The 57,671-nt window shown below is 39.5% G+C and carries 37 protein-coding genes (1 of these 37 running past the window's edge); 20 read left to right on the forward strand and 17 right to left on the reverse strand.

Annotation, left to right across the window (positions count from 1 at the left end; all coding sequences use genetic code 11):
- From ACE01N_RS18995 to lacZ, 7 genes are all read right to left on the reverse strand, one after another.
- On the reverse strand, positions 1-4,079 hold a 4,079-nt coding region (locus ACE01N_RS18995; RefSeq protein ID WP_380592379.1), incomplete at its 3' end, for a LamG-like jellyroll fold domain-containing protein.
- Positions 4,080-4,446: 367 nt separating this feature from the next.
- The gene (gene truA, locus ACE01N_RS19000; protein WP_380592381.1) at positions 4,447-5,193 is read right to left on the reverse strand and encodes a tRNA pseudouridine(38-40) synthase TruA; all 747 of its coding nucleotides are present in this window, start codon (positions 5,191-5,193) and stop codon (positions 4,447-4,449) included.
- Positions 5,194-5,275: 82 nt separating this feature from the next.
- Complete coding sequence (locus ACE01N_RS19005; RefSeq protein ID WP_380592383.1) at positions 5,276-7,339, reverse strand: glycoside hydrolase family 88 protein; 2,064 nt, start codon at positions 7,337-7,339, stop codon at positions 5,276-5,278.
- Between the two features lie 30 nt (positions 7,340-7,369).
- On the reverse strand, positions 7,370-8,521 hold the full coding sequence (locus tag ACE01N_RS19010; protein ID WP_380592385.1) for a glycoside hydrolase family 88/105 protein: 1,152 nt from the start codon (positions 8,519-8,521) through the stop codon (positions 7,370-7,372).
- Positions 8,522-8,542: 21 nt separating this feature from the next.
- Complete coding sequence (locus ACE01N_RS19015) at positions 8,543-9,730, reverse strand: glycoside hydrolase family 43 protein (protein ID WP_380592387.1); 1,188 nt, start codon at positions 9,728-9,730, stop codon at positions 8,543-8,545.
- A 201-nt stretch (positions 9,731-9,931) separates the two neighbouring features.
- The gene (locus tag ACE01N_RS19020) at positions 9,932-14,059 is read right to left on the reverse strand and encodes a hybrid sensor histidine kinase/response regulator transcription factor (protein ID WP_380592389.1); all 4,128 of its coding nucleotides are present in this window, start codon (positions 14,057-14,059) and stop codon (positions 9,932-9,934) included.
- Between the two features lie 199 nt (positions 14,060-14,258).
- Positions 14,259-17,387 (reverse strand): beta-galactosidase, LacZ type, encoded by a 3,129-nt coding sequence (lacZ, locus tag ACE01N_RS19025; RefSeq protein ID WP_380592391.1) that lies wholly within the window; start codon positions 17,385-17,387, stop codon positions 14,259-14,261.
- 416 nt (positions 17,388-17,803) lie between these two features.
- Here lacZ and ACE01N_RS19030 point away from each other — a divergent pair, with 416 nt between their 5' ends.
- Positions 17,804-18,715 carry a glycoside hydrolase family 16 protein gene (locus tag ACE01N_RS19030; protein ID WP_380592393.1) on the forward strand — a complete coding sequence of 304 codons (912 nt, stop codon included), beginning with the start codon at positions 17,804-17,806 and terminating at the stop codon, positions 18,713-18,715.
- Positions 18,716-18,837: 122 nt separating this feature from the next.
- Here ACE01N_RS19030 and ACE01N_RS19035 read toward each other — a convergent pair whose 3' ends face one another.
- The 5 genes from ACE01N_RS19035 to ACE01N_RS19055 form a co-directional block, all read right to left on the reverse strand.
- A complete protein-coding gene (locus tag ACE01N_RS19035; RefSeq protein ID WP_375728548.1) occupies positions 18,838-20,139 on the reverse strand; it encodes an NCS2 family permease in 1,302 nt (433 codons plus the stop codon).
- Positions 20,140-20,157: 18 nt separating this feature from the next.
- Entirely contained in the window at positions 20,158-20,859 is a 702-nt protein-coding gene (locus ACE01N_RS19040; protein ID WP_380592395.1) for a DUF5020 family protein, read from the reverse strand.
- 155 nt (positions 20,860-21,014) lie between these two features.
- Positions 21,015-22,220, reverse strand: coding sequence for an alkaline phosphatase family protein (locus ACE01N_RS19045; RefSeq protein ID WP_380592397.1), 1,206 nt, complete (start codon positions 22,218-22,220; stop codon positions 21,015-21,017).
- Between the two features lie 176 nt (positions 22,221-22,396).
- Positions 22,397-23,929: a BACON domain-containing protein gene (locus ACE01N_RS19050; RefSeq protein WP_380592399.1), complete on the reverse strand. Its 1,533-nt coding sequence runs from the start codon at positions 23,927-23,929 to the stop codon at positions 22,397-22,399.
- A 19-nt stretch (positions 23,930-23,948) separates the two neighbouring features.
- Entirely contained in the window at positions 23,949-27,209 is a 3,261-nt protein-coding gene (locus tag ACE01N_RS19055) for a TonB-dependent receptor (protein ID WP_380592401.1), read from the reverse strand.
- A 238-nt stretch (positions 27,210-27,447) separates the two neighbouring features.
- Here ACE01N_RS19055 and ACE01N_RS19060 point away from each other — a divergent pair, with 238 nt between their 5' ends.
- The 8 genes from ACE01N_RS19060 (at position 27,448) to ACE01N_RS19095 (ending at position 36,474) form a co-directional block, all read left to right on the forward strand.
- Positions 27,448-28,509, forward strand: coding sequence for a LacI family DNA-binding transcriptional regulator (locus tag ACE01N_RS19060; protein ID WP_380592403.1), 1,062 nt, complete (start codon positions 27,448-27,450; stop codon positions 28,507-28,509).
- Between the two features lie 37 nt (positions 28,510-28,546).
- Positions 28,547-30,301 (forward strand): MFS transporter, encoded by a 1,755-nt coding sequence (locus tag ACE01N_RS19065; RefSeq protein WP_380592405.1) that lies wholly within the window; start codon positions 28,547-28,549, stop codon positions 30,299-30,301.
- A 13-nt stretch (positions 30,302-30,314) separates the two neighbouring features.
- Positions 30,315-31,160: a 5-dehydro-4-deoxy-D-glucuronate isomerase gene (kduI, locus tag ACE01N_RS19070; protein WP_380592407.1), complete on the forward strand. Its 846-nt coding sequence runs from the start codon at positions 30,315-30,317 to the stop codon at positions 31,158-31,160.
- 22 nt (positions 31,161-31,182) lie between these two features.
- Positions 31,183-31,980 carry a gluconate 5-dehydrogenase gene (locus tag ACE01N_RS19075; protein ID WP_375728555.1) on the forward strand — a complete coding sequence of 266 codons (798 nt, stop codon included), beginning with the start codon at positions 31,183-31,185 and terminating at the stop codon, positions 31,978-31,980.
- Between the two features lie 111 nt (positions 31,981-32,091).
- A complete protein-coding gene (locus ACE01N_RS19080) occupies positions 32,092-33,189 on the forward strand; it encodes a sugar kinase (RefSeq protein ID WP_380592410.1) in 1,098 nt (365 codons plus the stop codon).
- 66 nt (positions 33,190-33,255) lie between these two features.
- A complete protein-coding gene (locus ACE01N_RS19085) occupies positions 33,256-33,927 on the forward strand; it encodes a bifunctional 4-hydroxy-2-oxoglutarate aldolase/2-dehydro-3-deoxy-phosphogluconate aldolase (RefSeq protein WP_380592412.1) in 672 nt (223 codons plus the stop codon).
- Between the two features lie 18 nt (positions 33,928-33,945).
- Positions 33,946-35,133, forward strand: a complete 1,188-nt coding sequence (locus ACE01N_RS19090; RefSeq protein ID WP_380592414.1) for a DUF4861 family protein — start codon at positions 33,946-33,948, stop codon at positions 35,131-35,133.
- Positions 35,134-35,241: 108 nt separating this feature from the next.
- Positions 35,242-36,474 (forward strand): nucleoside recognition domain-containing protein, encoded by a 1,233-nt coding sequence (locus tag ACE01N_RS19095; RefSeq protein WP_380592416.1) that lies wholly within the window; start codon positions 35,242-35,244, stop codon positions 36,472-36,474.
- A 69-nt stretch (positions 36,475-36,543) separates the two neighbouring features.
- On the opposite strand, the gene ACE01N_RS19100 is transcribed toward ACE01N_RS19095, so the two are convergent.
- Positions 36,544-38,817, reverse strand: a complete 2,274-nt coding sequence (locus ACE01N_RS19100) for a trypsin-like peptidase domain-containing protein (RefSeq protein ID WP_380592417.1) — start codon at positions 38,815-38,817, stop codon at positions 36,544-36,546.
- A gap of 55 nt (positions 38,818-38,872) precedes the next feature.
- Positions 38,873-40,099, reverse strand: a complete 1,227-nt coding sequence (locus tag ACE01N_RS19105; RefSeq protein WP_380592419.1) for a cation:proton antiporter domain-containing protein — start codon at positions 40,097-40,099, stop codon at positions 38,873-38,875.
- A gap of 499 nt (positions 40,100-40,598) precedes the next feature.
- On the opposite strand from ACE01N_RS19105, the gene ilvD reads away from it, so the two are divergent.
- The 9 genes from ilvD (at position 40,599) to yedF (ending at position 49,864) form a co-directional block, all read left to right on the forward strand.
- A complete protein-coding gene (gene ilvD, locus ACE01N_RS19110; RefSeq protein WP_380592421.1) occupies positions 40,599-42,428 on the forward strand; it encodes a dihydroxy-acid dehydratase in 1,830 nt (609 codons plus the stop codon).
- Between the two features lie 11 nt (positions 42,429-42,439).
- Complete coding sequence (gene ilvB, locus ACE01N_RS19115; protein ID WP_380592423.1) at positions 42,440-44,146, forward strand: biosynthetic-type acetolactate synthase large subunit; 1,707 nt, start codon at positions 42,440-42,442, stop codon at positions 44,144-44,146.
- A gap of 27 nt (positions 44,147-44,173) precedes the next feature.
- A complete protein-coding gene (gene ilvN / locus ACE01N_RS19120) occupies positions 44,174-44,719 on the forward strand; it encodes an acetolactate synthase small subunit (protein WP_380592426.1) in 546 nt (181 codons plus the stop codon).
- A 293-nt stretch (positions 44,720-45,012) separates the two neighbouring features.
- Positions 45,013-46,488 (forward strand): ketol-acid reductoisomerase, encoded by a 1,476-nt coding sequence (ilvC, locus tag ACE01N_RS19125; RefSeq protein ID WP_380592428.1) that lies wholly within the window; start codon positions 45,013-45,015, stop codon positions 46,486-46,488.
- Positions 46,489-46,693: 205 nt separating this feature from the next.
- The gene (locus ACE01N_RS19130) at positions 46,694-47,494 is read left to right on the forward strand and encodes a hypothetical protein (RefSeq protein WP_380592430.1); all 801 of its coding nucleotides are present in this window, start codon (positions 46,694-46,696) and stop codon (positions 47,492-47,494) included.
- Positions 47,495-47,617: 123 nt separating this feature from the next.
- Positions 47,618-48,385, forward strand: coding sequence for a DUF2971 domain-containing protein (locus tag ACE01N_RS19135; RefSeq protein WP_380592432.1), 768 nt, complete (start codon positions 47,618-47,620; stop codon positions 48,383-48,385).
- A 166-nt stretch (positions 48,386-48,551) separates the two neighbouring features.
- Complete coding sequence (locus tag ACE01N_RS19140; protein WP_380592434.1) at positions 48,552-48,989, forward strand: antitoxin Xre/MbcA/ParS toxin-binding domain-containing protein; 438 nt, start codon at positions 48,552-48,554, stop codon at positions 48,987-48,989.
- A 2-nt stretch (positions 48,990-48,991) separates the two neighbouring features.
- Positions 48,992-49,444 (forward strand): RES family NAD+ phosphorylase, encoded by a 453-nt coding sequence (locus ACE01N_RS19145; RefSeq protein ID WP_380592436.1) that lies wholly within the window; start codon positions 48,992-48,994, stop codon positions 49,442-49,444.
- Between the two features lie 30 nt (positions 49,445-49,474).
- Positions 49,475-49,864 (forward strand): sulfurtransferase-like selenium metabolism protein YedF, encoded by a 390-nt coding sequence (gene yedF, locus ACE01N_RS19150; RefSeq protein WP_380592468.1) that lies wholly within the window; start codon positions 49,475-49,477, stop codon positions 49,862-49,864.
- A gap of 67 nt (positions 49,865-49,931) precedes the next feature.
- On the opposite strand, the gene sucD is transcribed toward yedF, so the two are convergent.
- A complete protein-coding gene (gene sucD, locus ACE01N_RS19155; RefSeq protein WP_380592438.1) occupies positions 49,932-50,807 on the reverse strand; it encodes a succinate--CoA ligase subunit alpha in 876 nt (291 codons plus the stop codon).
- 100 nt (positions 50,808-50,907) lie between these two features.
- Positions 50,908-55,284, reverse strand: a complete 4,377-nt coding sequence (locus ACE01N_RS19160) for a translocation/assembly module TamB domain-containing protein (RefSeq protein ID WP_380592440.1) — start codon at positions 55,282-55,284, stop codon at positions 50,908-50,910.
- Positions 55,285-55,414: 130 nt separating this feature from the next.
- Between ACE01N_RS19160 and tsaD the strand changes: the two genes are divergently transcribed.
- Both tsaD and ACE01N_RS19170 read left to right on the forward strand, forming a co-directional pair.
- Positions 55,415-56,437 carry a tRNA (adenosine(37)-N6)-threonylcarbamoyltransferase complex transferase subunit TsaD gene (tsaD, locus tag ACE01N_RS19165; RefSeq protein WP_380592442.1) on the forward strand — a complete coding sequence of 341 codons (1,023 nt, stop codon included), beginning with the start codon at positions 55,415-55,417 and terminating at the stop codon, positions 56,435-56,437.
- Positions 56,437-57,060, forward strand: a complete 624-nt coding sequence (locus ACE01N_RS19170; RefSeq protein WP_380592444.1) for an archaeosortase/exosortase family protein — start codon at positions 56,437-56,439, stop codon at positions 57,058-57,060. Before tsaD ends, ACE01N_RS19170 begins: the two co-directional genes overlap by 1 nt.
- A 21-nt stretch (positions 57,061-57,081) precedes the next feature.
- On the opposite strand, the gene upp is transcribed toward ACE01N_RS19170, so the two are convergent.
- A protein-coding gene (gene upp / locus ACE01N_RS19175) for a uracil phosphoribosyltransferase (protein WP_380592446.1) crosses the window boundary here: on the reverse strand, positions 57,082-57,671 show its 3' portion. It continues 64 nt past the right edge of the window; only the last 590 of its 654 coding nucleotides appear in the window; its start codon lies beyond the right edge, outside the window — the gene reads right to left on this strand; the stop codon is at positions 57,082-57,084.

Consider the following 57,671-nt stretch of genomic DNA (forward strand, 5'->3'; position numbering starts at 1 on the left):
GCTCCAAGCTGAATAACGGTTACTTCAAAGTTATCATCTGCATTCAGCATTTCCACAATCGGATCATTGTATGGATCAGCTGCTGTGGCTACTACGGTTTTACCCGACTTCTGTACGTAGGCTACTTTTTTAACTCTTGGAATAACGAGAGGCTCACCTGATGCCATTCTCTCTAACTCATTAAAGAAAATTGTTTTTCCTACTTCAGTGAACCCAAAGTAAACAACTTCGGTATTATCATTACCGTTACCCAGATAAGTACGATCTCCTTTTGGCGAATGACCAGCGCCAGGATAGAACTCAACATTCTTTTCCCAACGCATAAATAACGGCTCATTAATTGTTGACGTCATCAACAACTCGCCATTACCGGCATCATCACCTTCTGTGTCCGGAGCAAATATACTGAACATTCCATTCCAGTAATCAATAGTTGTTTCTGTGATACCGTCAAATACCGCATCTGTCGGTTTAACTATTTGTGCCTTCAACACTGTATCAGCATTCGCTGTTATGTTATTAGCAACCTGAGTTGGTGTCCAGAATGCCCTTCCACTATTAGACCTGATACCATACATATTCATACACAGCACCGGTGCAGTAATTTCATCCCATGCATCCTTCGCTGCACCAACTTTATCACTGCCGATATTACGCCCTATGATAACAACATCGTAATCACTTAAAGCAGTTGCATCATCCATAGTAATTACGCCATCACCTCCGTCAGGAATATAAGTCTTAACAAGGTAGTCACCCTGCGCTTTAATAGAATCAATAGCTGCAATATCATATGCAGAGCTAGATTTTGTTACAAAAGCAAGTGTGTACGGTGGTACTGCATATAATTCCCAGTTATCTATGTAACACAACTCATTACTTAGTCCGTAGTTATTGAAATAGATAACAGCTCCACTTGGGATAGTTCCCTGAGTAGTGAATGTGAATGAAATTTCTTCCCACTGATCATTCGTTGTAGATCTTACCTCCATCGGATTTGGATTAAGTATATCTCCTCCAATACCAATCTGGCATTGCCCTGAACCTGCAGCATAAACCATTGCTTTTACAAGATATGTGGTATTTGGTTTTAACAGGCTTGCTGTATTCAGTAAGTCAATAGATCCACCATTATTACCAACAATCATGCCACTGCTGGCACCGCAATAGGCGTCAGGTCCGTACATGATAGATCTGTTTCCCCATCCGCCAAAATTTGAAATCATAGACAATTCCGGATCAGAAACAAGGTTTTCAAGTTCTGTATACGTTGGTGTATAACAATCATTATTTACAACCATAGTATAAATGGTGTAAATGATAGAATCTGTTTTATCAACAGACACAACTTTTACTTCGATTGTATCTACAGCTCCTTCAATTGCTACATCACCTGCACCCGTTACAGCAGCACCGTCTGTCATAGGAACAGCAGCGATATTTACATTTGTTGTTCCATCAGCAACTGAAAGAACCATTGTTGTAACGCCTGCGTACGGATCATAAGTTGGGATTAACTCCCCATCTGCCGACGATAATTCAGCTAAACGTGCATCAGAAGGACTAAGGAATGCATAAGCATTATCCGAGATAGTCTGCGGATCCAGTTCACCATCATAAATATTAAATTCATATATAGATCCCTGCCATGTGGCATCATTCCAGTAACCTTTTCCTAAAAATGCATTGGTAGGATCAATTGTAAATCCATCCGTAATGGCACGCTGATCGTAGCGAACACCATCCCTGTAAAGCAATAGAGAATCAGTGGTCAGTACTGTTACAATAGTATGTAATTTACCATCGTTATGATACACATCATTTCTGAAAATTTCCTGTCCGGAATAGGTTGTACGCATCTCAGTATTCCAATGACCTAAGGAAGTATAGAATGCATTAGCTCCGGCATCACCGCCAAAATAACCTGTCCAGTTCCAACCTGTATTAGCTGTTTCTGATCCCATGAAGTTGTATTCCATTGTAATGGCACTATATGAATTCAGGTCAAGTGCAGCACCATCAAATGATACGTAATCACCGTTTTCATCGAGAACCAGTGCTCCATCTGCTGTAGCAGCATTACCTTCCAATGTTCCGTTTACAGAACCGACTTTATCAATAACAGTATCAGCATCTTCAAATGTATATGAGTGCATTAATACAAATGGTGGTGGAATAACTACTTTTCCACTTAACAAGCCGTCAATCTGAATATTGGCAAAACCAACACGCTTACCAGAATCCAGTTCGGTAATATTTATTTGTAATGCACAACTACCTACACCTGCAGGAAAATTCAATCCTGAAACATCAATATCTATTTGAGTAGGTAAATCTTCAGTGCTATTTGATCTGTTTCCCTGGAAATCTACAGGACCAAATGCTGTTTGTGTTCCATCCGGAGATAACCAGTAAAGATTAAGTTTTCCTCCATTCGTTCCAAAGCGTGCACAATCGAATGAAATATTTGTTGGTTTAAAGGTTAAATCGGCCTTTGGATTAATAACAAATGATACCATATTATCGGCACTTGGATTATCATAATCTTTCGATCCTGATTCAACTCGCGTGAAGGTAGGAAGCACATATTCTCCGTCCGTTCCTCGCCATCCTTCAGTTCCGTTGTAAGAAAAATTACTTCCAACGGTAACTTCCTCAGGATCCCATAATGTTGAATCTGTATATGTTGCTTTCTGATCAGCAGTACCCAAATCGAATACCCAATTTACAGCCGCAGCCTTATCATTTAACACACCTGCTTCTTTAATAACTACACTGTCAACTTCCCATTGAACATAGTTTCCAGCCTGATATTTATAAACAAATGCAAAGTGTACATTATCTCCTTCTGCCACTGAAACATCGACATCCTCTGATTTCGTCCATGTTTCTGCCTCAGCAGTTGTAGGGAAAGTTGTTCCGGATACTTCTGTCCATGTCGCAGTGGATGGATCCCCCAATCCAGCGTAATCAGTTGAATAGTATAATTTCAGATAATTATCAGCATCATCATCAACACCATATTTACGCCATGTTTTAAATGAAATAACCTCATCCATGGTTCCGGTCAGATCAAATGCCGGGGAAATAAGGTAGTCGATCTCTTCATCACCCGAGTTAAAGCCGTTAGCTGCAGCATAACCGCTTGCATAGTACCAATCCTTGGTATCACCGGATACGCTGTAAGCATAAAAGTCGCCAAGATCAGCATCAAAAGTTTGTGTGTAAGGTAAAGCAGCCATTGATGGATCTCTTACAACATAGGTCATTTCTGCCGAAGAAGAAGTTTCACTATCGTTATCCATAGCTCCGACAGTAAAATATACGGTTGCTCCATCCGCCTGTGCAGGTATGGTACCGGTATAGACATCGCCTGAACCTCCATTGCTCATAACCACCTGATTATCGGTTGAACCTGAAGTCAATCCCCAGACTAGTCCAACAGTTGCCACTGTTCCATCATCGGTAACGGTTGCACTCACGGTTACATCATCAGAAGACGTAACAGATACAGGATCAACTGTAACATCAGCAATTACAGGTGCACTCGCTGATAATAACTCAAAAGAAAAATCATCATAATTAACAACCGCTCCTGAATAAGTTCTTACTTCAAAATAAAAACTATCTGCCGTTGCAGGTGCAACTACTGTAGTAGAGTATGAAGCCCATGCACCACCATTATTATCGAGAAAGCTGTTATTAGGACCTCTCAGTTCATCTGCATTATCACCTAACGTGCTACCACCGCTTAACCAATACGCCCAAATCCTGGCATCAGTGCCGTCACCAGCCGTAACCTGGTACCACATAGTAACTTTGTAAGATCTTCCAGGTATTATATCCGATATACCCTGTCCCAGATCACTTCTACCTCCAAGTTGTTTTGCCGAATACGTACCTCCATGTATGCTATCCGCATCGGCTTCCTGAGATACACTCTGAATTGTACCCCAACTGGTTGGTGTATTGACATCGTCCCACGATTCAAAATCACCGTTTAACAAAAGATTTTGCGCACTCATGCCCGTTAAGACAAAAAGACCCAAAACCAATAAAAATGTGTTTAAACGTCTCATAATAAATAGTTTAATTTTAGCATTAAATTAATTGATTTGTATAATATTAAATAATTTGGATTTTCTTCAAATTAGCCAAAACGCCCTGACTAAATTAAAAAGTATTAAACCCATTATCTGGAATTAATTTTCTAAATAAAAACATTGGAATAGCATATGCACAAGCATATCAAGCGTGTAAAGTTTTTCCATACTTAATAAATTTAGTTAGCACTAAGAGTAAAAATTCACTTTTTGTTTTTCACATACAGTCACTAAAAATACAGAAAGGATTTTAAAATTCAATAAGAAAATGTAAAAAGTTATAAAAATACCGTAAGATTACTACCCAATAATTTCCGGTTTTGTGAGTTTTTCATCGATAAAATTATTCAGATTCATATTTTATTTCAGACAAATACAATCCCTGAGGATATGCCTGATTCATAAATTTAAACCGTTCTCCGGTATTAAGGTGGTGTTCTAACTCAGCAACTGTCATTCTGCCTGATCCTATTTCAATAAGTTTACCCACAATTATCCTGATCATACCCCGCAGAAAGTGATCAGCAGAAATCCGGAATACGTATGCGTTCAGCCCCGGATCTTCAGTAAACGATGCACTGTAAATTGTACATACAGTATTAGAATGTTTTGCCGGAGTGATACAAAAAGCTTTAAAATTCAACATCCCGGTTAAAAGCTTAACTGCCTTTCGGACTTCACTAACATTGAAATTTTCGAGCGGATAATACGCGCTCAGTTCACTTAAAAAAGGATTTTTAGCCGTATGAATTTTATAGGTGTATGTTCTTTGAATGGCACTGAACTGTGCATGTAAATTCCTTTCCGCTTCAAATATTTTATGGACTGAAATATCTTCAGGCAATTCTTTATTGATCACAAACAAAAAATCAGGTTGTAATTCTTCATTAAAATCAAGGTGAAAATAATACTGCGACGCATGAACTCCCGCATCTGTCCTCCCACAACCTGCAATATACACTTCCTGTTTAAGTACATTTGACAATGCCATCTCTATTGTCTCCTGTACACTTTGCACTCCATGCTGCTTTTGCCAACCATGGAAAGCAGTACCTTTAAAACTGATTTTAAAAAAATAACGCCGTTTCAATTATACCTGTTAAAATCCATAAATACAAAACCCTCCGGATAAGCCAGAGGGTTAAAAGTAATACAAATCGTATAATTACTTATCACTTTATCAAAAGTCTTGCACTGGATTTACGATTGAGTTGTACAGTATAAATACCAGGCTGCAGTTTTATATTCTGAACACAAAGCCTGTCTTCTTCCTGTTTAACATTCTTTTCAAGCAGCACCAGTTTGCCGGCTACATCAAATACTTCAAGGTAATTATTCTGCGTTTTATACCGGGATTCAATATAAAACTGTGATCCCACCAAAGGATTCGGATAGAGTTTAACGCCTGAAGCATGAAACTCAGACATGTCAATACCGGAAATTAAATCGGAATAATTAATCTTTACTTCCGTAAGGCTGTTCCATAAATTGCTGCTGTTGCCAAAACCATGATATTTAACGTATCTTGCGTCAACATCTTCAAAATCAAAATTTTCAAATTCATAATCCGGGGTCATGCCGTTGGATTCACCATTAAAAACTTCTGTAAAATTTATACCATCAGAAGACACCTCAATGGCAAAAAAAGTTTTACGAATATTCCCATTATAGAATGCAATGTCAACTGATTCAATATTTTTCAATTCTCCCAAATCATATATAATCCATTCATCGGTCCCTTCTGATGACCAACGTGTACTAAAATTGAAATCCAGAGTGTTTTCTGGCACATTACTTGTATTTGGCTGATAATTGCTGTAATCCACTATTTTCACCTCACCGCTATATACGAAATTAAGAAATTCGCCTACTTCCAGAGTGTTGTGATCTGCACTCAAAACATCCTCTACAAACAGGGTATAGCTTCCCGGCTCCAATCCTATGACATTAAGTATTACACTGCTATCATTATCTCCGGCAGTAATATTATTTATCTGAATATCTCCTGTAACTGAATAATTTTCAGGATCTATGGCACTAACCACATCCACACTTTTGTTAAAGAACACCTGTATTTCTGAATTATCCACAACCACGAGGGAATCGAGATAAAATTCAGAAGGTTGTGGCATCACCCCCTCGGCTAATTTTGCTACTTCAGTTCCTGCCATCAGAAAAGCACCCACACCAAAATCAGCAGTTGAATTATAAGTTACGGGCTGGGATGATGAAGGCTGGGATCCGACGCCCTGAATATAGCCAACGTAACCATCATCGTGTAGAGCAACTGTTATTAATCCCTCCCAGGCTTTTTGAACCACAGGGTAGTAAATCGCACTATCCAGAATTCCGGCATTGATGCCCCATGCCAGACCATAGGTAAAAAAACAGGTGCCGCTGGTCTCGGGTCCGCCAAAATCATCCGGATCATCCAGACTGGGATTCCATAAACCATCATCCCGTTGCCTCAACACTAAAGCCTGAGCCATTTCTGTAAACGTTTCCAGATATTCATCCCTGTGATTTTCATCAGAAGGTAAAAGTTGTAATATCCTGGCATGAGCTGCAAATACCCAACCGTTTCCCCGCGACCAGTAAATATCCTCACCATTGGGTGTCAATTTCTGATCCGGCAAAAATGATTCATCCCGATACCATAGCCCTTCACTGGAATTATAAAGATTCCTGGTCACTTTTGTATTTGTATAAAGCTTATACATTTGCTCAAAATATGCTGTATCATTATGCAGGTTTCCAAGTTTTGCAAAACCCGGCATTGCCATATACAAGGCATCAATCCACCACCATGAATCATATATATCTCTGTTGACCATACGTGTCATAGCAGCATCAATTGCTTCTATTTTACTCTCATCTGTCGAACCATCAATATTATATAATTCAATATAAGACTGACCGGCACACTGCTGATCAGCATTTACGGTAGTTGTACCGCCACTTAGCTGCCAGTTATGATTATTTGCCCAGGTTAAAGCATAATCCAGATAATCGTGTTTTGGGTAGAGCTTATAAAAATCCAGATCTCCGGTAAAATAAACTGAATTTGCCCATTCGCGGTCGCCCGGATCCTTATGAGTTGACATCCAGTTATTATTAACTTTTTTAAGAACGGAGATAACTTCAGACTTTTCCGGCAGTTTATTCTGGGCAGAAAACTGTAACGGTAATGCGAAGAATAATACTAATAAAACAGCAATAAATTTTATATGAGTCATTTCAAAAGATACTTTTTACAAAATTCGGTGTCACTTATTATTCACAAACCGGTAAACTTCAGATGCGGCCAGCAAAACAGCTCCAACACCAAAATTAGATGTTGAATTTTCATTGACAATCTGTCCTGGAATTGCACGTTCTCCGATGGGTTGAACGTATCCAACACGTCCGTTTTCGTCAATGGCTGTGGTTGTTAAATATTTCCATGCATTTAATGCGGCAGGCAGATAATCATCATCAGACAGAATTCCATGATTCATACCCCAAAACAAGGCAAACGTATAAAAGGCAGTCCCGCTTGTTTCAGGTCCCGGTGCATGTTCCGAATCAAGAATACTCCTTGTCCAGTAACCCTCCGGTTGCTGAGCTGCAATAAGCGTTGCTGCCATACGTTTATAAATCTTGATGAACTCAGTCTTGTGCACATAAGCATCCGGCATATCCTGAATTATTTTGGCAAGACCCGCAAACACCCAGCCATCACCCCTCGCCCAGAAATCCTTTTTGCCGTTTAGTGATTTATGTCTGGGATATACATATTTGGCATCCCGGTAAAACAATCCTGTTTCATCATCGTACATAATGCTTTGCGCATATTTAAAGTATTCATAAAGCTTGTCCAGGTACTGTTCATTTCCTGTAACATTATAAAGTTTTGTCATTACAGGCATTACCATATATAAGCCATCAGCCCACCACCAGTAATCGTTTCTGTCAGTACTCATTTCGTATTCCATCACTTCCCGTGCCCTGGCAATTTTTGATGAATCTTTTGGTTCCGTTAAGTTAAAAAGATCAATATAAGTCTGAAAACAAATCTGCCAATCCCCGAACAAAACATGATCATTTGTTTCACCATAGTGGTATTTCCATGCAGCCTTATCATCAGATGTTGCACCTTTCCAGTCATTTTTCACTGCCCAGGCCTCGGAATAATCCAGATACCTGTCGATTCCCGTGATCTCATATGCTGCTATATTTCCCGTATGATATGCTGCGTTGTCCCAAAATGCCCTGCCATGTTCAGGATGTTGTTTTTGCCAGTTGTCGTTAACTTTAATAATTACTGTTTTAACCTCCTCTTTCGAAGGCAAATCAAACTCTTCACTTTTACAAGACAATACTAATCCTGAAAACAATAACAAAATAGTAATCCTTTTTACAGTCAGCCAATTCATCATCAATCTATTTCCCGTTTATATTTATTTCTGTTGATCAAAAAAGGTCAGGTCCCATTTATCATACCACTTCAAAACCGGCTTGCCATTTTCAAATTCAAGCGGCAACCAAATATATCTCCCATCTACCGGATTTCTTGGCCTCCAGCGGTCCGCCATAAAAATATACGCATCTTCTTTACCCGGAACTGGTAAAACAAAGGTACTTTGAGAGTGAAATGTAAGATCTGAGTCTTCACCCACACAAGGATTTCCAAGTGCCTGCCAGGGTCCCCAAATTGATTCTGCAACAGCCGAACGGGCTGCATTCGGGTCCCATCCGGTACAACCTGATGTGATCATATAATATTTCCCCTGATGTTTGAAAATTGCCGGAGCCTCATTATGCCCCATGGGAAAAACCCGCGTCCATTTACCTGTAAAACCTGTATAGTCAGGTGTTAGTTCGGCAATATGCAAAGTCAGATTTTCCTCTGATGCATGAATGTGATATGCTTTTCCGTCATCATCTACAAATAAGGTCATATCACGAGCCATTTGTCCGGATTCAAAATCACGTGAAACCATCAATCCATTCTTAGCAGCTTCAGTCCAATCCGGAGTCCACCATTCCAGATCGCTTCTATATGTTGCATTTTTCTGTTCATCCGTAAATTCAATGGGCCAAATTCCGGGATTTACACGGTATGATCTGACATACGTATATGGCCCCGTAACCTTATCACTTGTGGCTACAGCAGTTCGTGCTGCGGAATAGCCCTTACCTTTTAATTCGAGATGAAACCACATAACAAACTTTTTTGTGGATGCATTGTAAATCACCTTTGGACGCTCCATTACACTTCCCGGCTCAATATCATGACCGGGTTCATCAACTGTTGCCAGTGCAATACCCTCGTTCCTCCAGTTATACAGATCATCTGACGAATAACATCTTATACCCTGCAGTGAAGTATTTCCCCTTCGTCCCTGTGTTTTGTGTTCACCAAACCAATAATAGCGGTTATCATAAACCAGAACACCTCCACCATGAGCATTAATGTGAACACTATCCGTATCGAACCATAACTCTCCGGGTTGAAATTCATGATTAGAACCTGTAACTTTTCCATTTGCTGATTTCAGATTACATGAACTTAACGCCATTGTGGCAACTGAAATCGCGAAAAACACATATCTGGTATATTTTTTAAACATTCGGGTTAATTTCATAGTATTTCCTGTTATATTAGTGATCCATAATTGATAACCGGCACAAAGCAACATGACTGATTCAGCCGTACTTAACCAGTACCAAAAATAAACCTATAAAAATAAATGCTATATCAAAAACACAACATACACTATCACAAAATTGATAAAACAATATATCAATCCATGAATAATATTAATAATTAGGGAACCGGCTAAAAATTAAACATCACCCCCTTTTTCTATATACTCTTTTGGTGTGCATCCATAATACTCCCTGAAGCAGCGGGTAAAATACGAAGGACTTGAAAAGCCAACCATGTATATAATTTCGGAGATAGATCTTTTGTTTTGCAACAGCATTTTAGCTGCGGCTTTAAGCCTTTGGTTACGGATAAATTCTTTGGCGGTTTGTCCGGTTAAAGCTTTAATTTTCCGGTAAACCTTATTAGGACTGACACCGATCACCATACTGAATTTTTCAACATCGAATGAGGTATCATCAATATTATCATTGACAGCCTCAACGGCCTCTTTAAGAAATTTGTCATCCAATGAAGTCAGCTCAATCTCTTCAGGTTCAAGAAGTTGATCAGCTTTTATTTTATCCCTTATCCGTTGTCTGTTTTCCAGAATATTCTGAATCTTTAGCCTCAGAGAAATCAGATTAAAAGGTTTATGTATATAATCAACAGCCCCCAGTTTCAATCCAAGTATTTCATCCTCCCGCATTGTTTTGGCAGTTAAAAATACTACAGGAATATGCGAAGTTGTAAAATCCTTGCGCAAAGCCTTCATCATCTCAATTCCGTCCAATTCCGGCATCATGATGTCAGAAATAATTAAATCCGGCTCATTCTTCTTTGCCGAATCAAAGCCTTCCCTTCCGTTATAAACGCCAATAACCTCAAACTCATCTTCCAGCCCGGAAACAATAAACTCATTCAGTTCCCCGTCGTCTTCTACAACCAAAACTTTCGGTTTTGTAAAAGATGTATGACTTATATTATCGGTAACTTCTTCCTGTTCAACTTCTTCCGCAGACACCTCAGAGATTCCCAAATCATTTGATTGCATATCTTCGACGCCATGAGAAACAGGGAGAATAACTCTGAAACAACTTCCCTTTCCCGGCTCACTATCCAGTTCAATATTTCCTCCATGTAATTCAACAAAAGCTTTAGATAAAAACAGGCCTATACCACCCGTACTTTGCGTCTGTTTACTGTTTGCCTGAAAGAATTTCTCAAAGACTTTTTCCTGGTATTTCTGTTCAATTCCAATGCCTGTATCCTCCACCTCCAATATCAGAGATTTTTCTGAAACGGATGTTTCTTCCACAAAAACCCTCAGTGTTATAATGCCTCCATCCTCAGAGTATTTAAATGCATTAGAAACAAGGTTGTAAAGTACTTTTTCAAATTTATCAATATCAACTTCAGCATAAATGACCGAACCAGGAACCTCAAGCTTAAGATTAATATTTTTGGAATCAGCCATACTTTTAAATGACTCGAACAGATCGTTAATAATCTCGTTCACATTCGTCTTCTGAAAATATACTTCCATTTTCTCCTGTTCAACCTTTCTGAATTCCATCAGCTGATTGACAAGTCTCAATAATCTTTGTGCATTGCGCTGAATCAAAGTAGCCTGTTTTATAGCATTAGGTGGCAGTTCAGTATTCTTAGCAAGCTCTTCGGCAGGTCCCTGAATAAGCGTTAAAGGGGTACGGAATTCGTGTGTAATATTTGTAAAGAACCTAGACTTTACCTCATTTAGCTCATGCTCCTTTTCAAACTGCAAATGTTCAAGCATAATTTTGCCTTTCTGCCTTACTTCAATGATGGAATATTGTTTAAAGAAATAGAGCAGCCCTATCAACAACAACCCGAAAACAATATATGCAAAAGTTGTATTCCACCATGGTGAAGCAACAATCACCTTTAATTCAGCCGGTTCACTGCTCTCAATACCATCGCTGTTTGTTGCCCTGACCTTAAATGTATATTCTCCCGGACTTATATTGGTATAGGTTGCAGAGTTCCTTGTTCCTGCATCGTTCCACATTTCATCAAAACCTTCCAGGATATACGAATATGTATTCTTTTTGGGGCTTTTAAAATCCATTGCAGAAAACTCCACCCTTAAAATTTTATCCTTATAGGAAAGGTCTAAGGTTTTAACAAAAGGTATCGTTTGATCCACACCATATTTTTCTGCTGTTTCTTTATTTTCCAGATCGTTGTTGAACACAAATATATTTGTAAACTCAACCTGGGGTGGCACTGAAGAAGGCAGGATACTATCCGTTTTCATGGTCATAAAACCATTTGCACCACCATATATCAGTTCTCCTGAATTGTTTTTTATACATGTATTCCGGTTAATAATTATCCTTTGATAATCCTTCGAAAAATAACCTTTAACAAAGGTATCCTTTAGAATATTAAGCTTAATAACGCCCTGATACAATCCCAGCCAAAGGTTTCCTTCATCATCTTCCTCGATATTCGAGATAATTTCATCATCCAGATGATTTACGTTTGGATATCCTTTGAAGTAGATATTTCTTTTACCGTTTCCTGCAACATGTTCCACCTTCTTATTCAGCCCTGAATTTGTTCCTATCCATAGATTATCAAAGGAATCTTCAAACAGTACATTAATAACGTTATCGTTTATTGACCCTGTATCACTGAATGAATAATGATATTTTTCTATAAATCCGGTTTCAGGATCTAATCTGTTTAAACCATTCTGAGTTCCAATCCACACAATGCCGTCCTTATCTTCAAGAACTGCCCTGACATTATTATCTGACAAGGAATTACTATAGCTCCCACTGGTCCAGATAACCGTCTCTTTTTTCTTGTTCGAATACAAAAGTTTAGCCATCCCACTTTGAGCAGTTCCAACCCACAGCACGCCCGGATACTTTCTGGAAGCAACCACATTTCCAATTTTATTGCCAGGTAAACGCGGTGTTGTTGAAGAATTTAAAAAGATAAAACGGGGGCTTTTATTCAGCAAGGCACTTTTACCCGGATACAATATTAATCCTGCATCGTCAGTTCCAACCCATATTCCCTGCTCATCCTGAGCTATATCAAGTATTGAAGATGAACCGAAGAACATGTTTCTGAATGAATACACAGGTCTGCTTATGCTTTTATACATAACATATCTGTCTGATACAAAATCATAAACCTGCAAGTCATTGGAAGTACCCACTAATAATTTTCCATCAACATCCATTAAAGTACGAACAGTGTTCTCTTGGACATTACCGTTAACCAGCCTGGAGGTTTTATACCGCGTAAAACCATTCTTTATTATACTGGCTCTGTCTATATTCGCCGCACCTACCCATAAAATACCGGAGCGATCAACAAATAAAGCCGTTATATTATTTCCTGAGATGCTGAATGAGTTGGCAGGATCATGTTTAAATGAATGGAATAAGGCTTTATCCGGTGTCTTTCCCTGCTCCCCACGTTCAAGAAGATATAAGCCATCAGACCATGTGCCTGCCCATAAATTTCCATAATTATCGTAATAAAGCTGATATATTACGTTAGCCGAAAGTGATCTGTTTCCCGAATAACTATTGTAAGCATAAAATTTAATGCTGTCCTGGTTTTCATTGTAAACCATTTTATTCAGACCACCTCCCCATGTGCCGATCCATAAATTATGATCTTCCGACTCCACAATCTGAGTAACTGTATTATTGTTTAAGGAATTTGGATTATTCCTTTCTGGCAAAAAACGAACATAACTTTTGCTGGAACGATCAAAATTGAGCAATCCCTGATAAGTGGCAATCCAGAAAATATGCCGTGAATCTTCATAAATATCACTAATTACATCTGCCCCGAGAAAATGCTCCTTTCCACCTGTCTCTGGATCAAGCAGATATAAACCGCCCCCATTGGTTCCAACCCATATTTTTTTATCCTCATCCTGATACAAAGCCAAAATCCGATACTGAAAAGAATAACGTTTCATCGAATTATACTGCGGATTATAACAGTTTAACCCCGAGGTTGTCCCAATCCAGATATTCCCAACGTGATCCTCCAGTAGTGCAGTTACCTCACGGTTGCTTATTGTGGTTGAGTCGTGATATTTTGGTTTAAAAATCTCCGTTTCATATCCGTCATATCTGTTTAGACCATTCCATGTCCCAAACCAGATAAACCCCTTTTTATCCTGAAGAATTACATTGGCCCGGCTGCTCGTAAACCCGTCATCAATAGTCAGCTTATTAAAATCAAGTATTTTCTGAGCAAAAGAACCTGTAAAATAAAATGATACAATAACCAAGGCAGATATCAGTCGTTGCATTTTAAGTTGTTTAATTTTAGATCAGTTAAATAGCAGGAGTTAGACCAAATTCAATATTTTCTACGTATCCCTACCGGACAAATTTACACAAATCATTTTTGATTGCAAGAAGCTGTTGGAACACAATTGGTTTTACTCAAATAAAAAAGGTGCACCAGTTCAAAAAACCAGTACACCTCATTTAAAATTCTTCGATATCCTATCTCGCCTGACTTAGAATATAACTGTAAGAATACGTATTATTCTGCAGCCTGTATTGATCATGTGGCAAACGTCCCCAACTGTCATCACCACCTACACCACGCTGTGCAAGATCTACGTATAGGTAGATTTCTTTATGCGGCTTAATATCTGTTGTGTGACGCTGTGCTTTCCATCTTCCCGGATCAAAATCTTCAACAGGATTATGCAAAGCAGTAACACTCAATGGCTGAATACCCTTTACGACAATACCATCACCAAAATTATCTGTCAGCGACAACCATCTCACATCAGTTTTATTGCCGTTTTCCTGTGGCCGGATGTATGCAAAATACTGATCCTGAACCTTACTCGTATATTCTCCCAGATGCGATGAATAATTACGGTCGGCATAGTTTTCCCATGGTCCGCGTCCATAATATACATAATCCTCAAAACCCGGAGAAACAACCATTGCCATTCCAAACCGAGGCATTTCAGGCAATTCCGCATCAGTTTTATATGACACATCTACTTTTACTTCTCCTGCGCTATTAATGGTGTAATCCACGGAATAATCAGCATCTACATCCTTAAGATCATACGCGGTTTTTACAGTTACAACGTCATTACCTTCTTCAACCGAGAAATTTTTGAGCATCGCTTCTTTACCGGCCTTCTTCCATACAGCCAGTTTCTCAGGCATATGATTACCAAAGTCATTATCCACCGGAGCGCGCCAGAAGTTAGGACGTGGAGCAGCAGCAATCAGTTCCTTTCCATGTGAAACAAAGCCGATCATTTCACCGGTTTCTTTATTAAAGGTGACCACAAAATTATCTCCCGAAACAATAACCTTACCATTCTCATCTTTCATTGCCGGTTTTCCTGAAGCGGCCTCGTAGTTCACAGCTTTAAACCACGCATCCTTATTGAGTTCAAACTGATCGTCAGCAAGTTCGAATCCCGCCGGAATCATTTCCGAAGCATCTTTCGTGAAAGCGTACAAGTTTAATGCATATTCTTTTCCTGCTTCAGGTTTAATTCCGGGCAGGTTCAGAGTTATTTGTTGAGTTGTTTCAGGATCAGCATCCACATTAAATTTATCGCTGGCAATTTCTTTTCCGTTTTCCAGCAACACCCATTTAAAGTTGAATTTATTTAACGATGTATAATTGTACTCGTTTTTAACTTTAAGAACTCCCTCAAGCGGTTTCACCGGAATGAACTTAATGTTCTGATAAACTTTCTTCACGTCGTTCAATCCCGGATGCGGTGTTCTGTCAGGATTTACAACACCATTCAGACAAAAGTTCTGATCGTTATGCAGATGGCCGCTTAGGAGATCACCACCGTAACCCCAGAATTTTTCGCCGTCATCATTTTGAGTCAGTAAGCCCTGATCAACCCAGTCCCAGATAAAACCACCCTGCATATTTGGCGAATTGTTAATAATATCCCAGTATTCCTTAAAATTACCGGTACTGTTCCCCATGGCATGGGCATATTCACACATAATAAAGGGACGGTGAACAGATGGGCGGTCCGCATATTCCTTCATATTCCTGATTGAAGGATACATCGGGCTAACGATGTCTGTATTTTTATTTTGTCCTGCCTGTTCAAACTGAACCAAACGGGTATTATCACGACCCTTTATCCAGTCATATGCTTTATAAAACACCGGTCCGTTACCACATTCATTTCCCATACTCCAGATGATTACCGAAGGATGGTTTTTATCGCGTTCAACCAGACGTTTGATTCTGTCCATGTGGGCTGCTTCCCACTCCGGTAAATATGCGGGATGTTTGCTTTTATCAAACCATGACTGGAATTCTGCTCCCATTGCATGCGTTTCAATATTGGCTTCATCTACCACATACATTCCATATTTATCGCACAAGGCATAAAGTTCGGGGGAATGCGGATAGTGACTTGTACGAATGGCATTGATATTATGACGCTTCATCTGCTTCAGGTCCTTCATTATCGTTTCAGGTGTTACATAATGGCCGGTCACATCGTTGTGCTCATGAAGGTTTACTCCTTTCACTACAATGTATTTACCGTTAACCCTCAACTGACCGTCTATCAGTTCCACTTTTCTGAATCCCGTTTTCGTGCTGGTCGATTCTATTATATTCTTTTTTGAATCAAGAAGTGTAAGAACCACCGTATACAAATCTGGTGTTTCTGCACTCCAGAGTTTAGGATCCTTTATTTTTCCGTCAATATTCACAACGGATTCACCGGATGCAGGAATTTCAACACCTTTTGCTTTCCCCAGAACCCGGTTGCCATTTGCATCAAATAAAGTAAATGCCACAATACCCTTTAAATCTTCCTTGCCAAAATTCTTTAAGGTAATATCAGTACTTATCTCACCATCCCGGTATTTATCGTCGAGATCGGGTTTTACAAAAAAGTCCTGTATCCTGGCCTGAGCTGTAGAATACAAAAAAACGTCCCTGTCAATACCACTCAAACGCCAGAAATCCTGATCTTCAAGGTAACTACCGTCTGTCCACCGGTACACTTCAACCGCAAGCTGATTATCACCTTTTTTTACATACTTGGTAATATCAAATTCAACAGGTGATTTAGTCACCTGGCTGTAACCTACTTTTTCTCCATTGACCCAAACATACATCCCGGATGTTCCTGCTTTAAAATGCAAATACACCCGTCTTCCGTCCCAATTAGAAGGAACGGTAAAATTCCGTTTGTATGATCCTACCGGATTGTCCCCGTGTGGAATATGGGGTGGTCTCTTCGGAAAAGGATAGGTAATATTGGTATAAATCGGAATACCATAACCTTTCAGTTCCCAGTTGGAAGGAACCTGAATATCATCCCAGCACGATACGTCGTAATCCGTTTTATAAAAATCGGCTGGACGTTGCGATGGGTTCGGGGCCCAGTTGAATTTCCAGGTGCCACTCAATAACTGGTAGTAAGGAGACGCACTATAATTATCGTCCAGTGCCATCTCTTCTGTCGGATAGGTCATTGAAGTTGCTCTCGGCACCTCTTTATTTATTCCAAAAATCTGTGGATTTTCCCAGTCGGGACTCTTAGCAGATGATGAAACTGCAATAAACAATCCGCAAAACAGCAGCAGAAAGGTCATTGGTTTTTTAATCATATTATTCTTTTTTTAGTGTTTTATTTCTATTAGCATGCATAAGCAACTTTCTCAGGCTGAAATCAGTTCCGGAAAAGTTGAATCACACTTATTCATGTTGCGAAAATAATGAAACACCTCTGACATATGAGAAAATAATTTGATTTTTTATGTAACTATTTCAATAATCACATTAGGGTTTGGTATTCTGATTAACAGGATTAACCTTTCCGCGTCTTAAAATACATATTACATAATTGCCAAAGAAAGCCTTATGAAAAGATGCAGTTGCTACTGATTAAAAGATCGGTTTGGGATCTTTGCTATCATTTTTAAAGTTTATGCTATTTTATAACACTTAAAACAACGAAATTTGTTTTGAAGGAGCACCACAAAGCATTAAGTAATCATACGTTTAATTTAAAATGATACAAAATATGAAAGATACGATACCGGCAAAACCGATCTTACCCTTTTTTATTTCCGTGACATTATTCCTTTTTGTATTTATAGTAAAATCAAAAACTCAGGTTAACGGTAATATCCAACCCACAAGTCAGGCACCTGAAACAATGTTTGACATGCAATTGGTCTGGCATGATGAGTTTAGTGAAGATGGCCGGCCTAATCCCGAGAACTGGACCTATGAATATGGATTTGTCAGGAATAACGAATTACAGTGGTATCAACCCGAAAATGCCGTTTGCAAAGACGGCGTCCTGTTAATAACGGGGAAAAAAGATTCTATTCCAAATACGCAGTATAATGCAAATTCCAGAGATTGGCGTAAACAGAGGCCGTATGCAGAATTCAGTTCATCCTGTCTTATTTCAAGAGGGTTGCAGGAATGGAGCAGTTACGGATATTTTGAGATCAGGGCTAAGATAGATACAGCTAAAGGATCATGGCCAGCTATCTGGACCCTTGGTAAAGAAAAGCACTGGCCCGAATGTGGTGAGATAGATATTATGGAGTTTTACCGAGTGAATAACCAGCCAACAATACTGGCCAATGCAGCATGGGGCGGAGAAAACGGCCGAGGTGTAAGCTGGGATTCACAACGTTTACCTTTGTCTCATTTTACAGCTCAGGATCCTGATTGGGTAAATAAATTTCATGTTTGGGGAATGAAATGGGATCAGGAAGTTATAAAACTTTACCTGGATAATGAATTGCTCAATGAAATTCCACTGGATAAAACAAGAAACAATGATGGCTTTAATCCTTTCAGAGAAGGTAATACTCATTATATTCTGCTGAACCTGGCTATTGGTTCAAATGGAGGGGAACCAAATGCGGACCTCTTTCCGATTACCTTTAAAGTAGATTATGTAAGGGTTTATCAGTAAGCCGTAAAACATAAAAAGCAGACATTTTACAGCATCAATAACCTTCAGAACAGTATAATTCGTTAGAAATAACAAAGGCCATCCTTCCGGACGGCCTTTGACATATATCGATGAACTATAGCCTAAATAAAGAACTTCAGTACAAATAAAACGGCAAGAATATACATAACCGGAGTAATGTCCTTTACCTTACCGGATATAAGTTTAATAAGTACATACGATAACATACCAAATACAATTCCTTCTGCAATTGAAAATGTTAACGGCATCATGATAATGGTTAAAAATACCGGGATCATTTCGGTATAATCTTCCAGGTTGATCTTGGCAATCGGTGTCATCATCATTGCACCAACCAGTACAAGTGCAGGAGCAGTGGCAGCCGCAGGGACCATCAGAAACAGTGGCGACAGAAACAGGGCCAGTAAAAACAAAACACCTGTTGTTAATGCAGTCAAACCGGTCCGGCCACCCTCAGCCACACCCGATGCACTTTCAACATAGGTTGTTACCGTAGATGTTCCCATTAAAGCACCGAATGCAGTTCCGATGGAGTCCGCAAAAAGCGCTTGTTTTACACGTGGAATACGTCCTTCCTTATCCAGCATATTTGCTTTGGTTGATACACCAATCAGGGTGCCTACCGTATCGAACATATCAACAAAAAGGAAGGTAAAGAGCACAAGTAGCATATCCATTGTAAATATGTGTGACCACTGGAATTTCGCAAAGACCGGAGCTACAGAAGGAGGAGTCACATCAAATGTTTCCGGAAGGTGTGTTATACCAAACGGAAACCCAAGAATGGTGCCAATCAGAATACCGATTAACAATGCCCCTTTAACACGCAATGCGAGCAAAGCACCGGTGATGATAATTGTGATCAGCGCTACAAAAGGTGCACCGCTGGCCTTGAAATCCATAATACTTCCCAGGCTTACAAAAGTTGCTTCATTGCTCACAATAATTCCGGCATTCTTTAGCCCAATAAAAGCAATAAACAAACCGATACCAACCGATATGGCATGTTTTACATTGTTGGGTATCGCTTTTATAATAAGTTCCCGGATATTAAAAGCAGTCAACAGGATAAAAATAATACCTTCAAGAAAAACAGCCGTTAACGCAAATTCCCAACTGTGCCCCATTCCGAAGCATACAGTATAAGTAAAAAAGGCATTTAATCCCATCCCTGGAGCCAGAGCAAAAGGCAATTTTGCTAAAAGTGCCATTACGATTGTGGCAACAGCGGCTGAAATAGCTGTTGCGGTAAATACAGCCCCTTTATCCATCCCGGTATCACCAAGAATGAGAGGGTTTACTGCCAGAATATACGCCATCGTCATAAAGGTGGTTATACCAGCTACAACTTCGGTTCGTACATTGGTTTTATTTTCTTTAAGCTTAAAATACTTATCTAACATAGCGATTGTTTATTGAAATTAGAATGTCCATTTACAGGCCACGGTTGGACTGACAAAGAATTTATCTCCAACGAAATTACTGCTGATTTCAACTTCGCTACCTACTGCAAGGTTTGAATTTACATTAAACCAAAGCTGTGGTTCAGTAAGAAATCTGAAATCAGTATCTGCATTTCCATCGCCTGTCCAGTCCATGCCCTCTTTCCAGAAATCAGCAAATCCTGTAAATGTAACTTTACCCTTTAACAACTGAATTGTCCATACACCTGTAATCTGAAATGAAGCATTTTCTTTATCCTGAATGTATTTGTAGTTTCCCTGCAATGTAAAGATCTTGGAGAAATCGGCCGATGCCCAGGTGTGCTCGATACCAGCCAGCCAACAATTTTCAATAGCAACATATTTTAATGGCTCATCCAGTTTCATCAAACCACTATTAAACTCCACACGTGGCATAATTTTCTGGTTTTCTTTCCACTTGAAAGCGCGGGCAATTTCCCAGTAAGCCAGAGATACACCGTTATTTACATTGCGTGAATCAGAACTGTAGTCCATATCCACGAAGAAAAATGTAGAACCATATTTGTCTGGTTTAAACATCTCTACTGTAGATGTAAAAAAGTTCCGTCCTTCGCCTAAATCATAATGCAACTGAACATTCTGAGCAAAAGTGGCTGATGCAAAAACAAGCATCAATGCAAGTAATAGTTTGTTCTTCATCTCTTAAAAATTTAAGTTAAATGTGTTAAAAATGAAACCAAAATTAACAGTTGTTAAATTTTGAAGAACAAACCGCTACAGCAATTTTTCAATATGTTTTCAACAAGAGAATATAAACCGTGTTAACAACCTGAATATGAAGAATGATGTAAGATTTACTTTGTCACTTCAACATGCTCATTTTTCAGGGCCTCCAGCGATTTTTCAGTTGGGATTCCAAGCAGTTTAGTTATCAACGGGTAAATCATCCTGTTCGAAAACGGCTTGTTAATAAAATCTTTCTTAAAGTCTGAACCTTTGGCATAAAATATGGTACGCATATCACTGTTTGTATCGGGATCATATCCGTGATCTGCTGCAAGCGTATATTTTTTCCAGTACAATGTATAAGAGCTGTCAGCCAGGGCCACAACTCCGGGAATGGCAGGATGCGAATTATAATGATACTTTGCGGGCACATCCTTTTTTAGCCAGGCCCTGATCCCTTTCACCTTATTCAGGGTAGCAACAATGGAATCGGCGAATCCCGGTGCCGGATCAATAAGAGCCAGAGGATTTGAAGTGGATTGATGGACAACCCAGGCAGCCGGCAATAATTGAGACAGATCGTAGGATTTGTCCATATTCACCTTTGCCATACCATGATCCGACAACAAAATAAAATCTATGGAATCGGCAATATCCAGTGAGAATAGTTTTTTCTGAACAGCTGCAAGGTAATTGTCAAGCGATGAAATTTCTTCCGTGACCTCTTTGCTGTCCGGCCCAAAACTATGTGCAGTATGATCCGGCTCATCCACGTAAAACATTACCAGATGCGGACGTTGGCTATAAGGCAGTGTTAACCAGTAAACCACCGTATCCAATCTTGACTGGTAAGTAAGGCTACCATCGTACTTCAGCCAGTAAGAAGGACGCACACCTTTGATAGGCGCTTCACTTCCCGGCCAGAAACATGTTGCCGCTTTTATACCATACTTTTCAGCAGTCACCCAAATGGGCTCTCCGCCATAAAAATCAGCATCCTGAACCGCTGCACGATTTCCCAGGGAATACGACTTTTTCAGGGAATCGTTATAGAATGAATTTGCCACAATACCATGCTCTCCCGGATACAAACCCGTGGCAAGCGTGTAATGGTTTGGGAAGGTCTTGGTTGGAAATGAAGGCACCATGTATTCAGCTTTCACTCCATCCGCTGCAAGTTCATCAAATGCAGGCGTAGAAGTTCTTGAAGTGTAATCCCATCTGAACCCATCCATAGAAAGTACAACAACATAGGCAGGTTTTTCATTGCCTTTTGGGGGTTTACAAGCGGCAGAAAAAGCCAGGATTACTAAAAGTAATATCGTTTGTTTCATATTTTGTATTTATATCCTGCAACAATGCACGAAAGGGTGTTGTAAAGGTAGTACTTTGTTGCCTTAAAAATCACAAAAAACACCCCAAATGTTGTATCCAACTTTTGGGGTGCAGTTCATTTGTGCGGCTTTTATTTTTCGTAAGCTGTAAAAAACTTCGTCGAAGAATAGCAGATTTATTGCGCACTTACATGGCTGAAATAAATACTATTTTGAAGTTGCAAGGTTCCATTATAGGATCCCTTCGGTGCAATTACAGTTAGTGTATCACCCACTTTAAGTCCTTTGGCTGCTATCAAACCTTTTCTATCATCACCGGTTGCACCATATCCCGGATAACAGCCATACACATAGATTTCACTGTCGCCGTCTTTCAAATATAGATTACCGTATGTTGGATTGTCAATTTCTTTAATTTCACCGGTCACCATAAAGTATGTATTGGCATCGTCAGGTTTAACCAGTACCTCGGCAATAGTAGCCAGAGTTACAGGAATAACCTCTTCCAACACAGCACCGCCAACCTGTGGGTTTCCGTTATATGCGGCACGTTTTCCTACAATTGTAATGATGTCACCCTCTTTCAACCCTTTGTCCTGGAAATCTTCAATACCATACACAAAAGTTTCGCCGGAGAAATCTCGTATATCTAAATTGCCATAGGTAGTATTGGAAATATTGGTAATAACCCCTGACAAACGATATTGTGTATCACCAACTTCAGCTGCAAGGAACTCAGCAATCGTTGCATTTATAATAGCTCCTTTTTGACTCAGCATTGTTTGTGTTGCATAATTTTTAGTTCCATCAGTAGTGCGGAATGTAAGAGTAGTTCCACGGTCTCCGCCGGTATTTTCAGCGGCATTGAACTTCACGACTACTTCTTCGCCTGACGATTCAATAGACGAAATTGACAACCATGACTTGGCATCTTCGGGGATATCTACCGATACGCCCTGTCCTTTACAGGTAAGGTATGCAGTAAATTCACCACCTTCGATAGGTAGCGTTGCGTTTGCAACAGAATCAACTTTCACAAGTGATTTATTGATACTGTTAACGGTTACATTTACCAACTCTACAGTTCCATTGTAAGTAGTTTTTGGTCCCTGAACAGTTACTTCATCTCCCACTTCAAGTCCTAAACTTAAAAAGTTTTTCTCTCCACCCTTAGCGTCAAGGGTACCATAAATATAAATAGAACCTGTTTCATCCTCTAAATACCAGTTGCCGTAAGTTGTGTTGGTTATTGCTGTAACAACTCCGGTTACAAGGTATGTTTTGCTGTCAGGCCCGTCAATTACTTCCTGACATGTGGCAGGTGAAACTGTTGCCAAACCCTGGATGATATTTATTCGCTGAATTGTTTTTTCAACTACAATACTATCTTGAGTTTGAATTTCATGCCAATTTATAATTAAAACCTCAGCATTGCGACCATCCAAGGTAGATGCAGCAGAAAATGTAAGCGTTGATTCTCCGGCGCTGCCAGAAGTCGAAGAGATAGTTAACCATTCGAAATTGTTCTCAACTGTCCAACGATCTTGAGTCGTTACAGTAATTGATGTAGAGCCACCGTCTACAGGGATAGATACGTAGGACTGCGATACTTGAATTTGATCAAGCAAAGTCATTGTTTCTTCTTCGTTACAACTTGTCATCATGGCAAGTATGGCAATGAAATATGGAAATATGTTTTTTAATTTCATAATTGTCAGTGCTTTTAAATTAGTTGAAAATATACTTGATACCGATTAATGCATACCAGGTTTGCCCCAATGAATAGTTTGGCGTGAATGTTTTGGTATCACCATGAATTGAAGAGGGTGTAGAGAATGTAGCCACACCGTCAGCATCAACTCCTTCATATTTGAGGATACGGGCTTCAGAACCAATTTCCGGATTCAAATATTTGCTTACACCCCAACTGGAGTTGAACAGGTTCATCACGTTCTTGACATCAAGGCTAAGTTGCAGTTTGTGTTGGCTATTACCTGCTTTAAGAGAAAAATCATGTTTGTAACTTAAGTCAACGCGATGTACCCATGGTGAGTAAACGCTATAGGCTTCTGCATACTTGCCTTGTTGATTACTCAAATAATCATTGGAATGCACATAGTCCATAAAACGAGTTTGATCGTCTGCTGAAACAAAGCGGAATTCATTGTTTGCCACTTCATCGTCAGTTGGAACATAGATTGCATCGTAGTTGTAACCGTCACTATTGATATCGTTAACTGTCATGTATGAGTAGTTATATCCACCGCGCCATCCTTCATAGATGATACTATAGTGGTTACCTCCATTATCGTGGGCAGTAAGTGATGCTATAAGACGATCGGGTGTTGTGTATTGAGAATTGTGCAGTTTAATGTAGTTAGGACCTTCTACTGTTGGAACGTACGTAAATGCTGATTCAGCATTCGATCCGGGCATTCCTGTTACATCTTTAGCAACTGTATGTGTATAAGCAGCCATCAAGCTGATCCAGTCTGCTGGTTTGGCATTAAGTGTAATGTTGCCCGACCAACCATAACCACGATCTGTGTTTTCCAATACAAAGGCCTTAGTGGCGGTACGATATCCGGCAGGATAAATCGGACGATTGTCAACACCATTGAAACGGGCGAAACCACCAACATTTGGAATACTCCAGTCGGAAATTGAAACACCGTTGATTGTTTTATTGTAAATCCCTTCTACTGATACAGAGAGTGGGAAAGATGTTTTGAATGCGTAATCAACAGCAAGTGATGATTTCCAAACCTGCGGCATTTTGAATTTTGGATCAACAGCCGCAATAGCAGAAGGAACAGTTCCATCTTCGGGAGAAATAGTTGAAGGATATCCCAATGATATTAACTTGTCATAAAGTGCAGTAATGTTGGCATTTCCGTTTGCATCAGTTACAAGACCACCGGCAAATTCATCCATTGTGAAACCATTATTCGCAGCATTTCTTGCATTTATTTGTGCCTGATATTGTACCATTCCACCGTTGGTAGGCATATTGGTGAAGAATACTAGCGGTAAGTTGCCGGAGAAAAGACCGGTACCTCCACGAACTTTCAGGCTCTTATCCCCAAATGTATCCCAAACAAATCCTACGCGGGGAGAGAATATGATATTTGCATCAGGCCATTTTCCTGTATCGATATTACGACCGTTATAATCAATGGCAGCGATAGCATTGTTTGTTATCAGGTCACTATTATTGAAGAAAAGCCCATCAATACGAAGTCCATACGAAAGTTTGAAATTTTCAGTAACGCTCCAATCATCTTGCCCGTAAACTCCTATTTTGTTTGTTCTTATGCGGGCTGCAGGATTGCTCTCTCCATCGTAACCATAAGTTAAGTTAACGATTTCAGGTGTTGCTTCGTTTAAGAAGTCGTCAAGACTTGTGTAGCGATAGTATCCTGTACCGTTACGCATATAAGAGTTGTCAGCCATCTTATACTCGTACGCAATACCGCCAACAATTTTATGATTACCTAAATAGTAGGTCATTTCATCTTTAATATTCCATACATTATTGTGAACACCGTTGTTCCAGGTAAATAGTTCGTAACCTAAAGAAAGATATGCCTGATCGTCTTTCAGAATGTCGATAAAAGGAAATTCTGACGAATTGGTTCCGCGAACATCGTCAAGTTTTGAGAATGTTGCCAGGAATTGATTAGAGATGTTATCCGATAATCGACTGTTTAAGTCAAAAGAGAATGAATGAACAAGGTTGTCCATCGAATACATCGAGTTTGCATATGACATTGAAGCCTGTGACATTCTTGCCTCAGACATACGAGTGCCTCCGTCCATAGAAGACGCATTAGGTGGCCTCCATGAAGTGTTCTTAGTATAGTTATAGCGTAATGCTAAACGATGTTTGTTTGTGATGTTCCAATCCAAACGGGCAAGAAGTTTGTTGTTGCTTTCATCTGCCGGGAAATTTGTATAAGAACCCGTTTCATATCCATATTTATTTTTCACAAAATCAGAAACCGTCTGAAGATCATTTTCTGTTGTGCGGGAGATAAAATTGTCCGGATCAGCAACGCCATCAGTTGATGCTCTCCAACGATTGGCAATTGTTGGTGTTTTCGACATTTCACCGTTTACGAAGAAGAACAATTTGTTTTCGATAATCGGACCACCTAAAGTGAAACCGTATGTTGTATTACGGTCTTTTTCACGTGCACCAGCGATTTGAAGCCCATTAACAGCATCTCCGCGCATGTTTTCATTTCTGTGATAAACGTAAGCGCTTCCTATGAATTTATTTGTACCTGATTTTGTAATAGCGTTTACACCACCACCAATAAAGTTCGTTTGACGTACATCATATGGAGCGATTACAACCTGCAATTCTTCGATAGCTTCAATAGAAATTGGGTTACCTCCACCTGGAAGAGCATCACTCAGACCGAAATTATTGTTGAAATTAGCTCCATCTACTGTAAAATTAGCTGTACGACCATCTGAACCGACAAAGCTCATTCCATTACCACCATAAGGAGAAAGGCGGGTAATGTCTGAAATGCTGCGATTTACCGTAGGCAAATTGGCTATCTGCTCGTTTGTGATATTGGTTACTGCGCCTGTTTTCTCGTTCGAGAATTTTGTGCGGGTAGCCGTAACCATTACTTCATCAATCGATAGTGCTTCTTCTGACAGTACAACATTCATTACATAGTTTTCACCCAAGCTCAATGTAATATTGTTCTGAGTGTACGCGCCATATCCGATAAACGTAATTTTTACTGTGTAAGGCCCTCCTACACGCATACCGTTTAGGTTAAATCGGCCCTCTGTATTTGTTACAGTACCGTAGGTCGTTCCTGAAGGTGTGTGTGTAGCAATTACTGTTGCACCAATCACAGCTCCTTCAGCATCAGTAATACGTCCACTCATACTGGATGTGGTTACCTGTGAGAAACCTGTTGCAATGGTTGTAATAACCATCAATACTAAAAATAATACTTTTTTCATTTTTAAGTGTTTGGTTAATAATAAGTGATTACAAAGTTCAAATTTAAACATTTCCGGCTGCGAACTTATGAATTGTATAATAAATATATGTGTCCAAAACTTTTCATTTTTATTAAAAAATGGACTTAGACGGTAAAATATTTTTATATCAACATAAAAATAATCGTGTGCGCACACGAACAATTCACGAAAAGTTTTGTACATTTGCCGTGCACGTGCACGAAAAACAATTTAATCCATGGATTCCAACCAAAAAATCCGAATTAAAGATATCGCCAGAAAAGCCGGTACATCTGTCGGCACGGTAGATCGTGTGTTGCACAACAGAGGCGAAGTAAAAGAAGAAACTCGTGTTAAAATCCTTTCTATAATTGAAGAGCTCCATTACACGCCTAATCTTTTAGCCAAATCACTTGCATCAAAAAAAATATTCCGCATTGCGGTGCTTCTGCCAGCCGGAAATGCAGGTAATCCATACTGGTCAAAACCCATTGCCGGCATTAAAAGAGCTGAAGATGAGTTAAAAGATTACAATTTTGCGGTAGATATTTATACCTTTAACGATGCGAACGAAAAATCGTTTTTCGAAGCGCGTGATGAGGTACTGAAAAACAATCCGGACGGAGTTCTTTTCAATCCTGTATTCCGTGAAGCGGCCATGCAGTTTACAATTTTGCTGGATGAACTGGAGATACCATATGTATTTTTTGATGTCAATATTGATTTCGGTAATCCCCTGGCCTATTTCGGGCAGGATGCGTGGCAAAGCGGTTTTGTTTCGGGAAAGCTGATCAATTACGGCATTTCGGATAATTCGACCGTACTTGTATTGAAACTGGCAAACAACAAGGTGATTTCTCACCATATTTTGAAGCGGGAAAAGGGATTTTTGAGTTATTTTGACAACTACGGATTAAAAAACATCAGGATCATCTCAAAAGAAGTTGATCTCCTCCACCCCACGGAACTGAAAGATACATTGCAGAATTGTATCAAACAGGTGGATAATCTGGCGGGAGTTTTTGTTTCCGGATCGAGGGTGTATCAGGTTGCAAAGTTGTTTGATGAGTTTGAAATAAATAATACAATATTGATCGGATACGACCTGATAGATGAAAACCTGAAGTACCTCAATAAAGGGGTTATCGATTTTTTAATCAGTCAGAAACCGGAAGAGCAGGGCTATAATGGCGTTATGTCATTATTCAGACACTTAGGTGCGGGAAACAATATAGAAAAAATCAATTACAGCACTATTGATATCATCATGAAAGAGAATCTGAAGTATTTAAAACAATAATTATAACTAACTAAATTATTAATATTAATCCATTATCATGACAACAGACAAACAAGGCATCGGCAAATACCGATGGAGAATTTTAGCACTTTTGTTTTTTGCCACGACCATTAACTACATGGATCGTAGTATTATTGGAGTACTAGCCCCTACCTTACAGTACAAAGTATTCAACTGGAGTGATGTTGATTATGCAACTATCAACATCTTCTTTAAAATTGCATATGCAGTTGGTATGTTAACTATGGGCGGCATCATTGACCGTTTTGGCACCCGTATTGGTTACACGCTGGCTATCGGCATCTGGAGTATTTTCGGTATGCTACATGCAGCTGTAAGACCGGCATTCAGTCTAATTGGTTTTAGCCTGGCACGTTTTGGTTTAGGTTTTGGAGAATCGGGGAACTTCCCTGCCGCTATTAAAACAGTAGCAGAATGGTTTCCAAAAAAAGAACGAGCATTCGCGACCGGAATATTTAATGCCGGTTCCAACGTCGGTGCAATTCTTGCTCCATTAGTTATTCCTTTAATTGTACTTTCTAATGGAGAACATTGGCAATATGCCTTTCTTACAACAGGTGCATTTAGTGCACTTTGGGTCGTTCTCTGGTTGCTTACCTATAAAAAACCGGAGAAGCATCCTAAACTATCAAAAGAAGAATTAGAATATATCAATAGCGATTCAGTTGTAGAAAGTAGCGAAAAACTGTCATGGGGTAAATTACTCCCGGTTAAAGAAACCTGGGCTTTTGCTTTAGCCAAAATGACGGATGCAGTTTGGTGGTTCTACCTGTTCTGGGGAGGAAAATTCCTTTTTGATATGTTCGGATTAAATATTCACTCTATTGCACTTCCTTTAATAGTAATTTATGTACTAGCCGATGGCGGAAGTATCGGTGGAGGATGGATGTCATCTTACTTTATTAAGAAAGGATGGACCGTTAATAAAGCCCGAAAAATTACACTATTGATTTGTGCTTTACTAATTATGCCTGTAATGTTTGTTACGCAGGTTCAAACAGGATTTAAAGTTACACCTGATGCCATTTCAAAACTTGAAACAGAACAGGTTAAGGTTGATAAACAAATGGTAAATGTACCTGTTGAAGTTATAAATCAGGTTAAATTACTTGAAGGCAAAGAATATAAAGCAGCCCGTAATTTCCAGGATGATCTGGCAACAGGTTATGGAAAAGCAAAACTGGAAAATTTAATGAGTACGCTTGTCAGCAATTCTGAAACTTCAAGCGGAACATACATGATAACAGATAAAACAATTGAAGCTGTTAATAATATGCAGGTGGAAGATGCTGTTATGTTAAGTCTGAAAAAAATAAACAGTAAAAAAGTTGAAAATAAAGAAAAGGCAAGCCTTGAAGCGTTTAAAGGCTATGTTGAAAAAGAAGTTGGAAAGGAGACAATTGGAACATTTGAATTTGCTGTATTTGATGCAACAAGAACAAATAACCTATACTGGATAGCAGTATTGCTTATTGCATTGGCGGCAGCTGGTCACCAAGCCTGGTCCGCTAACCTCTTTACTTTAGTATCGGATGTATTCCCCAAAAAAGCAACTGCATCCGTCACCGGAATTGGTGGCATGCTTGGTGCGGTGGCAGGTATTGCTGCTGACAAAGCCCTTGGTGATGTATTGAACTCAAGCGGTCCGTCTGCGTATTTCTTTGCATTCCTGATTGCTGGTTTATCCTATCTGATACTTCTTGGAGTAGTACATGTAATAATGCCGAAAATGACCCCACTTGACGAAAATTTAAAACATGTAAATTCTTAAAATAAAATAAATTATGAGTCATATTAAATATGAAATTCGTTACGCGTCTCACCCGAACGACGCAAAGCTTTATGATACACAAAGATTGCGTAAAGAATTTCTGGTTGAGACAATTTTTGAACAGGACATGATTAACATGGTATACACCGATTACGACAGAATTATTGTTGGCGGTGCTTATCCTGTAACAAAACCATTAAGTCTTGATGCAATTGATCCTCTAAAGGCAACCTATTTCCTCGAAAGACGTGAACTGGGTATTATCAATATCGGTGGCAAAGCTAAAATAACTGTCGATGAAGAAGTGATTGAGCTGGACTACAGAGAAGCGTTGTATCTCGGAAGAGGTACAACCAAAGTTGTATTTGCATCTGCAGATGCTGCAAAACCAGCCAAACTATACTTCAACTCTGCCCCGGCTCACAAAGCATACCCAAACAAAAAGGTAACACTCAAAGATGCGATAACTGTTGAACTGGGCGATTTAAATTCGTCCAATGCACGGAAAATCAATAAGCTGCTTGTCAACGGTGTTGTGGATACCTGTCAGTTACAAATGGGAATGACCGAGTTTAAGGAAGGTAGTGTCTGGAATACTATGCCGGCCCACACGCACACAAGACGTATGGAAGCATACTTCTACTTTGAGGTACCTGAAGATCAGGCGGTAGTACACTTTATGGGTGAACCGCAGGAAACAAGACATATTTTTATGCACAATGAGCAGGCTGTTATTTCACCAACGTGGTCTATCCATGCAGGTGCCGGTACAGCCAAATATACATTTATCTGGGGTATGGGTGGTGAAAATCTCGATTACGGAGATATGGACACCCAACAACCTTCTGATTTGAGATAAGAACCAAAAAATAAAAATAAAGATGATTCAGGAATTATTTGATTTAACCGGCAAAGTTGCACTTGTTACAGGTGGAACCCATGGGATTGGAATGGCAGTAGCCACGACACTGGGAAAAGCCGGTGCCAAAATTTGCGTAAATGACATCTTTGACGATAAACTTGAGGCCTGTAAAGCAGAATATGCCAAAGAAGGCCTTGATGTGTACACATTAAATTTTGATGTTACCAGCGAAGAAGATGTAGATAAAGGAATCACAGAAATAGAAAAGAATGTTGGTCCGGTTGATATCCTGGTTAACAATGCAGGTATCATTAAGCGCATTCCGATACTGGACATGCCGATAAAAGATTTCCAGCAGGTAATCGATATCGATTTGGTGGCACCACTTATTGTTGCCAAACGCGTTGCTCCGGGAATGATCGAACGCCGTTTTGGGAAAATCATAAACATGTGTTCCATGATGAGCGTTTACGGACGTAATTCTGTATCTGCGTATGCAGCAGCAAAAGGAGGCTTGAAACTGCTAACTGCGAACATGACCTGCGAGTGGGCCAAATATAATGTTCAGATCAACGGTATTGGTCCTGGTTATATCGCAACATCTCAGACTGCTGCCATTCGCGAGGGCAACCATCCGTTTAACGACTTGGTTATGACCCGGACTCCGGCGGGCCGTTGGGGTGAACCGGAAGATGTAGGGCATGCCGCATTATTCCTGGCATCCAAAGCCAGTGATTTTGTTAATGGCCACGTGCTATATGTTGACGGTGGAATCCTTGCCAACTTTGGTTACGTAAAAGGAGAAAACGACATCTAAATTCAGAAAAAACCATTAATACCAACGTGTCTGACAAAACTAAGGCATGTTGGTATTTAATGCTTTTCACCAACTACAATCAGAACAACAAAACGAAATAGATTTTAAAAGATGACTTTACAGGTTAAACCAGCATCGGAGTGTACCTACGATTGCATTTCCTTGGGTGAGGTAATGTTACGCCTTGATCCGGGAGAAGGCAGAATCAGAACGACCAGACAATTTCGTGCCTGGGAAGGTGGCGGAGAATACAATGTGTCACGCGGACTGAAAAAATGCTTTGGGAAAAGGACTGCCATAATAACGGCATTGGCTGACAATGAAGTAGGAGCGCTAATTGAAGATTTCATGCTTCAGGGAGGACTGGATACCCAGTTTGTAAAATGGGTGGATTATGATGGTTGTGGCAGAACCGTTCGCAACGGGTTAAACTTTACCGAACGTGGCTTCGGTATTCGTGGAGCCAAAGGAGTATCGGATCGTGGCAATACTGCCGCTTCTCAACTAAAACCGGGCGATATTGACTGGGAATATATCTTTGGAACCTTAGGTGTTCGCTGGATTCACACCGGTGGAATTTTTGCTGCTTTATCGGAAACGGCTGCAGAAACTGTGATTGAAGCCGTTAAAATAGCAAAGAAATACGGAACTATTGTTTCCTACGACCTGAATTACCGTCCGTCGTTATGGAAAGCTATTGGTGGTGAAGCCAAAGCACAGGAGGTCAACAAGGAAATTGCGAAATATGTGGATGTGATGATTGGTAACGAAGAAGACTTTACAGCCTGTCTGGGACTTGAGGTTGCCGGAAACGATGACGAACTGAAAGAACTGGATCTGGGTGGATACAAATCCATGATTAAAAACGCAGTGAAGGAGTATCCTAACTTCAAGGTTATTGCAACAACCTTACGTACTGTAAAATCAGCCACAGTAAATTCGTGGGGAGCTATTTGCTACGCCGACGGAAAAATCCATGAAGCACAACACCGCGAAGATCTGGAAATTATGGACCGTGTCGGTGGTGGAGACAGCTTTGCCTCCGGACTGATTTATGGCTTCCTGGAATTTAACGATGGTGCTAAAGCGGTAGAATACGGTGCTGCTCACGGTGCCCTGGCAATGACAACACCCGGCGATACTACCATGGCAACCTTATCGGAGGTAGAAAAGATTATCGGTGGTGGAAGTGCAAGAGTGGACAGGTAAACCAATAAGTTAAAAGTAGAAAGTTAAAAGTTAAAAGTTAAAAGTTAAAAGTAGAACTTGATTATTATGGCCAGATTTGACAGAATGCATGTACTGAACACGGTAGTTGAAACCGGATTGGTACCTTTATATTATAACAAAGACGCCGAAATCGTAAAAAAAGTCATTAAAGCTTGCTACGATGGTGGTGCCCGTGTTTTTGAATTCACCAATCGCGGTGATTATGCACACGAAGTATTTTCTGAAGTGAATAAATGGGTTGCCGAAAATTGCCCTGAAATGGTTATGGGTGTAGGTTCTGTGGTTGATCCTGGAACAGCATCGCTGTACATTCAGCTTGGGGTTAACTTTATCGTTTCCCCATCTCTGAATCCTGATATAGCTAAAGTTTGTAACCGCCGTAAGATTGCATGGATGCCTGGTTGTGGCACATTATCCGAAATCAATCTTGCTGAAGAACTGGGTGTGGAAATTGTAAAAATTTTCCCTGGCTCTGAGGTTGGTGGCCCTTCATTTGTAAAATCAATTAAAGCGCCATGTCCATGGACTAAGATCATGCCTTCCGGTGGTGTATCAACTGATCCTGAAAATCTGAAAGCCTGGTTTGATGCAGGTGTGTCCTGTGTTGGATTAGGATCAAAGCTTTTCCCTGCTGATGTCATTAAAAATGAAAAGTACGACGAAGTAACTTCAAAAGTAAAAGCTGCAATGAAAGTTGTACACGATCTTAAAAAATAACGTTATAATTCGATTGCCATGCGCATCAAAAATTTAATCTACGCATCCATAATTGTTGTACTTCTTGGTTCGTGTACCCAGGAAAGCGGAGTTACGGTAATTGTTACGAATTCAACCAATGTTGAACGTACTCATGAAATCGTTTCTGTTCCTTTAGGTGCACTCCAAAAACACAGCCTTGATCTTTCCGGGACCTTGGTCGCCGAAAACCTTGGGAACGGATTATTTTTTCCGGTTCAGCTGAGTAAAGGGAAAGATTCTGATACGGCAACTGTAGCGTTGTTTCAGCCTGAAATAGCCGCAAATTCATCTGCTGAATTTTTGCTCAGAAACTTAAAACCGGGTGAAGCTGCACCGGACGAAGAGATTGTATGTTATTCACGATTTGTGCCTGAGCGCATAGACGATTACGCGTGGGAGAATGACCGTGTGGCTTTTAGGGTTTATGGTCCTGAAGCGCAGCGTCTCACTGAAGCGGGCGATCCGGGAGGAACACTGTCAAGCGGTGTGGACTGTTGGCTCAAAAAGGTGGATTATCCCATTATCAACAAATGGTACAAAAAACCATCTGAAGGTGGAACATACCATGAAGACACCGGCGAAGGGCTGGATAACTACCATGTTGGCAGTAGTCGTGGCTCAGGTGGCACAATGGTTTTTGATGAAAAAACCGGTAAAACGTACGCCGCTAAAAACTATATTAAATGGCATAAGATCGAAGACGGCATTCTTCGGGGCGATTTTAAACTGGAATATGCGCCGTATGCCGCAGGCAACGACACGGTGACTGAAACAAAGTATATTTCGATTGATAAAGGTTCGAACCTGACGCGTTTTGAAGTGACCGTAGAAGGAACGGATGCCATTACAGTCGGAATAACACTGCATGAAAAGAAAAAAAAGATCAGTGCCGATGAAAATGCAGCCTGGTTCAATTTTGATGACAAAGCATATTTTGGTTCAGAATTAAATAATGCGGTTGTGGTTGATCCGAAATATGTAACCGGATACGAGGAATACATTGTAAATCAGCCCGAAAAAAGCCATCTACTAATCCACATGAAACCCATAGATGGCAAAATAATTTACTATGCAGGATTCTTCTGGGAAAAAAGCAAACAATTTGCATCAACCGACGAGTGGGAAAAGTATCTGAACGATTTTGCGGTTCAGATTACAAAGCCTCTTGAAGTAACAATTAAATAGAATATTCAGGTTAAATAACAAAAAAGCAGTGGCTGTGACAGTCATTGCTTTTTTTATGTCATGAATTATACACGATTTTAGCTACATTTGCTAAAACCGTCATGTAATATGGTACTTAATTACATCTGGATAGCCTTTTTCGTGATTGCATTCATTGTCGCTCTCATCAGATTGATTTTTTTTGGCGACCTTGATGTTTTCCCCGAAATGATGAAAGCCACATTCGACAGTGCCGAAACAGGTTTTACAATTTCCCTGGGATTAACTGGTGTGCTTACCTTATGGATGGGGCTGATGAAAATTGGGGAAAAAGCCGGAGCTATTAACGGATTCGCAAAACTAATCGGCCCGTTTTTTCAGAAAATTTTTCCTGATCTCCCCAAAGGCCATCCGGCGTACGGTTCTATCGTCATGAATGTTGCAGCTAATATGCTTGGCCTGGATAACGCTGCTACGCCTATCGGATTACAGGCCATGAACCAAATGCAGGAAACCAATCCGAATAAAAAAGTTGCCAGCAATCCAATGATCATGTTCCTGGTACTGAATACCTCAGGGCTCACCATCCTGCCGATCAGTGTAATGGTTTACCGGGCACAGTTGGGAGCAGTGAATCCAACAGATATATTTCTCCCAATTTTACTTGCTACATTTTTCTCAACGTTAGCAGGACTGGTAAGCGTTGCCATTTACCAGAAAATAAATCTGTTTAATAAGGTGATACTATCCTATTTGGGAGGGTTGACAGTTTTGGTTGCCGGAATGATTATTTTATTCATGAACCTGGATGAAGAGCAAATCAAGGTTGTTTCGAGTCTTACTGCCAACATTATCCTGTTTTCCGTGATCATTTTGTTTATAGGAATGGCAGCCATACGAAAAATAAATGTATATGATGCGTTTATTGATGGTGCAAAGGATGGTTTTAAAATAGCCATAAAAATAATTCCATATTTAGTGGCAATTCTGGTAGCTATTGGCGTTTTCAGAGCATCGGGTGCAATGGATGAACTCATCAGTTTTATTGCTGCCGGATTTCATCTTTTTGGAATCAATACTGATTTTGTGGAAGCACTTCCAACAGCTTTTATGAAACCATTAAGCGGAAGCGGCGCACGCGGTATGATGGTGGATGCCATGACGACGTACGGAGCAGATTCATTTGTTGGAAGAGTAGCGTCAACCGTTCAGGGGGCAACCGACACCACATTTTATATTATTGCCGTTTACTTTGGATCAGTGGGCATAAAAAATACAAGATATGCCGTTACCTGTGGTTTAATTGCTGATTTTGTAGGTATTGTAGCTTCGATATTGCTGGCCTACCTGTTTTTTCATTAATTTATTAGAATCAAGACTAAAAATTATCTTATGTCTTATATCTTGAATCTTGAATCTTGAATCTTGTATCTAAAAATTTGAGATATTAACAACGCGGTAAACTTCAGTTTTACTCTGATAAATAATTCTTAGTATATAAATCCCACTTGCCTTGGTTGCAAAGGTTTCGTCATATGAAGCAGAACCGGAAGGCATATTCTTTTCGTCGATCTTTGCACCGTTTAGCGTATATACAGAAAGCACAGCGTCTTCCGCCAGAGGGTCCGTAAAATGCAGTGTAAAATAATCACCTATAGCCGGCGAGGGTTCAATAAACTTTACAATTTTTTTGTTATTTGTTGGAATAAAGGTATCGCTCGGATTTTTATAAATCTTAACCACGGCATCCATATACAGGCTGCTGTTTACAGGTGATTCGGAATAATTTGGGAACGTATTCCATGCATCATTCTGATAAAACCATGCAGTATTTTCACCACTCCCGCCACGATCAACAACCTGGTATAGTGCAAATGTATCAACCGGACCATTTGACACTATTTCATACCCCACATAAAAATCGTTACCGGTTTCAATATCCTCATCAATTTCTACAAAGTTTTCTGTATCGTTGTAATATGCTTTTGTGTAATATCCTCCCGTGCTACCAAATTTGCTAACTGTTCCGTCAATCTTCTGTGTTCTGAGCCATTCTTTAATGTAAACCTGTTTACTCCACAATTCATTTCCGGGTTGTGCACCACCCTCCCATACTTTGAAGTTAATACTGGATGCCGATGATGCAGACCCCAGCTGAGGCACAAAATAAAGTCCCAAAACCTTTCCGTCGTAGTCTTCTTTCAACTGGTAGTGTTCTGCATATTTTGTAATGCCTGCTTTATTGAATCCGCCAAGGTATCCATCTGAGCCCAGACTGACAACGGTAATATCTTCACCCTTTTTCACATTACTTATGCGCTCTACCGTATCAAGTTCCTCAGGAATATAACCATCCAGTTTCAGTGCACCGGAATTTAAAGGATCGAGCCAGTATTTCAAGGTTTTCGTTTGATCCGAATGTGAAGTCCATACTTTATTCAAACAAAAAAAGAAATCGTTGATCATGTTGCTGCAACTTGCCTGACCAGCACTTAATGCCCCAATAATATATCCATCCTTACTAAACAATGGACAACCAGATGATCCACCTTCAGTCACTCCTGATTCCCAATCCTTAATCCACCAGTGGGAATATGTTTTGTAATAATACTTGTCTACAATAAGTGACGTAATCTCCACGGCATCTTCGTCGCGCGATATTTTTTTCACATCTCCGTTAGGATGGTGTATTGCAACAACATCATTCGCTGTAGTTACTGAAGCGTCCCATCCACTGTAATACGCCCTGTATGCGGCCGGAGGAATCACACTCATTTCAACCAGTGCATAATCAGAATTTTTAAACTCTTCCTGCTCAGAATATGCCCTCATATATCCGCCTGCAACGGTTTGCTCACGGCTTCCTTCAATCGTGTTGTAGCAATTTGGCACCTGGTAATTAAAGATAAAAATGGTACCGTATGCATTAAAACTATGATCTGTATAACAGTGTGCAGCAGTAAGAACGTATGGTGTTCCGTCTTCTGCTGTATTATTAATTAATGATCCGGAACACAACTCATTACCGTCAATAATCATTTTAACAACACTCTGTGACTGTTGGTCCCATCCATCTTCACAACTCAGATTTACCTCGCAGGCCTGGCTGCTGCCAAAATTACCAATGGGAATATCCTTTAAGATATTATTTATTCCCATAAAATCGTGATTAATCGTACCGATCTCCAGTTCGCCACCGTAAGCCACGTTAGCTGGCTCAATGTATTCTACAATGAGTTTATCTCCATCCAATGGCATCACCGGTAAAATTCCACTTGTTTTATTGTTGGCAGACGTAAAACTTCCCAAAATCTGGGTCATTTCAGGATTATAAATAAACAATTGAGCACCAGATGGAATATGATATTTACTGAATATGATATTTAGCGATTTGGCACCCTCTGAAGAAACAAGCAAGCGCCATACTTTAGAACCATTACTCAAAGTGCTCCACACTCCCGAGTTATCCGGTGTAAGATCTACAGGAAAACTTTCAGCAAACTTCAAGGTCTTTAAGTGGATTTTATCAGCATCAAAACTTTGCGATTTTAAAGCACTTCTGATTTCGGGCATTTTTACCTCATCGAATGATAAACTCTTCATTCCCATTGCAGAAATCCCTACCGGCTTTCCGCCATGACTGATTTGTGCCGTACTGCAAAGCGCAACAAGAGAGAATAGTATCACCAAGGGAAAGGTCCTCATCCAAATTATTTTGTACAAATATAGAAAATTTTATTTCTCTGTTTTTTATTCATAATCAGTGCTCAGACTCTGTTGATGCAGGCAACTCAGCCCCTTTATCCTTTTTATCTCCTCTTACTAACGAAAAAGCCATGATAATATTGGAGAACAGTATTATAAATAAAAGTATGCCAGCTTCAAAATCCGGCAGTTTCAATTCTTTCGGAATGGCAAAAAACAGAAGTACTGAAATCAGGCCCCGTGGAGCAAGAAACACTTGTGGATACATATCATTTCTATCAACAAAATAAAATTGTATCCATCTTGATCCGTATATTACAACCAAACTAATAAGGCTTAGTACGATAACCTGGGAATGAAATAAACTGGTGACAGCCAGCGACGCACCAAATATGACAAAGAAAAATGTTCTGACCACAAAAGCAGTTTCTGCCGTCAGAAATTTAAAATCATTTAATATGATAGAGCATCGTTCCGGGTTATAATGTTTTTTAAAGAACCTGCGAAAAAATATCTGTGGATTCGCAAGCGCCAGTCCAAACATAAGAATGATCAGTAACGATGAAATATGGAACATTTTCCCCACCGAATACAGCAAAAGCAAAATAGCAATCAACAGGGTTAACTTTATATTCTTCTTAATTTTTTGTAATCCTATTAATAATGCATATGCTACTACCACTGATATAATAATGGTAACAAGAATATTTCCAGTAACTTCTATTCCAATCATGGCTGAATTGGTCTCACCGATATTCTCAATCAGCAGATAAAATGCCATAATACCGAGAATATCTGAAAAGGTGCTTTCGTAAATCAGAAACTCTTTTTTGTCCTCTGCCAGATGGGCCACGCTGGGCAATACAATGGCGCTGCTTATAATTGAAAACGGCATAGCATACACCAGGGATATTATATATTCAATATGTGGAATAAATGCCTGCACGATAAATGCAATCAAAAACGTATTGACCACAAAAGATATAAACGCTACCGTAAAAGACGTTATAATCATCTTTGTCTTTTTACGCGTAAGTTTTAAATCAATTGATGCCTCAAGAACAATCAGAATCAACCCGACAATTCCCAGAACCTCCAGTACCGGCATCCAGTTAATTTTATTATAACCTGCCATATGTAAGCCTTCACGCAAAAGCATGCCCAATATAATCAACATTAAAACACTGGGAATACGTGTTTTAGATGATAGCAGGTTAAAAAAATAGGAGATCACCAGTATAATGGATGCCCCTATGATCAGCGTATATGAATTAAATTCCATTTCAAATATTTACGACAAATGTATTCAAACAGTTTAAATTATTTAACATTGGTTGAATATTTCCCGAAATTCTCAATCTTTTTATTCAACTACTTAAACAAGAAAATTCTTAAAATGTTAATATTTGTTCAATAATAACTGAATAAGATTCCAATTTAAAGACATTGATTTCGAAAAACCAATATCCCAAATTCTACGAAATCTTAGGAATTATAACATTTCACCCCTGTTTTTATTCTAAATTGAATTTTTCAGGGCATTTTTACTAATATTTTTTTGCAGGTATCAATATAAGGTGTACATTTGTCAATCAAAATTTGAAATTGATGATATCAAAATTACATACAGTTCTTAGCCTCGTCGTGGTGGTCATTCTAATTGGATACAGAATGAAATGAGAACGGTACGTAATTAAACAAGGATATTCTAAGGCCTTTCTCACTTCAAACAGAGAAAGGCTTTTTTAATGTTAAGGGAGATACAGAAAAGATTGATGAATATGAAGACACCACTTAGAAGTGACACCGTCACACAGGGTAGAAAAATGGCAGGAGCCAGAAGTTTATGGAGAGCAAACGGAATGAAGGAAGAGCAGATCGGCAAGCCGATTATTGCCATCGTAAATTCCTTTACACAGATGGTTCCTGGTCACGTTCACCTTCAGCATATAGGACAGCACATTAAAGGTTTAATTGAAGAAAAAGGTTGTTTTGCAGCCGAATTCAATACGATTGCTATCGACGACGGTATTGCCATGGGACATGGAGGGATGTTATACTCCTTACCATCGCGCGATCTGATTGCAGACAGTGTGGAGTATATGTGTAACGCACACAAGGTGGATGCTATGGTCTGCATCAGCAACTGTGACAAAATTACTCCGGGAATGCTGATTGCTGCCATGAGGCTTAATATTCCAACGGTATTTGTATCAGGAGGACCCATGGAAGCCGGTAATGCACTTGGAAAACAGTGGGACCTTGTTGATGCAATCGTGATGGGAGCCGATGACAGTATAGATGATGAAACCGTAAGGGCAGTAGAACAGAATGCCTGCCCAACCTGCGGATCATGCTCCGGTATGTTTACGGCCAACTCCATGAACTGCCTGAACGAAGCTATCGGTCTGGCACTGCCCGGAAACGGAACCATTGTGGCAACGCATAAAAACAGAACAAGATTGTTTGAAAAAGCAGCCGATATTATCGTTGAAAATGTATGGAAATACTACCGAGACGGTGATGAATCGGTTCTGCCCCGCTCCATTGCAACCAGAGATGCATTTATGAACGCTATGACCCTGGATATTGCCATGGGTGGTTCAACCAATACGGTACTGCACATTCTCGCTATTGCCCATGAAGCCGGTGTAAATTTCACCATGAAAGACATTGATGAACTGTCGCGCAAAATTCCGGTTCTGAGTAAAGTGGCTCCCAACTCAAATTATCATATTGAAGATGTAAACCGTGCCGGTGGTATTATCGGGATACTCGGCGAACTGGAACGAGGCGGCTTACTGGAAACAGGCGTTTCAAGAGCTGACGGTTTATCATTGAAACAAGCCATTAATCAGTGGGACATCATGCGCGATACCGCCAGCGAAGAAGCCAAACAGGTATTCCTTAGTGCTCCGGCTGGTGTCCGCAGCAAGGAAATGGGTTCACAGGAAAAATATTACCGTCAGCACGACAGCAACCGTGAACGCGGATGTATCAGGGATATTGAACATGCCTACTCCAAAGAGGGTGGATTAGTTGTGCTTTTCGGAAACATTGCACAGGATGGATGTGTTTTGAAGACAGCCGGTATCGATGAGGATTTGTTTGATTTTTCAGGAACAGCTAAGGTTTATACCTCTCAGGATGCTGCTGTGGATGGTATTTTAGGCGGAGAGGTCAAAGCCGGCGATGTGGTAGTGATCACCTACGAAGGTCCGAAAGGAGGTCCGGGAATGCAGGAAATGCTCTATCCTACGTCCTATATTAAATCACGCCATCTGGGCAAAGAATGTGCCCTGATTACAGATGGACGATTCTCAGGAGGAACATCCGGTCTGTCTATCGGACATATTTCACCTGAAGCAGGCGCAGGAGGCAATATTGGTCTTGTTAAAGATGGCGACATCATCGAGATTAGTGTTTCAAAACGTTTGCTACAGGTAAAACTCAGCGATGTGGAATTAGCAGAGAGAAGAAAAGAAGAAGAAAAATATGGCAAGGATGCATTCACTGCCCGCAACAGGGATCGTGAAGTATCCAATGCATTAAAAGCATATTCAAAATTTGTTACAAGTGCCGACAAAGGCGCAGTTAGAATCATAGAATAAACGCAATAGATATGGCAACAGAAAGAATTTCAGGCTCAGAAGCAGTTATTCGCTCTTTGATTGAAGAAAAGGTAGAGTTGATCTTCGGTTATCCGGGTGGTGCAATTATGCCCATTTACGATGCCCTTTACGACTACAGAGACAAAGTAAAACACGTTTTAACCAGACATGAGCAGGGTGCTATTCACGCTGCACAGGGTTATGCCAGGGTCACCGGAAATGTCGGTGTATGTTTTGCCACATCAGGTCCGGGTGCCACAAACCTCGTTACAGGACTTGCTGATGCAAACATCGATTCAACTCCGCTCGTCTGCATTACCGGTCAGGTTGCATCACCACTTTTAGGTACTGATGCATTCCAGGAGTCTGACGTTGTGGGTATTTCTATGCCGGTCACAAAATGGAATTACCAGATCACTAAAACTGAAGAAATTCCAGAGGTTTTGGCCAAGGCATTTTATATTGCCAGAACAGGACGTCCGGGGCCGGTTTTAGTTGATATTACCAAAGATGCACAGTTTAAAGAACTAGACTTCTCATATACTAAAACCAAAAAAATCAGAAGCTACATTCCTGAATATGAAATTGATCCGACCAAAATTGACGAAGCAGCCGAGCTAATTAATAAAGCACGTAAACCACTTCTGCTTTTTGGACAGGGAGTTATTTTATCGCACGGAGAACGTGAGCTTAAGGAATTTATTGAAAAAACAGGAATTCCTTCTGCATGGACGTTACTGGGAACCAGTGCACTACCTACTGATCATCCGTTGAATGTTGGTATGCTGGGAATGCATGGCAACTACGGTCCAAACATTAAAACCAACGAGTGCGATGTATTGATTGCGGTGGGAATGCGTTTCGATGACCGCGTTACCGGCGATGTAAGCCGTTATGCCAAACAGGCCAAGGTGATACACATCGAAATTGATCCGGCAGAGATTGACAAAAACGTAAAAACCGAGGTGGCAATTCTGGGTGATGCCAAAAAGGCACTCCGTTTCCTTACGTATGCGGTTAAGCCAAACCATCATGATGCATGGTTACAGGAATTTAAAGATTGTTACGATATCGAACTCAAAAAAGTCATTGAGAATGATATCCATCCTAAAAAACCAGGATTAACCATGGGAGAGGTTGCCCGTATTCTTGCTGAAAAAACCGATAACAACTCTGTTTTGGTTACAGATGTTGGTCAGCACCAGATGATTGCCAGCCGCTATTTTAAATATACCAAATCAAGAAGTGCCGTAACATCAGGTGGTCTAGGAACCATGGGATTCGGACTTCCGGCTGCCATTGGCGCAAAATTCGGTACTCCCGACCGCGAAGTTTTTGCCGTTTGCGGTGATGGCGGATTCCAGATGACCATGCAGGAAATGGGAACCATAGCACAGGAAAAACTTCCTGTAAAAGTTGTGATCCTGAACAATAACTTTTTAGGAATGGTACGCCAGTGGCAACAGCTGTTTTTCGAAAAACGCTACTCATTTACGAACCTCAACAACCCTGATTTCATTAAACTGGGCGACGGATTTGGAGTTCCTTCAGTAAGGGTAACCGAACGCAACAATCTTGAGGAAGAGATTCAGAAAATGATAGATCACAAAGGGCCTTACCTGCTTGAGGTTATGATTGAAAAAGAAGACAATGTATTCCCGATGGTTCCAACCGGAGCATCTGTATCAGAGATCCTTCTTGAAGTGCCAAAAAAATAAGCAGTAACAACACAAAAAAAGAAAATCATGAAACAGGAGTATATCATATCTGCTTTTACTGAAAATAATATTGGTTTGCTAAACCGGATCACCATTATTTTTACGCGCAGAAAAATCAATATCGAGAGCCTTACCGTTTCGGAATCTGCCATAAAAGGCATCAGTAAGTTTACCATTGTAATTGAAGTAACCGAAGATACCGTTAAAAAAGTGGTAACACAAATTGAAAAACAGGTTGAGGTTCTGAAAGCATTTTATCATACCAACGAAGAGATGATCTTCCAGGAAGTGGCCTTGTATAAAGTTTCAACTGAAGAGTTGATGAAAACAGATCTTATTGAAGGTTTGATCCGGAAATATAATGCCCGCATTCTTGAGGTAACTCACGATTTTACGGTTATTGAAAAGACAGGCCACAAATCAGAGACACAGGAATTTTTCGACCAGCTGAACCAGTTTGGTGTAATGCAGTTTATTCGCTCCGGACGAATTGCTATTACACGTTCTTCTATCGAAAGACTTTCAGAGTTTCTCAGAGAAAGGGATGCAATTTTAGATAAACTGTCAAATTAGTATCAAGATACAAGAATCAAGACACAAGACTTGATCTTAACATGTAAAAGTCACATGTTCTCCTTTAGGTTGCTAAGTAGTCCCGAAACAATGCTGGAACATATCGAAGCAAAAAGGAGGTGTTCCTGACGCTTCGGTCAGGAATAGAGGATTTAATCAAATTAAGAATTCCTGATACGTGATACATGATACTTGATTCTAACATGACAAAGCTCATATTTTGGGTAAAATTGACTATCTTTGCAGCCGTCTAAAAAATTTGATTTTAAACAGGATATAATAAATAAATAAACATGGCAAATTATTTTAGCTCACTTCCTTTTCGTCTGAAAGTACAGGAGTTAGGCAAATGCGACTTTATGGACAGCGCCGAATTCGACGGAGGTGTGGATTATTTAAAAGGAAAAAAAATCGTTATCGTTGGTTGTGGTGCACAAGGTTTAAACCAGGGACTTAATTTACGCGACAGTGGTCTGGACGTAAGTTATGCACTGCGCCAGTCAGCAATTGATGAAAAACGTGCATCCTATCAAAATGCTACTGAAAATAATTTCAAAGTTGGCACATATGAGGAACTGATCCCCACAGCTGATTTAGTGATCAACTTAACTCCGGACAAACAACATACCAATGTAATTGAAGCTGTTGTTCCGTTAATGAAGAAGAATTCATGCCTTTCTTATTCTCACGGTTTCAACATCGTGGAAGAAGGAATGAAGATCCGCGAAGACATTACAGTAATAATGGTCGCACCTAAATCTCCGGGATCCGAGGTTCGCAATGAATACCTCCGTGGCTTTGGTGTTCCTACATTAATTGCGGTTCACCGCGAAAACGACCCGAATGGCGACGGTATGGAAATTGCAAAAGCATATTGCGCCGGAACAGGTGGTCATAAAGCCGGTGTTCTGCACTCTTCTTTTGTTGCCGAAGTGAAATCAGACTTAATGGGTGAGCAAACCATTCTTTGTGGTCTGCTACAAACCGGATCCATTCTGATGTTCGACAAAATGGTTGAAAAAGGCATTGACAAAGGATATGCTTCTAAACTAATCCAGTATGGATGGGAAGTTACAACTGAAGCGTTGAAATTCGGTGGGATCACCAACATGATGGATCGTCTGTCAAATCCAGCCAAGGTTGAGGCTTTCAAACTGGCTGAAGAAATGAAAGAGATTATGCGTCCGCTGTTTATCAAACATATGGATGACATTCTGGACAGTACCTTCTCTACCACCATGATGGAAGACTGGGCCAACGGCGATAAAAACCTGCTGACCTGGAGAGCTGCAACAGCCGAGACCGAATTTGAGAAAACTCCGGCCTCTGATGTTACGATCCCGGAACAGGAATATTTTGATAATGGGACCTTAATGGTAGCCTTTGTAAAAGCAGGTGTGGAACTGGCATTCGAGTCTATGACCGAATCCGGCATCAAACCTGAATCTGCTTATTACGAATCGCTGCACGAAACGCCTCTTATTGCTAACACCATCGCCCGCAAGAAACTGTACGAGATGAACCGTATTATTTCTGATACAGCAGAATACGGTTGTTACCTGTTCGATCATGCCTGCCGTCCGCTTCTGGCCGATTTCATGTCGTCTATTGACACGAATGTTATCGGAAAGAACTTTAACGATGGTAAAGATGCACATGTGGATAATAAGGAACTGATCGAAATTAACGATGAGATCCGTTACCACGAAGTTGAAATTGTAGGTGCCGAACTGCGTGAAGCCATGGCAGCCATGAAGAAAATCGTTTAACAGATTATTCATATTTACAATAACAAAGAACCCGCTTAAAGCGGGTTTTTTTGTCTATAACGCTAGAATAGCGAGGGTTTCGTTCCAAACTAAGCCCTCGCTTTGTGTTTTTAAAGTTTTATCCATGAAATATTTAATGTAATTTTAGATTCTCAAAGTTGAAATGCCCCTGTTCCCAAAGGAACCTTCTGTAAAAAGCTACTTGATGAATCAAAACGATTATATACGAGGTCATTATAGCTACATTTTTTTCGGTATAATTACTATTAATAAATTTCAAAATGAACTTATGATAAAATTAGCAGACATTTATACGTTAAAAAACGAAACAAAAAGAGTTGAGTTCTTTTTATACGGTATTTATGATTTATTAAAAGAAAAATTAGGATTTAGATACACCAAAATAAATGGGAAGGGATATTATTTAAAGGAAAACGATGGAATTTATGAAATTTCATATTTTCATCATTTAGGACATGACTTTCAAAAATACATAGAACAAGAGTTTGACAAACTTGAAATCTCAAATGAAATTGATTATCATAGTTTTATGGATGAATATTTTAAACAGAGACCTATCAGAAACGGAAACTATGCGAGAGAGTATCTCGGAGAAGATTTTCAATTATCCCCCAAAAATCTTCATTTAGTTATGTTAAAAATTGATTCCAAATACCGAAATAATTTCAACTATGAAGAAATGCTAAGTTTTTTGAAAAATGAAAATTTTATTGAATCAAAAGACAAAGCAGCTAATTTTAAAAAGGACACTACGTTATTTTATAAAAAGGTAGCAGAAAATAAGCATCTTATTTTTCATGTAGTCTTTATTGACAAAAAATCAAGCCTCGTTATTTTTGACTTCTCCAAAATAAAAGCAAAAACAGAAAAAGATTTTTTATCACGAAAGACCAAACTAAAAGAAACAATTAAGCCTGACTTTAATTTGTCAGTACACCGGCAACTTTACGAAAAAGAAAAAACATATACTAAAACACCGATATAGGACATGTGATTTTTATAACTTACAAATCGTCATTCAGTTTGTCGTAGTTTTCGGTTTTACGGTTAACCACACTGTGAAATACTTCAAAAATATTAACCGGTTCTGGAATCAAAAAAGTATTAAATGGAAAACAGAATTATTTACAAATACCTTTCGTTAAGAGATGCTTTAAAAGTAATTCTACATAAGACCTTAAAATTTTCACAACCTGATGATTTTAATGATCCTTTTGACTCTTATGAAGAACTTTTAAAGTTTGATATTACAAACAAATTCATCGAAAGTCATAAGAAAATGGGAATATTACATTTAGATGAAGCTGATGAAAAACTTTCAAAAAAGGGACTAATTAATAGCTTAAAGACAAACGTTTATACATTTGAGAATGAAGATACAAAAGCCGTTTTTGAAGAAGCAAAAAAACATCTTTGGATTTCATGCTTTAGTAAAACTTACAAGGAAATATTAATGTGGTCTCATTATGGCAACTATCACAAAGGAGTTTGTATTGGATTTAACTATGATGGGTTAAGCAAAACCTTTGACTTTATACCATCTGAAGTAAGATATAAAAAGCATTTCAAAAAAATAAATTATTGTACAAACGAGAGAAAAGCTTTGGAATATTTAATCAATGTAAAATCTAACAAGTGGAAATATGAAAAGGAAATCCGTTTAAGAACATACCCAGAAAGGGCGCCAGGTTTAAATTCAAAAGGAATTGTTTCAATCCATCCAAATAGTATCTCAAAGATCATAATTGGGTGTAATTGTCCAATTAATTCAGCTAATATTAAAAACAGACTTTTAAAGCTGAATTTCAAAAATGTTGAATTAATTCAATTGTCAAAATCAAAGAATTCATTTGAATTAGATGAAATCAAATTATAATAATTAACTAAGTAGTTTTCAAATTTCATATTGGTTTCTATCTGAATATTGACCCTACTTAACGACTTTTTCTATTGTCATTACTTAAACAATTTAGTTTTGAATAAAAGGTAAATATTCCTTTAATAAGTGGCAAAATTTCCCTAATTTTGACAAAACAAAAATTATGAGCCACGCAATGCAGGAACATATCAGCGAGATTCAGAATATACAAATTCCGGACAGGTTATCCAATACAGACGTTATTACGTGGCTTGATACCAAAGACATTGACTGGAAGTATATGCTTCTTTTTAAACAAAATACTGCACTAAAGGATGAGGTTATTTCTGACTGGCTGAATATTAGTGTCAAAACACTGAGAAATTACCGAAAGCCGGCTAATAAAATAAAAGATAATGTAAAAGAACAGTTGTTACTTCTGCTCTCACTGTTTGCGCATGGGAAAGAAATTTTTGGCACTAATGACGATTTTAATGCCTGGCTCAATCAGGAAAATTTTTATTTCGATGGCAAAGCTCCGGTGTCCTATTTAAATACAATTGCAGGAATAAGGTTTGTCGAGAGCAGACTAATAGCTATGGAATACGGTGATAACGTCTGAGTATGGAAGTTTTTAGAATATCAAAAACAGATTACGCTGACAAACTCACCTCATCCGGTAGTGCCAACCGCTGGAATTACCATGGGCAACATGTTATTTATACAGGGTCTTCAAGATCATTATCAACACTGGAATTAATTGTTCACCGGGGAACTATAATACCAAAGATTGAATATAAAGTTATGGTTATTTCTATAGCAGATGATGACAAGCTGGTACGGCAAATTCTGGTTAAAGACTTAGCAAAAGACTGGCGAAAAATGTCTGCTTATGCTGTACTTCAAAAAACAGGTTCTGAATGGTACGAGAATCAGGAAACGCTGGTTCTTAAAGTTCCATCGGCAGTTATTCCCAAAGAGTACAACTACATTATAAACACTGAGCATCCTGATTTTTTGAAATATGTGCAATTAATTCGTACTGAAGAATATTTCTGGGATACAAGATTATTTTAAATCCATAACTTCTTTAAAAGTTATAAGAATATTGAAAATAAAAAACAGTCCTTTCTTGTTAAATTCACATACATGAAAAACTTTAAAAATACATTGATTCAGATATCACACGATGGTATGGGATCAGGAGATGAAGCCTTGGGTTTGCAACTTATTACTAACTATTTTAAGTTGATGAATGAAGAAGATGAATTGCCCCGTTTTATTGTGTTTTACAATAGCGGCGTAAAATTAATTTGTAAAAGTTCTCCGGTTATAGACGTTGCCAAAGCATTGGAGCAAAAAGGTGTAAAGCTGATGGCCTGTAAAACCTGTCTGAAGCATTATGACTTAATGGACAAAATTGAAGTTGGCATTGCAGGAACGATGATGGATATTATTGAGCTGCAAAAAATAGCTGATAAGGTTATTACGCTGTAAAATCCTTATAAAACAAAGCGAGGGCTTCGTTTTGAATGAAACCCTCGCTTGTTATATCGGAATAATACTAATTTTTTCCTAATGCTTTCAGCATGGTACGGCCAATGTCAGATGGTGATTTTACCACATGAATGCCACAATCTGCCATAATTTTCATTTTGGCTTCTGCCGTATCGGCTTTACCACCCACAATGGCACCCGCATGTCCCATACGTTTTCCTTTTGGAGCAGTCTGACCTGCAATAAATCCAACAACCGGTTTGGTTCCGTTTTCCTTAATCCATTCGGCAGCCTCAACCTCCATGCTACCACCTATTTCACCAATAAGTATAATACCCTCCGTTTCCGGATCATTCATAAACATTTCAACGATATCTTTTGTGGAAGATCCTATAATAGGGTCACCACCTATACCGATACACGATGACTGGCCTAAACCAACCTGCCCTGTCTGATAAACGGCTTCATATGTTAATGTGCCAGAACGTGACACGATACCAATTTTACCCGGTGTATGAATAAAGCCAGGCATAATACCAACTTTACCGGCTCCCGGTGTAATAATTCCCGGACAATTCGGACCAACCAGACGGGCTTGACTTTCTTTCAGATATTCCTGAACCTTAACCATATCCTGAGTCGGAATGCCTTCCGTAATGGCTACAATTGTTTTAATTCCGGCCTCAGCAGCTTCCATAATGGCATCGGCAGCAAATGGCGGCGGAACAAAAATTACGGAAACATCGGCTCCTGTTGCTTTTACTGCTTCAGAAACTGTATTAAAAACAGGCAGGTCCATATGCAATGTGCCTCCTTTACCAGGAGTTACACCACCTACCACATTTGTGCCGTATTCAATCATTTGACCGGCATGAAAGGATCCCTCTTTTCCTGTGAATCCCTGAACAAGTACTTTTGATTCTTTAGTGAGAAGTATTGCCATCTTTTTTTTGAACTAAGGTTAAGTATTGTGTTTACGTTACAGAACAAGATGCCTTTGCAAAATGTTTAAAACGGCTGTAAAAATATTGTGTAACAAGGCATTATTTACGGCTGGTATCTTCATTTGTATTGGCGTTATTTTCTTCTTTCTTCTTCAGAAGGCTCTTGTAATGCTGAACCAATTCACCAAAGCTATTGAATTCTTCCTTATAAACAAAACCAAATCCCTGTGTTGTTGGAGAGTTTTCGTAAATGATGTTATCATTGGTATGGGAATACGCTTTAAGTTTAAAATTACCTTTAGGGTTCAGGCGGTAATCCACATCAAAATCTCCCACAAAATTCGATGCAGATGTCTGTGTTTCCCGGTAACCAAAGTTTCCGTTAATCGACAATTTATCGTTAAACATTTTAGTACTGAACATCATCTCTACCTCCTGCTTTGTTAACGATGCAGCATCGGCAGGCCTGTAATTAACTCCCAGGTCAAAATCGTCGCTAAGCTGTGACAGCATGTTACTTAACTGATTCGATGCAAACTCACTGGCTGTAACTACCGCAGCCTGGTTGGAAGCACCATAGTTGGGATTTCCTTCAATTGAATAGAAACGGTTAAACATTAAAAGATAAATCACCTGCCGCTGGACTTCATTCTCATTACTCAGAACATTTGCAACACTTTGCTGCGTCACCTGATCTGCCGTTGGAAGAACCACATCAAACTTAATCGTCGGGTTCATAAGATTATCGGTCAGCATCATATGACAGTTTACCGGAACCCGTAAGCTTCTGTTAACATCATCCACCGCTCCGTTCTGTAATAAATCATACAGGGAAGCTTTTGTTCTGTAATAGGCATCGAGGTTCAATGTCGCATTATACGGATCACCACTCCATTTGATTACACCCCCCGGTTCAATGTCAAATCGTTTATTAATGACATTCTGAGCCGTAAACAGGTATTCACCGCTGGTCACTGTATAGTCTCCGTACATTTTAAAGTCGGACTTGGTATCGTAACTAAAGTCCAACGTTCCACTCCCCTGTCCTTTTATTATATCTCCGATCCTGGAATCAAAGATAAGTTCCACCTTTGCATCCGGCGTTGCTTCCACTTCCATATTGAAAGAGAATCCTGACAAATCCAGATTCTCCTCTTCTTTTTCAACCTGTTGAGAACTCTCTTTTTGAGAAACGAACCGTACAAATCCGCTTTCTGCTGCCACTTCTGTCGATGTCAATGGCAAAAAGATTTCTGAATTGCTTTCCGTCCTTGCATTGATATCCATATGCACTTTCGATCCCTCGCCATAAATTGCCATAACGCCTGTTCCGTAAACAGTTCCATAATAAATATCATTATCCTTGGACGTTGTATTTAATGCGAGCATATTGTTAAAGTCAAGGAACATATCGAACGACATATCCTTAAAGGTTTTGTGCTTAAGTTCACCATTGAACGTTCCACTATGACCATAAACATCATAAACTTTTATGTTCCTGAACTCAATAGCATCCTCCACAAAATGAACGGAATCCGACAGAAAATACCGCGTATTAAGGTAACCAACGTCAAATGATCCGTTCTCAAGGAATACATCCCCTACCAGTTTCAGGTGTTTAACATTTCCTTCCAAAGCTATTTTTCCTGAACCCAACCCCTGCATATTTTGCATGATGGTTTCCAGGTATGGTTGTATGTATTTAACAGGCAGGTTTTCCATATCTCCTGCTAAATAAAGTGAGTCATCTGCAGGAAAATAAGCCCCGTTAATATCCAACTGCTGATCTTTACTTATAACATTTTCACCGTAAATATTCATTTTCCGGTTTACCTCATCCCAGTCGCTTTTTACGTCCATATCGCCGGCATAAATATTATTCAGTACAAAATCTGTTATCCTGAAATCCGAATTTATTACCGGGGTTCCGAAACCAGCATTGATATATGACTGACCCGTTATCCTTCCCTGTAACAACAGATTCTCAGCATTTAAAAACTGTGAAAAATATTCCAGTTCAAAACCTTCCACATCAAGGCTAAAAGTATCGGATTTAAGTTTTGAGAGTTTTCCGTTGGCTGCCAGGAACCTGTCGTTGTTATTGATAAAAACCGAGGCAAAATCAACACCTGTAGTATCAATAATTACTGTAGCGGGCGAAATCGTCCAAAGTGAATCACTGATTGTCATGTGCGATGGCCGGATATTAAACGTTGACTGTAAAAGATCATCATCCACGCGCTTTAACATAAACCCGGTATTCAAATTTCCTTCATAAACCGTACTGCTGTTATTTTTCCAAACTACGGAATTCTCAATGCTGTCACCCTTCGACATCATCGTATACCGTATGTTTTCCAGAAATTTATTATTCATGTCCAGTTTATCCATGGAAAGCACCGCTTCTATATCCTGATTGTTGTTTTGTTTGAGGTCGAAATTCAAAGTATCAATGCTGAATTTTTTAAACCGTGCCTTATCAAATGAAAGGGACAAATTCAAATTATTATCAACATCATTTATACGACCATTCAGATTTCCTGAAGAAGAGATAGAAAAAGGCAGTTCAAAAACATTAGCAATATTTTCAATACTTGAAACCGTAAATGAAAAATCAAATTGGTTCTCTGTGACTTGCTTTTTATCACTTATGGTAGAAGCCAATGTTGGCAGAAATGGGTGAACGATTTCAGCAAACGAATTTTTAAGCTCACCAAATTTATATTGTCCGGAAATCTGTCCGTTTAACCAGTCTGAATTGATTTGAATTGATGAGTGGTCAAATTCCCTGTTAAAAAAGACTGTCGCATTCGAAGTAGTAATATCGCCATTTTTGTTGGAGTATTTCAGATCATACAATCCAATATAGCCTTCCAGATTTTCCAGTGCGTCACCTTTAAGTTTTGTTTTTAGCTGCGTATTTAAGATGCCGTTTTTAAATTTTTGGGACAATTTAAGCTGATAAGGAGCGATTTTACGAATATCGGCTTCAAAGTCAAAGATAGGCATGACGTCTGAGAAATCTATCCTACCTGTAAAAAGCATGGATATATTCGGATCGTTAATGTTTACTCCTCCGTTAAAATGCTTGTTCCCGAATACACCGCGCAGGAAGATATTTGTATAGGTATACCCATGAAACTCCAGTGAAGAAATCTCGCCGTTAATAAACATCGACATATAATCGTCATAAGGATCATCAGCTTCAAGTTCCACATTCATGCTTGCAAAACCAAGCTCATCCTCTTTATCAAGAAGTTTTCCTACATTAAATCCTTCGGTATTTACATTACCGGTTATCTCAATTTTTTCCTGCTTCACATTATCCTTTAAAGCTACATCGGCATGAATAGAGCCCAACTCAGAATTCAGTTCCCCAAATGCGACAAAGTCTCCGGGAAAACCGGTTAGTGAACCTGTATAAAGTAGCCGCCCGAATTTTATCAACTCATTCTTAAACGGCATCTCCCTTTTCAAATGCTTCTCCAGTTCCGGGATAACATTTTTGGGAGAAATAAACATGCGGTTAAAATCGGCAAAGATGAATGAATTGTGAAAATCAGGAAGACCTGTTATACTAATATTGAAAAGCAAGTCAAAGGCTCCACCGGCTGACAATAGCAGGTCATTCCCCCTGATGTCACCCAACGAACCGTTTATCTTTCCACTGAAATTTATCTTTTCAGAAATGTCCGGATACTTTTTTATAAACCGTCGCATATCAGATGAGGCAATTCTCAGTTCGTTCACATCAAAGGTAACAGCCGTTTTAGGATCAATAATATGATGCAGAACGCTATCTCCTTTTATCTCAGCGGTCACAACATCCGCTTTCGAATGATCAGTCTGCAATTTTAGATCGGAAAGACTGAGTTTATTGGGGGTTAATATAAATTTTGTACTAAAATCGTTTAGCACCACACCAGCTGTATCAATAAATTCGAGATCTTTCACCAAAAGGTTTATAGAGTCTTTAGAGACATTCAGAAGGTCAACACGCAATTTTGTATCCCTGATCCTGTAATCCTGCTGCCCGTAAAATGCCAGATCACCGTTTTCAACATCAAGGGTTTTCAACCTAAAATCCCATTTCTCTTTCGGCAAAGTATCCTGTGTAAAAAGAGAGTCAATCAAAAACGAAAAATTAAAATCATCTTTCGTAAACTGTTTAACCCTGCATGTTGTTTGATATAATTTAAGTGAAGAAATATGAACCTTTTTATCAAAAACGTTCAACGAATCGAAATTAGCCTGCAACAGATGGGCATAAAACAACGTATCTTTTTTCTGATCGGCAACAAAGACATCTTCAAGCGAGAGGTCGTGGAAGAAGCTGAATTTAACCTTTCCAACGGTAATTTCACTTCCTGTCTGTTCCGAGATATCGTCCAAAATCCTGTGTACCAGCATAGTTTGCACACCATGTTGCTTAATCATAAAATACGCTGTCAGGGGAATACCAATCAGCAGAACCATGACTATAACCGCTATTTTCCAGAGATTTTTAATACCTTTGAAGCCATTTTTTGTTCGAATACAAAAATATAAAAAATAAGTGCACAATTAAGGTAACAAAAAGCGTGCATTTCTTTAAATAACGTAAAAAATGAGTACAATTATATTAGGCATTGAATCTTCATGCGATGACACATCAGCGGCGGTTATCAGGGACGGTGTTATCCTTTCGAATGAAATCGCCAATCAGAAGGTACACGAACAATATGGAGGTGTGGTTCCTGAACTTGCCAGCAGAGCACATCAACAGAACATAATTCCGGTGGTTGACAGCGCCATAAAAAAAGCTGACATTCATAAAGAAGATATCACGGCTATTGCCTTTACGCGTGGTCCCGGCCTTTTAGGTTCATTACTCGTAGGCACATCTTTTGCCAAAGGGTTTGCCCGCAGCCTGAACGTTCCCATGATGGAAATCAACCATCTTCAGGCACATGTGCTGGCTCACTTTATTAAGGAAGATGATAATGACGAGAACGCACCGAAATTCCCGTTTATCTGCCTTCTGGTATCCGGTGGTAATTCGCAGATCATCCTGGTTCATAACCACTACAAAATGGAAATCATTGGGCAAACCATTGATGATGCTGCCGGTGAAGCTTTCGACAAGTGCGCTAAAGTTATGGGCCTGCCCTATCCAGGTGGCCCGGTAATTGACAAACTTGCTAAAGAAGGTGATCCTGAAAAATTTGAATTCAACAAACCAAGAATAAAAGGATACGATTACAGTTTTAGCGGACTGAAAACTTCGTTCCTGTACTTTTTAAGGGATCAGATAAAAGAAGACCCGGATTTTATAGAGCATAATAAAGAAGATCTGTGTGCATCGCTTCAAAAAACCATCATTGATATTCTTTTGGCAAAACTTAAAAAAGCTGCTAAGGATTATAACGTTAAAGAGATTGCTGTAGCCGGAGGTGTTTCGGCTAATTCGGGTTTAAGAGCAGCTTTACAAACAACGGCAGATAAAGCCGGATGGAACCTGTTTATTCCAAAATTTGCTTATACAACAGATAATGCGGCCATGGTGGCCATAACAGGTTATTACAAATATCTGAACGGTGAATTCACATCGTACGATGTTGCCCCGTTTTCAAGGACAACGATTGATTAATGCGTGTAAAGCAACATATCGACAGGTTCAGAGCCCTGCTGAAACCTTACAGGGAAATCCTAAGGTTTATGTTGATTGTTATACTGGTTCATATTATATGGAAAGTATCATTTTTCGCATCCGATGACGACAGTTTTATAACGTTTCTTACACTGAATGTCTCCAAACCGTTTATTTATATTTCGAATCATTTCACATCCGTCACACAGTATATTATCAACAACATTTTAGGGATTGAAACCTTTAGGTATAACCAACAATTGTATTTTGATAATTCTCCCGGAATTTCGATTGTGTGGGCATGTTCAGGTGTAAAACAATACCTGATGATGTTTTTTGTGATCCTGTTTGCATCCGGAAGCTGGTTGAAGAAACTATGGTACATTCCTCTCTCTATTCTTGGAATGTATGTTCTTAATGTTTTCAGGCTGGTGATACTTACCCTCGTCACCCGTTTCCACATCGAGTGGTTCGACTTCACCCATAAAGTCATTTTCAGGGTTATCATTTATGGCGGGCTCTTCCTGTTTTGGTGGCTTTGGGTGGAAAGAATTACGAAAAATCCTCCGTCACGACTCAAAGTGACACCTCCTTTGAGAAAGGAGGACAATCCTGCTTCCTGACACTTGCGTCTTGAGTCTGATTTACAATTTTGTTCCGTAAGCCAGATCGCCGGCATCACCAAGTCCTGGAACGATATACGATTTATCATTCAGCTCCGGATCGATAGCCGCAATCCATAAATGCACATTATCAAACGGCAGGTGTTTCTGAATATAGTCCACCCCATCCTGACTTCCAATGATACATGCTAAATGCAGTATTTTGGGCTCGCCCTTTGTCTTTAATGCATTATAAGCCAGCTCGAGCGATGAACCGGTTGCCAGCATCGGGTCTGTAACAATCAGTGTCTTTCCGGTTATGTCGGGAGAAGAAATATATTCGATGGCAATTTCAAAACTCAGCTTATCCTTGTATTTGCGGTATGCAGATACGAAAGCATTTTCTGCATAATCAAAATAACTTAAAAAGCCCTGATGCAAAGGTAGTCCGGCACGCAAAATCGTTCCAATAACAATCTTATCCTGAACCATGGGGATTCGTGCCACACCTAACGGCGTATTCACGTCGTTTTCCTCAAAATCCATGGTTTTACTGATCTCAAAGGCCATTAGTTCACCTATTCTTTCAATATTTCGTCTGAACCTTAACGGATCTTTCTGAACTGACACAT

The sequence above is a fragment of the Quyinboa ferrireducens genome (assembly GCF_042436675.1).
GTDB lineage: Bacteria > Bacteroidota > Bacteroidia > Bacteroidales > UBA5342 > JBHJHP01.

Excerpts from the sequence above, each read along its gene's own strand:
- ilvB (WP_380592423.1), top strand. The coding sequence starts at position 42,440 with ATGGCAACAGAAAGAATTTCAGGCTCAGAAGCAGTTATTCGCTCTTTG.
- ACE01N_RS19035 (WP_375728548.1), bottom strand. The coding sequence starts at position 20,139 with ATGTTAGATAAGTATTTTAAGCTTAAAGAAAATAAAACCAATGTACGA.
- kduI (WP_380592407.1), top strand. The coding sequence starts at position 30,315 with ATGAGTCATATTAAATATGAAATTCGTTACGCGTCTCACCCGAACGAC.
- ACE01N_RS19065 (WP_380592405.1), top strand. The coding sequence starts at position 28,547 with ATGACAACAGACAAACAAGGCATCGGCAAATACCGATGGAGAATTTTA.
- ACE01N_RS19170 (WP_380592444.1), top strand. The coding sequence starts at position 56,437 with ATGCGTGTAAAGCAACATATCGACAGGTTCAGAGCCCTGCTGAAACCT.
- ACE01N_RS19010 (WP_380592385.1), bottom strand. The coding sequence starts at position 8,521 with ATGATGAATTGGCTGACTGTAAAAAGGATTACTATTTTGTTATTGTTT.
- ACE01N_RS19130 (WP_380592430.1), top strand. The coding sequence starts at position 46,694 with ATGAATCAAAACGATTATATACGAGGTCATTATAGCTACATTTTTTTC.
- ACE01N_RS19090 (WP_380592414.1), top strand. The coding sequence starts at position 33,946 with ATGCGCATCAAAAATTTAATCTACGCATCCATAATTGTTGTACTTCTT.
- ACE01N_RS19005 (WP_380592383.1), bottom strand. The coding sequence starts at position 7,339 with ATGACTCATATAAAATTTATTGCTGTTTTATTAGTATTATTCTTCGCA.
- ilvN (WP_380592426.1), top strand. The coding sequence starts at position 44,174 with ATGAAACAGGAGTATATCATATCTGCTTTTACTGAAAATAATATTGGT.
- ACE01N_RS19105 (WP_380592419.1), bottom strand. The coding sequence starts at position 40,099 with ATGGAATTTAATTCATATACGCTGATCATAGGGGCATCCATTATACTG.
- ACE01N_RS19075 (WP_375728555.1), top strand. The coding sequence starts at position 31,183 with ATGATTCAGGAATTATTTGATTTAACCGGCAAAGTTGCACTTGTTACA.
- lacZ (WP_380592391.1), bottom strand. The coding sequence starts at position 17,387 with ATGATTAAAAAACCAATGACCTTTCTGCTGCTGTTTTGCGGATTGTTT.
- ilvC (WP_380592428.1), top strand. The coding sequence starts at position 45,013 with ATGGCAAATTATTTTAGCTCACTTCCTTTTCGTCTGAAAGTACAGGAG.
- ACE01N_RS19085 (WP_380592412.1), top strand. The coding sequence starts at position 33,256 with ATGGCCAGATTTGACAGAATGCATGTACTGAACACGGTAGTTGAAACC.
- ACE01N_RS19020 (WP_380592389.1), bottom strand. The coding sequence starts at position 14,059 with ATGCAACGACTGATATCTGCCTTGGTTATTGTATCATTTTATTTTACA.
- ilvD (WP_380592421.1), top strand. The coding sequence starts at position 40,599 with ATGAAGACACCACTTAGAAGTGACACCGTCACACAGGGTAGAAAAATG.
- ACE01N_RS19030 (WP_380592393.1), top strand. The coding sequence starts at position 17,804 with ATGAAAGATACGATACCGGCAAAACCGATCTTACCCTTTTTTATTTCC.
- ACE01N_RS19135 (WP_380592432.1), top strand. The coding sequence starts at position 47,618 with ATGGAAAACAGAATTATTTACAAATACCTTTCGTTAAGAGATGCTTTA.
- ACE01N_RS19050 (WP_380592399.1), bottom strand. The coding sequence starts at position 23,929 with ATGAAATTAAAAAACATATTTCCATATTTCATTGCCATACTTGCCATG.
- ACE01N_RS19055 (WP_380592401.1), bottom strand. The coding sequence starts at position 27,209 with ATGAAAAAAGTATTATTTTTAGTATTGATGGTTATTACAACCATTGCA.
- ACE01N_RS19095 (WP_380592416.1), top strand. The coding sequence starts at position 35,242 with ATGGTACTTAATTACATCTGGATAGCCTTTTTCGTGATTGCATTCATT.
- ACE01N_RS19040 (WP_380592395.1), bottom strand. The coding sequence starts at position 20,859 with ATGAAGAACAAACTATTACTTGCATTGATGCTTGTTTTTGCATCAGCC.
- ACE01N_RS19145 (WP_380592436.1), top strand. The coding sequence starts at position 48,992 with ATGGAAGTTTTTAGAATATCAAAAACAGATTACGCTGACAAACTCACC.
- ACE01N_RS19015 (WP_380592387.1), bottom strand. The coding sequence starts at position 9,730 with ATGAAATTAACCCGAATGTTTAAAAAATATACCAGATATGTGTTTTTC.
- ACE01N_RS19140 (WP_380592434.1), top strand. The coding sequence starts at position 48,552 with ATGAGCCACGCAATGCAGGAACATATCAGCGAGATTCAGAATATACAA.
- ACE01N_RS19060 (WP_380592403.1), top strand. The coding sequence starts at position 27,448 with ATGGATTCCAACCAAAAAATCCGAATTAAAGATATCGCCAGAAAAGCC.
- ACE01N_RS19045 (WP_380592397.1), bottom strand. The coding sequence starts at position 22,220 with ATGAAACAAACGATATTACTTTTAGTAATCCTGGCTTTTTCTGCCGCT.
- tsaD (WP_380592442.1), top strand. The coding sequence starts at position 55,415 with ATGAGTACAATTATATTAGGCATTGAATCTTCATGCGATGACACATCA.
- sucD (WP_380592438.1), bottom strand. The coding sequence starts at position 50,807 with ATGGCAATACTTCTCACTAAAGAATCAAAAGTACTTGTTCAGGGATTC.
- ACE01N_RS19160 (WP_380592440.1), bottom strand. The coding sequence starts at position 55,284 with ATGGTTCTGCTGATTGGTATTCCCCTGACAGCGTATTTTATGATTAAG.
- ACE01N_RS19080 (WP_380592410.1), top strand. The coding sequence starts at position 32,092 with ATGACTTTACAGGTTAAACCAGCATCGGAGTGTACCTACGATTGCATT.
- ACE01N_RS19100 (WP_380592417.1), bottom strand. The coding sequence starts at position 38,817 with ATGAGGACCTTTCCCTTGGTGATACTATTCTCTCTTGTTGCGCTTTGC.